The 46,995-nt window shown below is 50.9% G+C and carries 44 protein-coding genes; 17 read left to right on the top strand and 27 right to left on the bottom strand.

Going from position 1 to position 46,995, the window contains the following annotated elements; all coding sequences use genetic code 11:
- The 11 genes from QM579_RS03235 to QM579_RS03185 all read right to left on the bottom strand — a co-directional run.
- Positions 1-169 (bottom strand): FAD-dependent oxidoreductase (locus QM579_RS03235; RefSeq protein WP_414997783.1); only part of this gene is annotated, 169 nt, incomplete at its 3' end.
- The gene (gene trxA, locus QM579_RS03230; protein WP_183719793.1) at positions 166-489 is read right to left on the bottom strand and encodes a thioredoxin; all 324 of its coding nucleotides are present in this window, start codon (positions 487-489) and stop codon (positions 166-168) included. The genes QM579_RS03235 and trxA, both read right to left, overlap by 4 nt.
- 141 nt (positions 490-630) lie before the next feature.
- Entirely contained in the window at positions 631-1,716 is a 1,086-nt protein-coding gene (tsaD, locus tag QM579_RS03225; protein ID WP_414997782.1) for a tRNA (adenosine(37)-N6)-threonylcarbamoyltransferase complex transferase subunit TsaD, read from the bottom strand.
- 66 nt (positions 1,717-1,782) lie between these two features.
- On the bottom strand, positions 1,783-2,796 hold the full coding sequence (fbp, locus tag QM579_RS03220; protein WP_414997781.1) for a class 1 fructose-bisphosphatase: 1,014 nt from the start codon (positions 2,794-2,796) through the stop codon (positions 1,783-1,785).
- A gap of 83 nt (positions 2,797-2,879) precedes the next feature.
- On the bottom strand, positions 2,880-4,358 hold the full coding sequence (locus QM579_RS03215) for a hypothetical protein (protein ID WP_414997780.1): 1,479 nt from the start codon (positions 4,356-4,358) through the stop codon (positions 2,880-2,882).
- Between the two features lie 123 nt (positions 4,359-4,481).
- Positions 4,482-5,528, bottom strand: coding sequence for a hypothetical protein (locus QM579_RS03210; protein ID WP_414997779.1), 1,047 nt, complete (start codon positions 5,526-5,528; stop codon positions 4,482-4,484).
- Between the two features lie 174 nt (positions 5,529-5,702).
- Positions 5,703-6,005, bottom strand: a complete 303-nt coding sequence (locus QM579_RS03205; protein ID WP_414997778.1) for an FtsB family cell division protein — start codon at positions 6,003-6,005, stop codon at positions 5,703-5,705.
- Entirely contained in the window at positions 6,005-6,259 is a 255-nt protein-coding gene (locus QM579_RS03200) for a hypothetical protein (RefSeq protein WP_414997777.1), read from the bottom strand. Before QM579_RS03200 ends, QM579_RS03205 begins: the two co-directional genes overlap by 1 nt.
- A complete protein-coding gene (gene pgsA, locus QM579_RS03195; RefSeq protein ID WP_414997776.1) occupies positions 6,256-6,816 on the bottom strand; it encodes a CDP-diacylglycerol--glycerol-3-phosphate 3-phosphatidyltransferase in 561 nt (186 codons plus the stop codon). The genes QM579_RS03200 and pgsA overlap by 4 nt, the downstream gene beginning before the upstream one ends.
- A 197-nt stretch (positions 6,817-7,013) precedes the next feature.
- Positions 7,014-7,934 carry an Mrp/NBP35 family ATP-binding protein gene (locus tag QM579_RS03190; RefSeq protein WP_183719776.1) on the bottom strand — a complete coding sequence of 307 codons (921 nt, stop codon included), beginning with the start codon at positions 7,932-7,934 and terminating at the stop codon, positions 7,014-7,016.
- Between the two features lie 38 nt (positions 7,935-7,972).
- Positions 7,973-8,626, bottom strand: a complete 654-nt coding sequence (locus QM579_RS03185; RefSeq protein WP_414997775.1) for a protein-L-isoaspartate(D-aspartate) O-methyltransferase — start codon at positions 8,624-8,626, stop codon at positions 7,973-7,975.
- A gap of 182 nt (positions 8,627-8,808) precedes the next feature.
- On the opposite strand from QM579_RS03185, the gene QM579_RS03180 reads away from it, so the two are divergent.
- Entirely contained in the window at positions 8,809-10,134 is a 1,326-nt protein-coding gene (locus QM579_RS03180) for a M23 family metallopeptidase (RefSeq protein ID WP_414997774.1), read from the top strand.
- A 225-nt stretch (positions 10,135-10,359) separates the two neighbouring features.
- The gene (locus QM579_RS03175) at positions 10,360-14,694 is read left to right on the top strand and encodes an acyl-CoA dehydratase activase-related protein (RefSeq protein ID WP_414997773.1); all 4,335 of its coding nucleotides are present in this window, start codon (positions 10,360-10,362) and stop codon (positions 14,692-14,694) included.
- Between the two features lie 96 nt (positions 14,695-14,790).
- Here QM579_RS03175 and QM579_RS03170 read toward each other — a convergent pair whose 3' ends face one another.
- Complete coding sequence (locus tag QM579_RS03170; protein ID WP_414997772.1) at positions 14,791-15,084, bottom strand: transcriptional regulator; 294 nt, start codon at positions 15,082-15,084, stop codon at positions 14,791-14,793.
- Positions 15,085-15,194: 110 nt separating this feature from the next.
- A complete protein-coding gene (gene folK, locus QM579_RS03165) occupies positions 15,195-15,704 on the bottom strand; it encodes a 2-amino-4-hydroxy-6-hydroxymethyldihydropteridine diphosphokinase (RefSeq protein WP_414997771.1) in 510 nt (169 codons plus the stop codon).
- 173 nt (positions 15,705-15,877) lie between these two features.
- Between folK and xerD the strand changes: the two genes are divergently transcribed.
- From xerD to QM579_RS03135, 6 genes are all read left to right on the top strand, one after another.
- Positions 15,878-16,813: a site-specific tyrosine recombinase XerD gene (xerD, locus tag QM579_RS03160; RefSeq protein ID WP_414997770.1), complete on the top strand. Its 936-nt coding sequence runs from the start codon at positions 15,878-15,880 to the stop codon at positions 16,811-16,813.
- The gene (locus QM579_RS03155) at positions 16,810-19,500 is read left to right on the top strand and encodes a CBS domain-containing protein (RefSeq protein ID WP_414997769.1); all 2,691 of its coding nucleotides are present in this window, start codon (positions 16,810-16,812) and stop codon (positions 19,498-19,500) included. Before xerD ends, QM579_RS03155 begins: the two co-directional genes overlap by 4 nt.
- A 182-nt stretch (positions 19,501-19,682) precedes the next feature.
- Positions 19,683-20,216, top strand: a complete 534-nt coding sequence (locus QM579_RS03150) for an HIT family protein (RefSeq protein ID WP_414997768.1) — start codon at positions 19,683-19,685, stop codon at positions 20,214-20,216.
- A gap of 165 nt (positions 20,217-20,381) precedes the next feature.
- A complete protein-coding gene (locus QM579_RS03145) occupies positions 20,382-20,813 on the top strand; it encodes a LapA family protein (RefSeq protein WP_414997767.1) in 432 nt (143 codons plus the stop codon).
- A gap of 104 nt (positions 20,814-20,917) precedes the next feature.
- Positions 20,918-23,707: a DNA mismatch repair protein MutS gene (gene mutS, locus QM579_RS03140; protein ID WP_414997766.1), complete on the top strand. Its 2,790-nt coding sequence runs from the start codon at positions 20,918-20,920 to the stop codon at positions 23,705-23,707.
- A complete protein-coding gene (locus QM579_RS03135; protein WP_414997765.1) occupies positions 23,700-24,113 on the top strand; it encodes a DnaJ family domain-containing protein in 414 nt (137 codons plus the stop codon). The genes mutS and QM579_RS03135 overlap by 8 nt, the downstream gene beginning before the upstream one ends.
- 223 nt (positions 24,114-24,336) lie before the next feature.
- Here the strand turns inward: QM579_RS03135 and QM579_RS03130 are convergent, their stop codons facing one another.
- From QM579_RS03130 to rimI, 4 genes are all read right to left on the bottom strand, one after another.
- Positions 24,337-24,972 carry a Smr/MutS family protein gene (locus QM579_RS03130; RefSeq protein WP_414997764.1) on the bottom strand — a complete coding sequence of 212 codons (636 nt, stop codon included), beginning with the start codon at positions 24,970-24,972 and terminating at the stop codon, positions 24,337-24,339.
- 543 nt (positions 24,973-25,515) lie between these two features.
- Positions 25,516-25,881, bottom strand: coding sequence for a preprotein translocase subunit SecG (gene secG, locus QM579_RS03125; protein WP_414997763.1), 366 nt, complete (start codon positions 25,879-25,881; stop codon positions 25,516-25,518).
- Positions 25,882-25,936: 55 nt separating this feature from the next.
- On the bottom strand, positions 25,937-26,704 hold the full coding sequence (gene tpiA / locus QM579_RS03120) for a triose-phosphate isomerase (RefSeq protein ID WP_414997762.1): 768 nt from the start codon (positions 26,702-26,704) through the stop codon (positions 25,937-25,939).
- Positions 26,705-26,720: 16 nt separating this feature from the next.
- On the bottom strand, positions 26,721-27,194 hold the full coding sequence (gene rimI / locus QM579_RS03115; protein ID WP_414997761.1) for a ribosomal protein S18-alanine N-acetyltransferase: 474 nt from the start codon (positions 27,192-27,194) through the stop codon (positions 26,721-26,723).
- Between rimI and QM579_RS03110 the strand changes: the two genes are divergently transcribed.
- Complete coding sequence (locus QM579_RS03110) at positions 27,193-27,705, top strand: NUDIX hydrolase (protein ID WP_414997760.1); 513 nt, start codon at positions 27,193-27,195, stop codon at positions 27,703-27,705. The two genes, rimI and QM579_RS03110, sit on opposite strands and share 2 nt — an antisense overlap.
- Positions 27,706-27,743: 38 nt before the next feature.
- On the opposite strand, the gene QM579_RS03105 is transcribed toward QM579_RS03110, so the two are convergent.
- The 3 genes from QM579_RS03105 to QM579_RS03095 form a co-directional block, all read right to left on the bottom strand.
- Positions 27,744-28,529, bottom strand: a complete 786-nt coding sequence (locus QM579_RS03105; RefSeq protein WP_414997759.1) for an inositol monophosphatase family protein — start codon at positions 28,527-28,529, stop codon at positions 27,744-27,746.
- 122 nt (positions 28,530-28,651) lie between these two features.
- Positions 28,652-29,677 carry a rod shape-determining protein gene (locus QM579_RS03100; protein WP_414997758.1) on the bottom strand — a complete coding sequence of 342 codons (1,026 nt, stop codon included), beginning with the start codon at positions 29,675-29,677 and terminating at the stop codon, positions 28,652-28,654.
- 2 nt (positions 29,678-29,679) lie between these two features.
- Positions 29,680-30,717 (bottom strand): GAF domain-containing protein, encoded by a 1,038-nt coding sequence (locus QM579_RS03095; RefSeq protein WP_414997757.1) that lies wholly within the window; start codon positions 30,715-30,717, stop codon positions 29,680-29,682.
- A 285-nt stretch (positions 30,718-31,002) separates the two neighbouring features.
- Here QM579_RS03095 and QM579_RS03090 point away from each other — a divergent pair, with 285 nt between their 5' ends.
- From QM579_RS03090 to QM579_RS03075, 4 genes are read left to right on the top strand one after another with little or no spacing between them, the layout of a single operon-like run.
- On the top strand, positions 31,003-32,721 hold the full coding sequence (locus QM579_RS03090; RefSeq protein WP_414997756.1) for a hypothetical protein: 1,719 nt from the start codon (positions 31,003-31,005) through the stop codon (positions 32,719-32,721).
- Positions 32,718-33,473 carry a 16S rRNA (uracil(1498)-N(3))-methyltransferase gene (locus tag QM579_RS03085; RefSeq protein ID WP_414997755.1) on the top strand — a complete coding sequence of 252 codons (756 nt, stop codon included), beginning with the start codon at positions 32,718-32,720 and terminating at the stop codon, positions 33,471-33,473. Before QM579_RS03090 ends, QM579_RS03085 begins: the two co-directional genes overlap by 4 nt.
- Complete coding sequence (locus QM579_RS03080; RefSeq protein ID WP_414997754.1) at positions 33,470-34,693, top strand: replication-associated recombination protein A; 1,224 nt, start codon at positions 33,470-33,472, stop codon at positions 34,691-34,693. The genes QM579_RS03085 and QM579_RS03080 overlap by 4 nt, the downstream gene beginning before the upstream one ends.
- 2 nt (positions 34,694-34,695) lie before the next feature.
- Entirely contained in the window at positions 34,696-35,532 is an 837-nt protein-coding gene (locus tag QM579_RS03075; RefSeq protein ID WP_414997753.1) for a lysophospholipid acyltransferase family protein, read from the top strand.
- A 284-nt stretch (positions 35,533-35,816) separates the two neighbouring features.
- Here the strand turns inward: QM579_RS03075 and QM579_RS03070 are convergent, their stop codons facing one another.
- The 4 genes from QM579_RS03070 to QM579_RS03055 form a co-directional block, all read right to left on the bottom strand.
- The gene (locus QM579_RS03070) at positions 35,817-36,233 is read right to left on the bottom strand and encodes a hypothetical protein (RefSeq protein WP_414997752.1); all 417 of its coding nucleotides are present in this window, start codon (positions 36,231-36,233) and stop codon (positions 35,817-35,819) included.
- Positions 36,234-36,285: 52 nt separating this feature from the next.
- Entirely contained in the window at positions 36,286-37,752 is a 1,467-nt protein-coding gene (locus QM579_RS03065) for a DUF438 domain-containing protein (RefSeq protein WP_414997751.1), read from the bottom strand.
- 59 nt (positions 37,753-37,811) lie between these two features.
- Positions 37,812-38,132, bottom strand: a complete 321-nt coding sequence (locus QM579_RS03060) for a cupin domain-containing protein (protein ID WP_414997750.1) — start codon at positions 38,130-38,132, stop codon at positions 37,812-37,814.
- A 267-nt stretch (positions 38,133-38,399) separates the two neighbouring features.
- The gene (locus QM579_RS03055; protein WP_414997749.1) at positions 38,400-38,858 is read right to left on the bottom strand and encodes a pyridoxamine 5'-phosphate oxidase family protein; all 459 of its coding nucleotides are present in this window, start codon (positions 38,856-38,858) and stop codon (positions 38,400-38,402) included.
- A 159-nt stretch (positions 38,859-39,017) separates the two neighbouring features.
- Between QM579_RS03055 and QM579_RS03050 the strand changes: the two genes are divergently transcribed.
- From QM579_RS03050 to QM579_RS03035, 4 genes are all read left to right on the top strand, one after another.
- A complete protein-coding gene (locus QM579_RS03050) occupies positions 39,018-40,442 on the top strand; it encodes a PLP-dependent aminotransferase family protein (protein ID WP_414997748.1) in 1,425 nt (474 codons plus the stop codon).
- A gap of 95 nt (positions 40,443-40,537) precedes the next feature.
- A complete protein-coding gene (locus tag QM579_RS03045) occupies positions 40,538-41,104 on the top strand; it encodes a bifunctional transcriptional activator/DNA repair enzyme AdaA (protein WP_414997747.1) in 567 nt (188 codons plus the stop codon).
- Between the two features lie 99 nt (positions 41,105-41,203).
- A complete protein-coding gene (locus tag QM579_RS03040) occupies positions 41,204-41,713 on the top strand; it encodes a methylated-DNA--[protein]-cysteine S-methyltransferase (RefSeq protein WP_414997746.1) in 510 nt (169 codons plus the stop codon).
- Positions 41,691-42,383, top strand: a complete 693-nt coding sequence (locus tag QM579_RS03035) for a DNA-3-methyladenine glycosylase family protein (protein ID WP_414997745.1) — start codon at positions 41,691-41,693, stop codon at positions 42,381-42,383. Before QM579_RS03040 ends, QM579_RS03035 begins: the two co-directional genes overlap by 23 nt.
- 189 nt (positions 42,384-42,572) lie before the next feature.
- Here the strand turns inward: QM579_RS03035 and QM579_RS03030 are convergent, their stop codons facing one another.
- The 3 genes from QM579_RS03030 to QM579_RS03020 form a co-directional block, all read right to left on the bottom strand.
- Positions 42,573-43,082, bottom strand: a complete 510-nt coding sequence (locus QM579_RS03030; RefSeq protein WP_414997744.1) for a nitroreductase family protein — start codon at positions 43,080-43,082, stop codon at positions 42,573-42,575.
- A gap of 194 nt (positions 43,083-43,276) precedes the next feature.
- A complete protein-coding gene (locus QM579_RS03025; RefSeq protein WP_414997743.1) occupies positions 43,277-45,571 on the bottom strand; it encodes an FAD-dependent oxidoreductase in 2,295 nt (764 codons plus the stop codon).
- 22 nt (positions 45,572-45,593) lie between these two features.
- The coding region (locus tag QM579_RS03020) for a glutamate synthase-related protein (RefSeq protein WP_414997742.1) at positions 45,594-46,995 on the bottom strand (1,402 nt) is incomplete at its 5' end.

Raw genomic sequence — 46,995 nt, 5'->3', positions numbered from 1 at the left:
TGCCCTTGGGAAAGCCCGGATAGTTCTCCAGCGCCTCGGTCTGCAGCAATTGGCCACCTGAGGTCAGTCGCTCGGGCAGAAGAACGCTGCAACCGGACCGCGCCAAATACATGGCTGCGGTGACGCCGGCAGGGCCGCCGCCGATCACAACGGCATCATACGATTTCATGCCAGAGCCTTGTTGTCGAGCAGGTCTTTCATGGCAGCCTTAGTTACAGCGCCAGTAATCTGTTCAACAGTTTCACCGTTCTTGAAAAGCACCAATGTCGGGATGGCCCGGATGCCAAACTTGGTAGGAGTGGCGGGGTTTTCATCCACATTCATTTTTACAATGCGCACCTTTCCAGCATATTCAGTGGAAAGTTCATCAATAATGGGACCAACCGCACGGCAGGGGCCGCACCAGGGAGCCCAGAAGTCAAGCAGAACCGGCAGATCGGACTTAAGAACAACACTTTCAAAGGTGGCGTCTGTGACCTGTTCAGCCATAACTATACTCCTTAGGTTGCTATGTGTCGCACTGCTGCTCTAGGGAGCGCGCAGGAAAGAAAACCGAAGCCAAGGGCCAAAAAACCTAGGCCTCTGTATTGAGTAAGAGTAGGTTCCAACGACCTGACTGTCAAGACAATCTCATGTTTTCGACTGGTCTTTAACGCATTCTGGGCAACGCTGCATATCATCAGGTACAGCGCGTCCTCGAGGGATGGTTTCCATATCCAGGTGGTGGTAAAATCCCTCTTTTCCCAAAAGCCATCCGGCATATGCTATCATGGCGGCGTTATCTGTGCACAGGTTCGGGCTGGGAATGAGGGCTTCGCCCCCTCTGCTCTCCATCAGTTTCGTTATGTGTTGGCGCAGCAGTGAGTTGCACGCCACGCCGCCAGCCAAAATTAGAGTTTTTAATTGTGGAATTCTGTCCAGTGCCCTTTTTGTTTTTTTACAAAGGGTATCGACAACCGCAGCATTGAATGCCGCGCAACAGTCTTTCAACTGCTGTGGGGCTTCTTCTACAGAACACAATGGCCGCGGCCATGTCAGGCCTTGAAGTGTCTGCTGTATGTGGCTGCTGGCAGCTGTTTTCAATCCGCTGAAACTGAAATCGAGGTTGTCATTGTCAAGGTAGGGGCGCGGAAAAGCAACACTGTCAGCCCGTCCTTCTCTTGCCAATGCATCCATCAGTTTACCCCCAGGATAAGACAGGCCCAGCACTTTAGCCACTTTGTCAAAGGCCTCTCCCGCCGCATCATCCAGGGTTCGACCAAGGGGGATGCACTTCCAGGGGGATTCAATGTGGTAGAGGTGGGTGTGCCCGCCAGAAACAAGCAAGCCCAGTGCCGGAAAGGCCAGAGGATGTTCCAGACCTGCCGCCAGCAAGTGAGCATGGAGGTGGTTGACACCTAAGAAACGGGCTCCGAGCCCAAGAGCTAGGCCTTTGGCAAAGGCTACCCCCACCAGAAGACTGCCCAGCAATCCCGGCCCGCGAGCTACTGTCACCAGATCAATATCAGAAGCTTTTTTACCTGTGTGATGCATTAGCTCATCAAATAGAGAGCCGACAAAGCGGTAATGCTCTCGCGAGGCCAGCTCGGGAACAACACCGCCAAACAGCGCGTGCATGTCAGCTTGAGTGGCGAGCACAGAGTGCAATAGTACCCCGTCTTCCACCAGCGCCAGCGCAGTTTCATCACAGGAACTTTCAACTCCAAGGCAAAGCATATGATCTCACTTTACACAAAAAAAGAAGCCGCGCTATGCTTGGTTTCTGAATAGCAATTAGCACTGTTAGACCACAAGATTGGCATGACGTGCATAAATATTTTCTACGGCTTCAACGTCCTTAACGGATCCGATGAACAAGGGCGTGCGTGCATGCAGACGGTCAGGCACCCGTTCAAGAATACGTCCTCTGCCATCGCTAGCTTTACCGCCAGCTTGTTCTGCCAGAAAAGCCAGAGGAGCGGCTTCGCACATGAGGCGCAACTTGCCCTGGGGCTTGTGGGCGTCTGACGGATACATGTATATGCCGCCATTGATCAGGGTACGGTGAAAGTCAGCAACAAGCGCTCCAACATAACGTGAGGAGTAAGGTTTGCCGTCCGAGGTCTCACAGCCGTGAAACCAGTTGACGGCCTCGCGCGCCGGAGCATCCCAGTTCTTCCAGTTGCCTTCGTTGACCGAATAAATTTGCCCCTGTTCAGGGATGCACATATTGGGATGTGAAAGTAAAAATTCACCCACACCTGGATCCAATGTAAAGCCGTGTACACCCTGCCCTGTACTGAGAACCAGCATGGTGGAAGGACCATACAGCATATAGCCGGCAGCTACCTGCTTTAGTCCAGGCTGGAGCACCTCGTCCAAAGTCACTTCACCCGTGTGGCCTTCAGGGCGTCGCAATATGGAAAAAATAGTCCCAACATTAATATTCACATCAATGTTGGACGAGCCATCCAGAGGGTCAAAAATAAGGATGTATTCGCCACGGGGGAATTCAGGGCTGACGCGGATAAGTTCCGCCTCTTCTTCTGAACTCATAGCACATAAAGCTCCGCAACGCTCCATGCGGTAAAGTAGGATGCGGTTGGCTATCGTATCCATTTTTTGTACGTTTTCGCCTTGAACGTTTACTTCCCCTGTGCCGCCAAGAATATCCAAAAGTCCAGCTTTATTGATCCGACGAGAAATACTCTTGCCGGAAAGAATAAGGTCGTACAACAGGCCAGTGAATTGTCCTGTAGCTTGTGGGGTGCGCTTTTGGTGCAGCAGCAGATGTTCCGTGACCGTGATGTCAGCCATATGGCCTCCTGCAACAGAAAAAAGTTCTGTGAACAGAAAAACTTGCGCCGCCCCGGGGCGGCGCAAGCGTTAGTTGATGTGCGTCAGTTCCGTGGTCCAAATGGACTTGGCCGTCCGCCTGGCAAAGTATCTGCTTCAGCTGCTTTGTCCGACGGTTCACTGGCTTTGGGCGGGGCCCCACCAGAGTCTGACGGAGCTTTCACCTCTGCGGGAGTGGAAGCTTCCGGCTTCTGAGGCGCAGGTTCTGTTACTCGTTGCTTCGCTTCAGTTTCGACAGCTTTGGCGTCTGTTGCAGGAGCTTCTTGCTTTGCATCAGCGGGTTTGGATTCTTCGCCATCACGCGGACCAAATGGGCTTGGCGCTGCCACGGCCGGGCGTTCTTCACGCGGCCCGAAGGGGCTTGGCGCAACTACGCGCGGGGTCTCCATATCAGCACTGGGCCGGGCCTGAGGCGCAACAGCCTCACGTCTTGGCCTTTGAGCCTTTTCGACCTGAACGTTATCTCCCTCAAGCTGCCGTTCTTGAATTTTAGCTTTCTCAGCCCTTTTGTTCTTGAGCAGTACACTGTCGCCGCTGCCAGCCTGGATATCGTGTGATGCTCCTGCTGCGCCCTGTGCAGGCTGTCCAGTAGGGCTGATTGCATTGGCAGGGGTGGGCATGGCGACTGCGTCGGGACCGTCCAGCGTTTTACGCTTGCGCTCAGGCTGAGGCGGCGGGGGCAGCTTTTCACGCTCCTTGGGGAAAAAGGCCAAGCCTTGTGCCACATTACCATCGCCTTCTGGGAAGGTACCCTTTTCAGCCACAGCAAAAATAAGAGGCAGGTTGCCCAGGTAGCGCACCATATAATAGAATGTGCCGTTTATATTGGTGCATGTACCAGAAGAACTTTTGGTAACAACTTCGTCCCAGTTTACGCCAGCCAAAGGCGTTGCTGCAAAGTCATATTTTCCGGGCCACAGCAATGCATTGGGAGAAAGAATAACCACATTTTTGGGGCTATCAGAATACTGCATAAGCGCGCGCATATCAAAATATGTTGCAACTACGCCCAAGAAGTCTACGCCATCATACAAGGGGGCGGCCAGAAGGATTTCAGGACCAAGCGGCGAAGGCTGAACGTCAGCACGCAGAGCGCGGCTGTTCTGTTTTTTATCTTCGTAGAGCAAGGGAATGAAGTCCAGCTGCTTCATTGGGTTGGCAGGTTCCTGCCCAAGGATTGTACCGTCGTATTTTACGCCAGCAAAACCGCTAACCCAAGGGAAATTGGTGAAAAAGGAAGCTATCCAGTCACGGGTCGGCGGCTTGTCCGCGTTCATCATGACGCGTTCAAGGCGACCCAGCTCAATGTCAATTCCCATCATGCTGTGCGTCAGGGCCAGAGCCTGCGGCGACAGTTCGCCCTTTTCGTCATAATCCACCGATGCCGGCGGGCTGACATAGGTGTTCCAGAAGCCCTTTGTAGACTTCCACGCATTTTTGGTTGGCTGGTATGAGCTGCATCCCGAAACCAGAAAAGCAGCGGCGGCCAGCATGAGTATGGTCCGCAGGTATGATTTGAACACCTTATTCTCCCTCAGCTTTAGGGCAGTTCGCTCGTAATCGGCATTGCCCCGCGCGAATGGTAAAAGCCATCGGACAAAGATCAGCTACCTTGCCTCTGGCTACAATATAGGCCTTGAAATAGTTTAGCTGTGCGCCCTGGCCTCAACCCGTTCGGCCAGCGCTTCAAGCATACTTATAAGCTTGTCTTTGCCGGTGGAAGCCCCCGATTCGGCAGTTTCAAGCGTCTGTTCCACTGGTTGCGTGCTACCTAACCGAGCGTTGAGCGTAGCTATACGTTGCCGCAGGTCGGCATTTTCTTCAGGAGCCGTGGCCGCAGCGGCCAACTCATGGTAAATATCCAGAGCTCCCTTGATATCACCCTGCTCAGCCAGCACTTCAGCCATGGACCGAGTGCGCAGTGAAAAGCGCTCCTCGCCTTCTTCGGTCTCGTCACCGATAGAGTTTGGCAAGTTTTCGGCTGCCACTTCTGAGTCCGAAGGTTCATCTTCGCTCAGCGCAGCATGCTCGGGTTCATATACCTCAGCACTGGAAGATGCAGCATCAGTAGCCTGAATAGAAGATTTGGGCAAAGCCGCTTCCTCGTCAGCAATGTCTTCCGGATCAAATTCGTTTAATGCCTGGTGGGGAAGAGCGTCATCCTGCATAGAATCATGCAGAAGATATTCACGGGCCCCGCTGTTGTCGGCATTTTGATCGGCAGAGAGTGCGCTTATGTCACTCGATTCGAGCGGTTGCGCCGGAACGTCAACTGGCTGAGTGAAATCTTGAAGGTCTGAAGGCTGTGCAATCATACCTTTTTCTGAGGTAGGTTGCGCTTTAATCGGACTGGTTGCTTCATTTATTGAAAAATCTTCATGCGACAGTTGAGCCCCGGTCGGCTCCTGCTCAAGTACTGCTCTGACATTCACTTGTCCAACTTGTGCCGTCCCGTGACCAAGCAGGCTGCTGACGCCTTGTTCAAGCACGTCACACAAGGATACAGGGCCTTTGGCAAAGTTGAGTGCCAAGAAGCGCATAACAGCTGCAGTGTCGGCTCCCTGATTCTCAGAGGCGAGAGATGCTGCCCATGCCTGCCAGAACCCGGAATAGGCAGAAAACATACGGCTGAGTTTTTTCACTTGAGCTTCACAGGCGCTCTGCTTCCCAGCCTTGTAAAGCAGCTCAATCAAAAAAAGGCGCGCTTCAAGAAATTCGTCATGCCGGGCCAAGCCAAGCTCCAGAATACCAGTTGCCTCCTCAGTACGCCCTTCTTCAACTAGCAGGCGCGCCAGAGGAAAAAAAACCTTTGAGTTGGGCTCAAGTTCCAGAACCTCTTTATACCACTCAATTTTTTCCGTCATATGCTACTGCTCCCGATGAGGCTTGACCGATGCGTCAAAGAGGTAAAGCACCTCATTATCGCGCACATAGTGCAGGCGCTGCCGGATTACTTTTTCAACATATTGGTTGTCTGATTGCAAAAGGCGAATCTCACGGCTCAGGGCCATATTTTCCGCGTCCAAGTCAGCTATTTGCTTTTCAAGGTCAGAATATTGTTTTTTGAGTTCGCGATATTCAAGCAGGCCCGTCGGCCCCCACACCATACGGCTGAAAAGCACAACGCTCACAAGGCCAAGCACTACAAGAATAAAAGAACGCCAGAACATTACTGCAACAATCGCTTTTTGCGTATATTTCCCTTGCGGGAAAGCTTGAGCTCAGACAGAAATGTTGCCGTGGCGTTTTCAAGCCGTTTCACATCTTCTTCGGCCAGATCCATTTGGTCTACCTGTGAAAGATAGTCCTTGAGGGAACTGAGTTCCATATCAAAATAACGCCCCCAGACCCCGGCTTTCATGTCGGGTTCTAGTTCCAAAATAGTTTGGATACAGTTTTTAAGGCGTACCTGCAATGTACTCATGCCTTGCCGGATTCCTTATTTATGCGTGTGCGGCAATAAAAATCATAGCAATAGTTAGAGCCCGATATGAGAGCCAGCGCCAAGGCAGCGTAAAGCAGCCATTCACCTATGGGGCTCAGGTTCATGCCCCAGAGCGGATAATGCAGCATAAGGGGCACAATGGCAAAAATCTGCATAATGGTTTTGGCTTTGCCGAATTTGTCAGCTGCGAGCACAATGCCCTCATCAATGGCAATGGTGCGCAGGCCAGTAACTACCAGCTCACGGCAGACCATAATGATAACAACCCAGGCTGGTGCCCAGCCTAATTTGACGAACATAATAAGCACTGAACAGATAAGCACTTTGTCTGCCAGGGGATCAAGAAATTTGCCCATGCTCGTTACCATATTCGAACGTCGGGCTACATAGCCGTCTGCCCAATCGGTCAGCGAGGCAAAAATAAACGCCAATGTCGCAAGCTTACAGGTGATCGGGCCCTCAAAATAGAGAAGCAAAACCACCAATGGGGTCATAAGAATACGTAATAGCGTAATTTTATTAGCAAGATTAAGCATGTAGTTCTTTTGATGCTCCCAAAGATTTTTTGTCCAAATAACATAAAAGCAAACAGGAGAAAAGAAGAAAAAACTCCCCTGCAAGGGGCCTTAAAGCCCGGCAGAGGAGTTTTTTCTTTTTGGCATGAAATACCACTGGGAACAACATGAGCTGTCGGCGAAAAATCACGCGTCACAGCCACGTGCCCACGTCAGTTTCAGCTGCCAGCGTGTGTGCTGGCCAAGGCTTCCAAGCTGTTGTCACACGCGGATGCTATAGCATCCGCCAAGTCCAGAAAGGCGGTTTTTGCCGGACTTTCTGCATCAAGGTAAACAACCGGAACGCCACGATCCGCTGCAACTACTGTGGTGGGATCCAATGGGATCGCGCCCAAGAATTTTAGCGCATAACGCTTGGCGAGCTCTTCTCCTCCGCCTTTTTTAAACAGGTCGATTTCCTGGTGGCAATGTGGGCAGACAAGGCCGCTCATATTTTCTACCACGCCCAACACGTTGGAGTTGGTATACTGCAGGAAGTTGATGGCCTTGCGCACATCGGCAAGAGAAATTTCCTGAGGTGTTGTAACGACCACGCAGAGCGCGTCGGGGATAGACTGCATAACAGTCATATGCTCATCGCCAGTGCCGGGAGGCGAGTCAATAAGCAGGAAATCCAGGTCTCCCCATTTCACATCAGAAATAAACTGCCGGATGGCTGCCGTTTTTTTGGGGCCGCGCCATAAAATGGCCTGATCTCTATCTTGAAGCAGCGAATCCATAGAAATGACGGCCAGATTTTCGTTGTACGCCGCTGGCAGCATCAGTTCGCCGTTGGGGTCCATCTCAACTGTACTGGTAAGGCCAAGAAGGTTGGGGACACTCGGGCCGTGCATGTCGACATCAAGAATGCCCACTTTGAATCCACGCCGGGCAAGTGCTGCGGCTGTATTCACCGTAACGGAGCTCTTGCCCACCCCACCCTTGCCACTCATGACAAAGATTTTATGCCGAATGTGCCCGAGTCTGTCGGCAATTATTTTGTCCTGCTGGGCCATAGGGTCATTGCATTTTCCGTCTCCGCCCTTGCCTGTAGCGCTGGGACAAGAGGAAGACGAAGAACAGGAGGAACAGGAAGCCATGGTATCTCCTTGTTTTTGATGGGCGTATTCTCTGGTTATTACCAGCCGTGGTCGCCCACCAGGTCCACAAAAATGGCAGGACCCAAGTCCTCACTTCTCAGACGCCCCTGCTCTTTGCGAAGGCGCATAAGCCGTTGAGCTCGTGGGCGTGGCCCTACCGGAATAAGCAAAATTCCGCCTTCATCCAGTTGGTCGGTCAGGGGACGCGGAACTTCCGGGCCACCCGCCGTCACAATAATTCTGTCAAAGGGGGCAGCTTCAGGCATTCCCAGTGTTCCGTCACGCCGCTGCATGTGGATGCCGCGCAAACCCAGTTGCCGCAAGAGTGCTGCTGTGCTTTGATAGAGTTCTTTCAGGCGCTCCACCGTAAAAACAGTGCAGCCCATAGTCGCCAGCACTGCAGCCTGATAACCGGACCCGGTACCAATCTCCAATACGCGCATGCCCCTGCTTACCTCAAGCAACTGGCTCATCAGAGCTACTACATAGGGCTGCGAAATGGTTTGTCCATGCCCGATAGGGAGTGGCGTGTCCTCATAGGCCTGGGCGCGCAACGCTTCCTGAACAAAAAGATGCCGAGGCACGGCGCTCATAGCTGCCAATACTTCAGCATTTTTTATTCCTCTGGCCTCAAGTTGGTCACGCACCATACGCCGCCGCAGTCGCTTGGGATCCACCGCGGCGGTTGTCATGCGCTCTTGCGCCCTTATGCCTGAATATCTACCGTTCTGCATACTGCGGAAGTGAGAACAGATTTTTCCTGCCAAGTCAATGCATGCGATGTTTTCATGGTCTTTATAAATGTTCCAGACTTTTCCTTGAAAGTTGACGGCCTTTATGCAAGGCTTTCTCTGAGTTTAATGAGGAGCCCGCAATGCGAAAAAAAAGTATGCTTTCTACTGTGCTTGGTATTTTTGTTTTGGCCGTTCTTGGAGTGGGCGGCTATACTTTCTTTAAGGATCTTGAAGGTCCCATTATTGAAGTTTCTCCCAATACTGGCAGGGTGTCTCCAGCTAGTGTACTTAAGATCAATATGCGGGATGTCTCAGGAATCAGATCCGTTACAGTTGGCGTGAAAAGAAATAACGTACTTAATGTTATTTTTACCAAGCACTTTGATCAATACTTACCTGAACGTACTGTTGAGGTTACCCTTAGGGATGCTAACCTTCGTGAGGGAGCTTTTGATCTTGAAGTGCGTGCCACAGACGGTTCGCTTGCTGGTTTTGGCCAGGGTAATACCCGCACTTTACAGCTTCCAATGCGCCTTGATACGCAGCCTCCTCGTATTGCCGTCAAGACGCTGCCTCCCAACGTACGCCGTGGCGGTGCTGCTGTTGTTCGTTATACCATTGATGAGGATGTAACCACCAGTGGTGTTCTTGTGGCGGGTTATTTTGTACCCGGCTATCTGCAAAAAGATGGCAGCTATATTTGCTTTTTCCCCTTCCCCTATACAATGACGGCGAAGGACTACAAAAATAGTGTAGAAATCACTGCTACGGACCTCGCAGGCAACGTTACTAAAAACCGCTTGACGGTTATGGCCTTTGAGCGCGTTTTCAAAAGCGACAGTCTGGAGCTGACTGATAATTTTTTGCTGGGTGTTGAGGGCAAATTGCGCCATTTGGCCCCCAATGCTGCCAATCCTCTTGAATGCTACCTCTATATCAACAATCAGGTTCGCGCCGCCAATGTTGATGATTTGCGTAATATAAGCAAAGATTCGGCATCAGCCATGCTGTGGAGTGGTGTTTTTACACGCATGCCCCGCTCCGCCCCTCGCGCGGGTTTTGCAGACCACCGCTTTTACAGCTATCAAGGCAAGCAGGTCAGCGAATCTTATCATTTGGGGTTTGACCTTGCCTCTGTACGTAACGCGGAAGTGCCAGCTGCCAATAGTGGCCGCGTGATTTTCAGCGGCGATCTGGGTATTTACGGTAATATAGTTGTGCTTGATCACGGTCTTGGGCTCATGTCCCTTTATTCCCATCTCAATGACTCTGTGGTTAATGCGGGTGAAGTCGTGCAGAAGGGGCAGCTTCTTGGTCACACTGGTACCACTGGCCTTGCCTTTGGCGACCACCTGCACTTTGGCATTATGGTGGGTGGTGTTGAAGTGACACCCCTGGAGTGGCTTGATCCTAAATGGATACGCGACAACATTACTGACAGACTTGATGCCTCAATGGCCCAGTAAAAAAACGACTCAGACCTGTGTGGCCATTTTTTCAGCTAACTACGCTTGAAAAAATGGCCACACGCTTCTTTTCTTACGAACTAGGGCTTGTCTTTGCCTCGGCTTACAGTATATCCTGAATCTATAGTTGGAGAATATTTCGTCTTTTTTCTAATCAGGAACTCTGCCTGATGCAGGCGGGTCCCTTGCCCCTTCATAAACACACAGAAATGTGAGGACTTATTTGTGTCTCCACATCCTGCGGCTTTCCTTGGTCTGGACATAGGCTCCACGACAGTCAAACTAGCGCTTCTGGACACTGAGGGCGTGGTTATTGAAACCATGTACCGTCGTCACGGAACAGCAGTCAGGGCCACGTTATCCAATCTTTTGGGTGAACTGGCTCAAAAATATCCCCTCTTACCTGTTCGATGCGCCATCACTGGCTCAGGAGCGCTGGATCTTGGTGAAGCCTTGGCCTTGCCGTTCGAGCAAGAATTGCTGGCTACGGCTCGCGCGGTGGCAGCGGCAGCCCCGCAAACCAGTGTTGCAGTCGAACTTGGCGGTGAAGACGCCAAACTGCTCTATCTGGGTCAGGACGTGGAACTGCGTATGAATGAATCCTGCGCGGGAGGGACAGGAGCCTTCATTGACCAAATGGCCCGTCTGCTCAGCACTGATGCCCAGGGACTCAATGAGCTGGCGTCGCACCACAGCACTCTTTATCCTATAGCTTCACGCTGTGGCGTTTTTGCTAAAACGGATATTGTTCCCCTGCTTAATGGCGGTGTTGCAAGAGAAGATATCGCGGCCTCCATATTTCAGGCTGTGGTTGAACAAACCATTGGCGGGCTGGCCTGTGGGCGACCCATTGAGGGGATAGTAGCTTTTCTGGGGGGACCGCTACATTTTTTGCCAGAACTGAAAAAACTCTTTATTGCTGCCCTGCATTTGGAAAATGATGAAATTGCCGACCTGCCTCACGCTCAATGCGCTGCCGCACATGGGGCGGCCCTGTGCGTAAAGGACAGACAAGCAGAAACGCCACTTGTGCGTTTGGATGAACTGGCCCGACAGGCCCGAAACCTGGCCTGTGAGCAAACAAGCCCATTGACCAAGGCTTTGCCTCGTTTTTTCAGTGATAAGCGCGAATACGAAACTTTTCGGAATCGGCACTCTGATGACAGGTTGCCCCGATTAAACTTGAGCGAAGCCACTGGTCCTCTGTATTTGGGGCTTGACCTTGGCTCAACTACAGTCAAAGCCGCTCTTATGGATAGTCAGCAGCGCTTGCTTGCTTCGTGCTATGTATCCAATGGCGGCAATCCTCTGCAAGTTCTTCTGCCACCTCTTGCCGCGATGCTTGAACAGATTCCTTCCAGGGCCTGGCTTGCGGGCACGGCAGCTACGGGCTACGGAGCGCAGCTTGCCGAGGCAGCTTTGAAGCTGGATTGCGTCACAGTAGAAACTTTGGCCCACTTCAAGGCGGCACACCGAATAGTGCCAGAAGTAAGCTATGTCATTGACATCGGCGGCCAGGACATGAAGTGCCTCAAAGCTGAAAACGGCGTGATTGCGGATGTGAGTCTTAATGAGGCCTGCTCTGCGGGTTGTGGGGCTTTTCTTGAAAGTTTTGCCCTCGGACTTGGCATGGGCATGGAGGAATTCGTTCAGGCTGCTCTTTATGCAGAGCACCCGGCAGACCTTGGCTCACGTTGTACGGTTTTTATGAATTCAAAAGTCACCCAGGCTCAAAAAGAAGGTATGCAGGCAGCTGATATTGCGGCAGGCCTTTGCTACTCGGTAGTTCGCAATGCTCTGGACAAGGTGCTTCGCATAAAAAGTACGGATGAACTGGGCCAGCATGTTGTTGTTCAGGGTGGTTCTTTTCTCAATGATGCCCTGCTGTGTGCTATGGAGCGAACCTTGGGACACAGTGTGCACCGCCCGGTGTCTTCAGGTCTTATGGGGGCCTACGGTGCTGCGCTGACTGCCCTTGATGCCTGTCCCGCGGATGAAGAACACCGCTCTCCTCTCACTGCCGAACATCTGCGCAACTTCCAAATGCGCAGTCGAAGTTTTCGCTGCCGTGACTGCGGAAATAACTGCCTGCTCACAGAAACACGTTTTTCGCATGGAGCTCGGCATTTTTCAGGTAACCGCTGTGACAAGTTTGCCAATAGTCTTGGTAAAAAAACGATAAAAGCTCCGAACCTTTATGAATGGAAGCAGCAACGGCTGTTCCGTTACAGCCCGTTGCCTCTTGAAAAGGCAACACGCGGAGTTTTAGGCATACCAAGGGTATTGACTGTCTATTCGCACTATCCTTTCTGGTTCACGCTCTTTACTGAGCTTGGGTTCAGGGTTGAACTTTCCCCCTCCACCAGCCGCTCACTTTTTGCGCGGGGTTTGGCCTCTGTGCCTTCGCAGAGCGTTTGCTATCCCGCAAAATTGGCCCACGGGCATGTGCTTTCTCTTATTGAAAAAGGTGTCACTCGCATATTCATGCCCTGTGTTCCTCGTGAAGCCAAAGAATTTAGCGAGATGTGCGATGCTTTTTCTTGCCCGGTGGCTTGCGGATATCCACAGGTAGTGCGTGATAACCTGCCAGAGCTGGTCAACGGCAGTGCGTCAATGTACACGCCGTTTGTAAATCTTAACCATAGTGCTTCTTTGGTTCGCAACCTCTCTCAGGAAATGGGACTGCCCAAAGGAGAGGTGCGAACTGCTATCCGGGCCGCGCGGCAAGAACAGGAAAATTACTTGCGCGAGCTGCGCAATGAAGCTGATAAGCTATATACGACAGCACGGCATCAGGGCGGAACTCTGGTAGTTCTCGCTGGTCGTCCCTACCATGCGGACCCCCAGGTACATCACGGATTGCCAGATTTTATTGCTTCTCTGGGTGCTACCGTTTTAAGTGAAGACTCTCTGCCCCGCAATTGGTTGCGTAAGATGGCAGTGCCCGGACTGCGAGTTCGCAACCAATGGACCTATCCGGCCAGGCTTTACCGCGCAGCTGCCTGGGCGGGGCAAGGGAATCACGGTAAGGCCAGGGTCGAGCTTGTGCAGCTCACCTCGTTTGGTTGCGGCCTTGACGCCATTACCTCTGATCAGGTGCGCGAACAGCTTCATCAGTACGGTAAGCTGTATACGCTTATCAAAATGGACGAGGGCAACGCTCTTGCTTCAGCCAGAATTCGGGTCAGGTCTTTGCTTGCCGTAGCCGAAGGGCGCAGATGCGGCAAGCAGACGTTTATTCCGCCTCCAGCGTCCCCTGTTTTCACCAAAAAAGACGCACAATCCCACCTGATTCTAATCCCGCAGATGGCTCCCCTGCATTTTCCTCTGATTACAGAAGGTGTCGTAGGCAGTGGACACAATATTAAGCTGTTACCCCGTGTAAGTCCTGAGGCCATTAGTCTTGGGCAGGCACATGTGAATAATGACGCCTGCTATCCGGCTATTGTAGCTATTGGGCAACTCCTGCATGCATTGAAAAGTGGCGAACACGATCCCCAGCGTACTGCCCTGTTGCTTTCCCAGACCTGCGGCCCCTGCCGAGCCAGCAATTATCCGGCCTTGCTTCGAAAAGCCCTGATTGAATGTGGCTTTGAATCCGTGCCGATACTGACTATGAGCACAACGGGGGTGGACAGTCATCCGGGGTTCCGTCCCAACAGAATGATGCTGCATAGAATGGTGTTGGGAATGCTGGCCGGCGATATGCTGCAGCGACTTTCACTGCATACGGGAACATACGAACGGCATCCGGGAGATACCGAGGAAAGAATTGATCATTGGCTGCGTATCTTGGCGCCCATTGCGCGGCAAGGTGATGATTTGGCTTTTCGCCAGTCAATGAATCGACTTGTGCGTGATTTCGAACAGATTGGCCTGGATAAGGACCATCGCCCACGCATTGCCGTGGTGGGGGAAATACTGCTCACCTATCACCCTGATGCCAATAGGCATATTGTGGATATTATCAGGCAGGAAGGGGGAGAACCCCTGTTGCCAGACATTACCAATTTTATGCTTTATTGCCTGAGAGATTCCATTTACGACTGGCAACGACAGGGCGGAAGTGCCTTGGGAGCGTTGGGCAGTACTCTGGCAATCAGAAAAGTGGAGAATTTGAGGGTCAGCATGCGGCAAGCCCTGGCTCGCTCTCCCCTTGCAGAAAAAGTCATGCCCATCGCCCATTTGAACACTTTGGCCCGCATGGGCGAAAGCATGCTTTCATTGGGAAATGCAGCGGGTGAAGGCTGGCTTTTGCCAGCAGAAATGCTCGAATTTCTCAACCACGGTGCAAAGGACATTCTTTGCCTTCAGCCTTTCGGCTGCCTGCCCAACCATATCGTTGGCCGTGGAGCCTTCAAAACAGTTCGCCGCGCGGCTCCTCAGGCAAATATCATGGCCATTGACTACGATCCTGGCAGCAGTGAGGCCAACCAGTTGAATCGTATTCGTCTCTTCATGGCCATTGCCAGAGATATGGCACGCAAACAGGGATTTTTGCGGTTGGGTGATCTTCAGGATCAATCAGATTTTGCCAAAAAGCTTTGCGGCGTGACCTAATTGATTAATAACGGCTGTCAGTAAAAAACATGATGGGTGGGATATGGCCTCATTGGCACACTCCCACCCATCATGTTTTTACTGTATGAAAAGGTGCTATTCGCGTGGGGGCAGCTCGCGGCCACCTTCTTCCAGGCGCTGCAAAAATTTATCTCTACACTCATAGCTGCAAAAATGGTGGACAGTTTCACCATCACGCACGGATATATTGCCCTCAGCAGAAACGTATGTTCCACACTCGGGGTCTTTAACCATTTCCCCGGCGGCAATTTTACGTTCCAGCTCTGCGGCGTTTTCTTCCTTGTTTTCCTTTTTCTTTTTAAGCACATCATTAGAGAAAAGACGATACAGGGCATAAACCGCCAAGATCAAAATAAGCCATTTCCACATCAGTCATGCTCCTTAGGCCTGCGGGACACAGGGCCGAATCGGCTGGAGTTTATGGCTCCGGCAAGCTGCCTACAAGCCGTTGCAAACATTATCACAGAGAGTCCCTCCCGTCACTGAGAAATTCTCTGCCCGTCCTTCACATATCGCAAGCGAGAAAGCCAAGTTGCTGCGGAAATGCCGTCGATCACAGTGCTGGGAGCGAGGTCCAGCAGAGGAACCAGGGCAAAGGCCCGCTGCGTGAGTCGCGGATGAGGCACAAGGCAATGTTCATCGGTACTGGTCTCCTCTCCAAAAAGCAGTAGATCTATATCAATGGTTCTGGGGCCGAAACGAAGAGCAGGATCGGTACTGCGCACACGACCAAGTTTGGCTTCCACTTCAAGCAGAGCATCTACAAGAGAACATGGCCGCCATTGGGCATCAGCAGCAAGCTCGACCACCTGATTTAAAAACCAGGGCTGATCGGCGTAGTCTTGGGGCGCAGTGCTGTAAACAGGTGACACTGCCTCAAGGTGCATATTGGGCAATCTTGCCAAAGCCTGGCGGGCAAAATCCAGCATGTTTTCTGCGTCTGCGCTGTTGGAGCCCAAGCTTATAAAAATCTGGAAATACTCATTCATATATGTGGTTACTTCCTTTTCAGGACAAAACGTTGACTGAGTCAGCACTTCCGTGCGGGTATTGGAGCTAGTAGCATGCAGTAATTCAGATTAAAAGCGACCCTTGGCATGCATCCAGCCGTAGTGGTTGCAAAAAACTTGCTCGCAGGGCTCAAGGCGGCTAGCATGCATTCATGACTGAAAACGCATCACCGTTATCTTCTTCTCTCTGTCCATTAGCAGCCTTGTTGCCTTTGTGGCAGGATCATCTATTGGCTCAAAGAGGTCTGTCACCACAGACTGTTCTTTCTTACAGCCAGGATCTTGAAAATTTTTTCCTCTTCCGTCAGGAATTGGCAGACGGCTCTCCTTTGACGCCCCAACCTGACGAACAGGAGATATTTCTCTACTTGGCGTGGCTCAGAGCTCGCCAAAACACAGGGCGCACACTGGCAAGGCGCTTGTCTGCCCTGAGGGCTTTTTTCGATTTTGCCTTGCAGGAAGGCGTCATCAAGGTGAACCCTGCCCAGTTGATGGATAATCCCAAACTTCCACAGCACTTGCCGGAAGTGTTGAGCCGTGACGAAATGGAAAGAATGTTGGCCCAGCCTGATACGCGTGAACGGGGAGGCCAACGTGACCGATGCATGCTCGAACTGCTTTACGCCGCAGGGTTACGTGTATCAGAACTCTGCGGTCTGTGTGTGCCCGATCTTGACCTTCAGCGTGGCTTGGTGCGTGTTTTCGGCAAAGGTTCCAAGGAAAGGCTTGTGCCTTTGCACGACTTTATGCAACGCCTGCTTGAAGACTATATCAACCATTGGCGCTCGGCGTTTTCTCCCACAGGCAGCCAGCTTTTCGTCAATCGTTCCGGTCGTGCGCTTACCCGGCAGTATGTCTGGAAAATGGTGAAAAAATATGCGCTTGAAGCAAACATTCGCCGTGCTATTTCACCACATACCTTTCGGCATTCCTTTGCAACGCACCTGCTTGAAGGTGGAGCTGACCTGAGGGCCGTACAGCTGCTGTTGGGACATGCCGACATTAGCGCCACAGAAATTTATACTCATGTTCAGGCAGAGCGCCTGCGCGGCATCCACCGCCAATTCCACCCCCGGAGCCAGATGTGAGCGCTGTTAAAGCCACACTTATTACCTGCCACGCCAATGCAGACTTTGACGCTTTTGCAGCCATGCTTGCGGCCCGTCATCTGTACAGCCCACATGTGCTGCTTTTTCCAGGCAGTCAGGAACGCGGATTACAAAAACTCTATGCCAGCCTTGATACCAAGGCTTACAGTTTTGCCGACAATAGCAATCTTGATTGGGATTCCTTTAAGCGGCTTGTACTGGTAGACACACGCCAACGCGGGCGAGTGAACCATGTGGCTCCCCTGCTTGACCGCCCCGGGATTATTGTTGAAATGTGGGACCATCATCCGGACTCCGGTGATGATATTACTTCTGGCACAGTACATCTCGCGCAGACTGGCTCTGTCACAAGCTTTCTTGTGCAGCAGTTGCGTAAGCGCAATATACGTCTTGAACCTGAAGATGCCACTTTGCTGGGTTTGGGCATCTATGGGGATACTGGCTCCTTTACCTATTCTTCAACAACTCCCGAAGATTTTGAGGCGGCTGCCTGGCTACTTGGGCAAGGCATGGATGTTAACCACATTAATGACCTGGCCGCGCACGAACTGACCAGTTTGCACATTCAAGCCTTGAACAGCCTTCTTGAATCTGCCGAATCCTATACGATTAACAGGACTCAGGTGGTTTTGGCTGAAGCTTCGATGGAGCATTACCTGGGCGACTTTGCCTATCTGGCCCATCGGCTTATTGAGATGGAGAAGTTTTCCGTTCTCTTTGCCATTGGTCTTATGGGGGACCGTATCCAGGTCGTGGCGCGCAGCCGAAGCGATGCCATTAATGTGGGCGACATCTGCGCTGCACTGGGTGGAGGTGGCCATGCTTACGCCGCTTCTGCCTCCATACGGCATATGACCCTGCATGAAGTTCGTGAAGCTATTTTGCGCCAACTATACGAACAGGCCCATCCTGACAAGACAGCCCGTGAATATATGTCTTCTCCGGCGGTTGGCATTGAGTCCACAGCCACCATCCGTGAAGCGGACGAACTCATGCTTCATTTCGGGTTGAAGGCCGTGCCTGTTTTCAAGCAGGGAACACGAATCTGCAAAGGACTGCTGGATGCACAAACGGCTTCGCGTGCAAGCGCTCACGGTCTTGGGGGAGCATTAATTGAGGACTATATGCAGGGACAAGTGCAAACCTTGCCGCCTGAGGCAGTTCTCAAGGATCTCACCACAATTATTGTTGGCGGGCGGCAACGCCTTGTGCCAATTGTTGAAGAAGAGCGCGTAATAGGTGTTGTAACCCGTACGGACCTCATCAATGTTTTTGCGCATGAGCAGGATAGTCTGCCAGTGCTCAAGCACTCTCCAAGCAAGGAGCGTCATGTAGGCAAGCTGATTCAGGACCGATTGCCTTCCTCCGCCAAAGATCTTTTGCATCTGGCTGGAAAACTGGGGCGCGAACTCGGTTTACCAGTATATGCCGTGGGTGGTTTTGTTCGCGATCTTTTACTTAATAAACCCAATCAGGATATTGACCTTGTGGTTGAAGGCAATGGTATTGCACTTGCCAAGGCTCTGGCCAAAGAACTTGACGGAAGGGTTCGCGAACATCAGGAGTTTTTGACCTCTGTGGTAATTTTCAAGGACGCCAAAGGAGCGGAATCACGAATTGACGTCGCGACGGCCCGCCTGGAGTACTATGAATACCCCGCTGCCCTGCCAACAGTGGAGCTTTCATCTATCAAGATGGACCTGTTCCGGCGCGATTTTTCTATTAATGCCCTGGCGGTACGGCTAGATAGTACACCATTCGGGCAGTTGGTTGATTTTTTTGGTGGGCAGCGTGATATTAAAGAGCGTGTCATTCGCGTATTGCATACGCTGAGTTTCGTTGAAGACCCCACCCGTTGCCTGCGCGCCGTACGGTTTGAACAGCGTTATGATTTTCGTATCAGTGCAAGTGCGGAAAGGCTGGTTAAGAACGCTCTTGACCTCAAGCTTATGGATAAGCTTGCAGGCCCCCGCCTGTTCAGCGAATTCAAGCATATATGTGATGAAGAGAATCCTCTGGCCTGTCTCGTGCGCATGGATCAATTAGGTATCTTGTCTGCCATAGCCCCACAGCTCACGCTTATCCCTACCCGTAAAGCTCTGTTGCAAGCCCTTCAGGATATGCTGTCCTGGTACCGCCTGCTGTACTTTGAAAGAAAACCTCAGACATGGCTTGTATATTTTTTGGGCCTCAGCCACGGCTTGCCCTATGCAGACACATCTGACCTCTACCTCCGCCTGGGATTGCCGGAAAATAAACGCGGGGAGATCCTTAATCAGCGAGAGCAAATGCGCGCAGTGCGTGGCCGTCTTGAAGCTTGGCAAAAGCGGCAAAATGGTCAAACGCCAACGGTTAGTGCCCTCTGTGAGGTCCTTGCTCCCTTGTCTCTGGAATCGCTACTTTATCTTATGGCAGAAACTGGCGACGAAGATCTGCAAAAAAAGCTGTCTCGCTACATCACGCAGTGGCAGCATGAAAAGGCCGATATTAGCGGTGACGACCTCAAAGGGCTGGGCTTGCCTCCTGGCCCGTTGTACAGCCACATTTTACGAAGCGTACTCAAAGCAAAGCTTGACGGTGAAGCTTTAGGCCGTGAGGCCCAATTTGATCTTGCCGTTGCCATTCTGCGAAGAAAAGAAAAAGAGGATTTTCACGAAAATCAATAGCTCCAGCCATCCCTATTAGCGGGGCTGGAACTTTTTTGCTTAAACGCGAAACTTTTGAATACATACAACGTATAATGATTTATTAACTTTTTAGAAATGCTGACTATCTGGAAATTCTTCTGATACGAGGCGGCAGCTTCCCTCTTGCTCCCGATGGTCAAGCGGTGTATATAAAAAAAATTATGAAACAATTGTGGGCACCTTGGCGTATCGAATACATTCTCGGACCAAAGCCAGATTCCTGTGTGTTCTGCCTTTCCGCAGACGCGTTGGATGACGAACAGCGTCTGGTTCTTTATAGAGGCAGACATGCCTTCGTTATAATGAACAAATTTCCTTATAATAATGGGCACATAATGGTTTGTCCTTATCGGCATGTCATGAATCTTACCGATCTTGCCACCGAAGAAACACATGAGATCATGGACCTCATGCAATCTTGTGCCGCGATTTTAAAGAAACACTTTAATTGTGAAGGCATCAATATCGGCCTCAATCAAGGCCAGGCTGCTGGCGCCGGTATTAGAGAGCATTTACATTTTCACCTGGTTCCGCGCTGGACCGGAGACTCGTCCTTTATGGCGGTCTTTAATGAAGTGCGTACCATGCCAGAACATCTGAGCCGCAGCTATGCGGCATTGAAGCCCTATTTCACGAAAGGCGCTATGGCCGGGGAGCCATGTAGCGCCGGTTCCTTGCCCCATCAGGAAGGTTAAGTCCTGGCCAGAATGGCTGACGGAGGCTGTGGCGGGAAGTTTTTTTACGCCGGGCGGCGTTGAAAAACCGGCTGGAGAGCGCAGGCTGTGCCCTTTGGGGCGGGCGGCATTCTCAAAAAGCCCGTGAAGATTTTTTGAGATAGCTTAAGCCCGAGGAGTGTGTTTATGCGGTATATCAAGGTTCTCTTGCTGGCCGTCGTCTTTTTTCTTGCTCTCGTATTCTTTTTTCAGAATCAGGGACCCCTTTCTCAAGATATGGTGCTGACGCTCCATCTTTTCTTTATTCCGCCAATGCATTCCATTCCCCTGCCCTTCTACTTTCTGGTGATTGTGGCCTTCGCCCTTGGTGCATTGCTTACTCTAAGCTTCCTCGTGTGGGACAAGCTGAACTTGTCCGCCCGACTGATGAAGCACAAGTGGCATATCAGCAATCTTGAGCGTGAAATGGCCAAAATGAAGAAAAAATCTGAGGCAGAAACCTCCAAATTTAATTTTCTTCATAAGAACAGGGAAAAGCCTGAAGGCGCTCCGAGTGTGGAAACCAAGCCAGCACAGAGCGTAGAAGACTCCCTTGTACCTGACCCTGACAAGCATTAAAATTTTTATATATCCGTTTTTTGGCGCTGCCTGAAAATTGTGGGCAGCGCCAACCCCTTATTAGCGCAGGATACCTTTAACCCCTCTTGCTATGAAACACTGCCATGTCTGAACCCACGTTTAAAATGACTCCCATGTTCGAGCATTATATGAGCATCAAGGCTGACTACCCTGATGCTCTGCTTTTTTACCGCATGGGTGATTTTTATGAACTTTTTTTTAGCGATGCCGAAGTTGCAGCCCGCGAGCTTCAAATTACGCTCACAAGTCGTAGCAGGGATGTCCAAAATCCCATTCCTATGTGTGGTGTGCCGTGGCACGCAGTGGATGCGTATGTGGCTCAACTGGTGGATAAGGGGTATCACATTGCCATCTGCGATCAGATCGAAGATCCCAAAACAGCTAAAGGGCTTGTTAAAAGGGCTGTAACGTGCGTTAAGACGCCCGGCACAGTGCTAGATGACGCCAACTTGAATACCAAGAGCCATAATTATCTTGGCGCACTTTGCCCGGGAGCTGATTCTGAAGGTGGCGGTTTTGCCTGGGTAGACGTGTCCACAGGTCAATGGTCTGGCGTGGACTTCAAACGTCAGGCGGAACTGTGGCAGTGGGTGCAAAAAATGGCTCCCCGCGAACTGTTAGTTCCCGAAGGCTTGCAACCGCCGCCCCGCACGTTACTTGAAGGCGTGCGCCTTGTCCGCCAGCCTGTGAGTCTTTTTGACTTAAAACGCGCGACAGAGCGGGTGCTGACGGCCCAGGGCGTACGGGAAGCTGGTGCTCTAGGCCTTGCTGGGCACAATGAAATAATGCGAGCCTGCGGCGCCTTGCTTGCCTACCTTACGCAAACGCAAATGCGTGATCCCGAACATCTCAAACCTTTTCAGCGCCTTGATTTGAGCCGTCGTCTTATGGTCGACGAGGTGACCGAGCGCAATCTTGAAATTTTTACACGCCTCAATGGCCGTAAAGGGAAAGGAACCTTGCGGCATGTTCTGGATGACACGATGACACCAATGGGCGGTCGTCTGCTGGAAGACATGCTGCGACACCCTTGGCGTGAAGCTTCGCCCATTACGCGTATTCAAGATGCTGTCGCCTGGTTTCATGATCTTGATGACCGTCGTGCTGCCCTGAGAGAAGCCCTCAAAAGCGTGTACGATATGGAACGGTTGTCTACTCGCATAAGCCTCAATCAGGGCAGTCCCAGGGACTTTATTGCGTTACGTAACAGTTTGGCCGCCCTGCCACAGGTTCAGGCTGCTCTGGGTGACAGTTCGGTTGCGCCCATTCTTCAGCATCCCGACCAAGTGAGCGATGCTACGCAAGCCAGCGGCGCTGCTGTTGAGGCGCCCCGCGCCATAGCAGATATTCTCAAGACCTGGGACGCAATGGAGGACTGCACTGCCCTTCTGCAAAGCGCCCTTGTGGACAGTCCGCCTCCGGTTATTACAGATGGCGGGCTTTTCAAGAGCGGCTACAATGCCGAACTGGACAGACTGCTGGATCTGGCTGATCACGGTGAACAAAAACTGCAGGCCATGCTTGCAGAAGAACAAGCCACAACAGGCATTGCCAAGCTCAAGCTCGGGTACAACCGGGTTTTTGGTTATTATTTTGAAGTAACGCGGGCTGCACATAGCGGCACTGTGCCTTACCACTTTATTCGGCGACAGAGTCTGGCCAATGCTGAACGGTTCACCACAGAGGCCCTTAAAAGCCTTGAAGAAGAACTGCTTTCTGCCTCTGACAAGCGTAAGTCGCTTGAGTACTCGCTTTTTCAAGACCTTCGCCAGCATATGGCGCAGCAACGCGAACGTATCACCCACATGGCTCAGTTGATTGCCAACCTCGATTATTGGCAAAGCCTCGCCCAGGTCGGTCGTATTAATAGCTGGTGCCGCCCTGAATTGACCACAGATGCCAACCTGAACATTCGGGAAGGCCGCCACCCTGTGGTTGAAGCCATGCTTGGTCGCGCCAATTTCGTGCCCAACGATTTTCGCCTGGATTATAAACGCCGCCTGTGCCTGCTCACTGGACCCAACATGGCTGGTAAGTCCACAGTGTTGCGTCAGGTGGCCATTATCTGCCTTCTGGCACAAATGGGGTCAATGGTCCCGGCCACATCGGCGAGTCTTGGTTTGGTCGACAGGCTGTTTTCCCGCGTAGGGGCTTCTGACAATCTGGCCCAGGGGCAAAGTACCTTCATGGTCGAAATGATGGAAACAGCGCGTATTCTGCGTCAGGCGACGCGGCGCAGCCTCATCATTCTGGATGAAATAGGGCGCGGCACCAGTACCTATGACGGTGTGGCCCTTGCTTGGGCTATGGTCGAAGATTTGTCCAAACGCGCTCAGGCTGAGTTGCGAACGCTCTTTGCCACGCACTACCACGAACTTACAGCCCTTGAGGGGCGCGTGAACGGTGTTTTTACAATGAATATCGCCATCAGCGAATACAGTGGCGACATCCTTTTTTTACACAAGCTCGTGCCCGGCCCTGCCGACCGGAGTTATGGTGTTGAGGTTGCTCGGTTGGCTGGCGTACCTGGCCCGGTGGTACAGCGGGCCAGAGCGATCCTTGCCAACCTGGAACGTGGACGTGATGTGGCACGTAAGGCGGTAGTATCCGCTGTATGCTTGCCAGGTTTGGATTTACCTGAAACCAAGACCAAGGAAGCGGATGACTTGCCCTATCTTCGGGCGGCTCCTCCGCGTGCAGATCATCCTGTGGTTGAACTGCTGCGTGATATGCAGCCCGAAGAGCTGAGCCCTCTAGATGCATTAAAAACGCTTATGGAATGGAAAAAATTCTGGGGTGGTTCTTCCGCTGATCTTTCAGCTCAACCATCGGGCAGCCAGAACAATGCTGACGAGGAAGAAGGCCGTGGCTGAGGCTAATCCGTGGTCTGTCATTCAGTTCATTGCTGAAAGGCGCATAGAAGAGGCACAGGCGCAAGGCGTTTTTGACAATTTGCCTGGCCGTGGCCGCCCCTTGCAGTTAGAGGATATGAGCCATGTGCCCGAAGATTTGCGCATGGCTTATAAGATTTTAAGCAACGCGGGCTGTCTGCCGCCTGAGTTGGCAGAACGCAAAGAACTCAATCGCCTTGTGGCCCTGCTGGATTCCTGCAAGGACGAACAGGAACGCGTACGGCAAATGCAAAAGCTGCGCTTTATGGTAATTCGCGCCCAAATGCGCTGCCAGCGTCATTTGCAACTTGAGCAGGATGATCCTTATTACGACAGATTGCTGGACAAACTGTCTGCTGCCGTCAATGAAAAAACAGGGCCCGCTTGAGGTTTGCCCCTTTAGCGCACCCTGAAAATTCTGCTGCAAAAGCCATTTGGATGGTAACAGCATCGCAAATAAAATTGCTCTATATCAGAGTGACTTTGAAATGCTTTTATTTCAACGTCGACTCAGACGAGAATCACAATTTTGGCAGATTCCATGCCGTGTTACAGTGCTTGCTTTTTCGTGCACCGTTAGAGAATTTAAACTTCTTCAAAGTTAAAACGCTCTAATAAAGATCGGAATCTGCGGGCGTACGCTCCCAATAAATATGTCCTTTTTTCTTGTATTTGCGCAAGAGAACGTAGACGCTTCCCGGTCCACCGTCGTGTGGTTGCGCTGTGCAAAAAGCAAGCACCACCCTTTTAAAGGGATCCTGAGTCAGCCAGCTCTGCAATTTTTCTCGCAAAATGCCCACCCCATCTGGTGAATTGCGTCCTCGCCCCGGCACTACCAGTATTGTGCGCAACCCCTTATACCAGCTGCCACGAAGAAAACCGCGCAAGGCTTCAAAGGCCTGCACTGCATTTAACCCGTGCAAATCCAGATGAGCTTCGGGACTGAAAGAGCCTGCGCGAAGCTTGTTGATGGTCATTTGATCCAAACCAACAACATGTCCCTCAAGGTATTCTTCAGTAAAGGACAGGGCAAACTCCAGTTTACCGTCCATAAAATCCTGAAGACTGATCTGTCCGTTGGGCGGCGGCGTGCTCGCTTCCGGAACAGGGACCACATCACGGCCACGCCCTTGAAGAGGGGTGACTCCTCCCACGGCTTGCATGAATATGGAATCTTCTTCGTTGAACTCTGGCGAGTCACAACAATCGGAAGCAGTGTCTTGGCCTTGTCCAGGAGGCCTGGACACACTGTGCGCGCCTATATTTTTGAGATGTCCAATTTTTTTGGGATTATTAAGTATTTTTTCCCTATTTGTCGCCTTATTTTTCTGGTCTTCACATTGTTCCCCAGTGTTTGTGGGGTGCGATTTTTTTATGGTGGAGCCAGATTTTGTATGCTTTTTTTTCAGTTCTTTTGATGTGGGCCAAAGATCATGCTCCTCAAGCAAAAAAGCGCCTGAGCTTTGTTGCGTATCAGCGCTGCCACCACTTTGTTTTGTTTCTGTTGGCGACACTTGGCCCACAGATCGCAAAAACAGGGCCCGCTCTTCGTCGTCGCAAAGGGTAGTATTTTCTTCAGGGAGCCCGCGGGTGGCGCGTTTGTTTTTTTTGCTTATAGCGGCATGATGGCTGGTGGATTTCGCGGCTTTTTTTTCTGGGAGCTTACCAATGTTAAGTGACTTGAAAGGATTTTCACCAAAGGAGTCGGACATGGTCAACCCCACGATTAGGTTTTACTTGAAAAAAAAGCCGCGGCACGCCGCGGCTTTTTTTGTTTATGACAGGATGAGCTATTGCCCCGCAGGCGCCGTGTTTGCCGGAGCGCCCTGTGTTTCAGCAGGTGCTGCAGGAGTAACAGGGGGAACCGAAGTGGTTCTAGGTGCAGCAGGCTCTTCAATTTTGACATTAAGAATGGTGGACTCGCTGCTGGGACGTGAACTGGTAACATAGGTGTAGCTCAATGAGGTGATGACAAAGATCACCGCCATAAGCGTGGTAAGCTTGGCAAGAATGCCGCCAGCACCACCGCTGCCGAAAACAGAAGTGTTGCCTCCGCCAAATATGACACCCATGCCTTCCTTGCCAGATTGCAAAAGTACAAGGATAATAAGCAACACGCATACAATGATATGCAGTGTAAGAATGAGAGTCTGCACGTATTCCTCCTCGCCGTCCGGCTACTGCCCGATGGCGCGCCAGAAGAGTTGGGCATCAGGCCCCGATAATTTGTAGGAAGCTTTGCGCCTCTAAAGAGGCTCCTCCTACCAAAAGACCGTCCACGTTGTCAAGGGCAATAAGAGCTCCGGCGTTGTCTGGCTTGACGCTACCGCCATACAGAACAGGCAGTTTCTTGCCCGTTTCACCTATAAATTTTTCAAGCAGTGCCCGGGTAACGCCATGCGCTTCACGCACTTCACCTGGGCCCGCGACCTTACCCGTGCCAATAGCCCAGACTGGCTCATAGGCAATGGCCAAGCGCCCCACCAGGGCATCACCAGCCATTCCTTCAGGTCTGGCCATAAAAAAAGCTGTCAGCTGCCGTTCAAGAACAGCATAAAGGTTCCCCTGCTCACGTTCTTCAAGCGTTTCACCAATACACAGCATGGTTTTCAGGCTGTGGCTAAGTGCAAATATGGCCTTACGGGCAACCATTTCATCCGTTTCGCCAAAGACATGCCTGCGTTCGGAATGGCCAGCAAGCACCCACTCAGCGCCAACATCACGCAACATGCCAACAGAAACTTCACCCGTAAATGCGCCTTCTGGTGCGGGATAGAAATTTTGCGCTCCTACGGCCAGTGATTTGTGCCCATGAAAAGCCTGAGCGACGCATTCAATGGCAGTAACAGGCGGAAAAACCAGCACCTGACGTTCTTTGGGAAGAACTTCAGGCAAAGCCGCAGCAATTTCACCAGCAGTAGTGGCGGCCTCAGTTCGATCCTTGTACATTTTCCAGTTGGCGGCGATAATTTTATGCATATATACCTCTTGCACGTTATGACTGACAGGAGTTCAGCTCACACAGGTAGATAAGGGCGTCTTCACCTGTGTCGGCATAATAGTTGCGGCGCTGCCCCACGTGCTGAAAGCCACAGCCTTCGTATAATGAAATGGCAGCCTTGTTTCCTTTTCGTACTTCAAGCAAGACTCTATGAATATCCATTTTGCGAGCCAGGCGCAAGGTCGTGCGCAGGATGCGTTTTCCGTGCCCAAGACGCCGGATATGCGGCCTCACTGCCAGGTTGAGTATTTCCAGTTCATCTCCTGTATGGTAAATGGAGATGTAGCCTGCGAGAGCTTCGCCGCAAAAAAGGCCAAAAGCAGCAAAAGCTTTTTGTTTAAAGGCCGCGCGACACTGCTCCTCAGACCACGGCAATGTAAAACACTCTCGCTCAATTGCAGACATTTTTTCGGCATCGGATGCTTCAAGTTGCTGCATGCGACACGCCTGCCCTGCGGACATGCTCATGAAAATTATTCCTTATAGTGGCCTAAAAAACCCTGCTCAATCTTTGGAAGTTGTTGATTTAAATAATATTCCACTGTGTATTATGGCAAAAGAAGATGTTTTACGTCAGCATTTGCCGCACCGCACAGTTGTGCTGCTTGTTCGAGATAGAACCGGGCGCTCACTGTTAACCCTGTCTGAACAGGGTTGGAGTTTTTCATCATATGGGTATGTTCCAGCAGGTATGGCATGCGAAAACTGTGCTCAAGAGCTTCTGTCTCAGGAATGGAATCAAGAAGGTGGTAGGCTTGCCTGTTTGGGCTTCATGCCGCCTTCAGAAGAAAATGGTCAGACCTTTCTTCATCTGTACACAGCCTGCCTGCCGCGCTCTATAGTTAACTCAAGAGCTGCAGCACGTGACAGGCATCTGCTGGTAGATCAAGATGAATTACAGGGGCTGGAAGCGCACTTCGGCGATCTTCTTTCTCCCATTATGCGCGCTGCCATCGAGGGTGGGCATCTTTTCCGTTGATGAAGACCATCAGGTACTGGCCTTGAAACTTGCTGTTGCTACGTTGTTGGGCTCAACAAATCAACGGCCAGAGCATGCAGACGACCGTTACTGGCAAGAAGAGGGTCGCCAAAGCGCAAGGGTGCGCCTGTAAGGCTGCTGATGCGTCCGCCCGCTTCTTCCACGAGCAGCATGCCTGCTGCGTAGTCCCACGGCTTGAGCCCTGCTTCGTAAAAAATATCCAATTTACCGCTGGCAACATAGGCCAGATCTATTGAGGCTGCGCCAATGCGACGTACGCCTTGAGCTATGGGCAAAACCAGAGCAAGCCGCTCCATTACTTCCGGCAGCCGTTTGGCGATGTCATACGGAAAACCTGTGCCTACAAGGGCATCGTTAAGGCTGTCCACTCTACTTACGGCGATTGGTTCGCCATTGCAAAAAGCTCCGTGCCCCCTCGCTGCCCAGTAGCAACGTTGCAACATGGGCACATTGACAATGCCAAGTTCAACGCGCCCCTTGTGCCATAAGGCTACAGAAGTTCCCACTTGTGGAATGCGGTGTACAAAATTGGTTGTGCCGTCAACAGGATCAATAATCCAGCAAAGATCAGCAGGAGCGTCATCGTCTGCGCTGCTCTCTTCTGCCAAGAAGCATGCGCCTGGCACCAGGTCCACCAGTTTTTCTTTCAGAAAGGCCTCGACGGCCAAATCTGTCTGAGTGACCAGATCAATACTGCCTTTATGCCGTACATTGCTGGGTAGCGCCCAGTGCTCGCGTATGATTTCCCCGCTTTGCAGTACAATGTCCACACAGCTTTTGAGAATTGAATTAACATCAATCATAAGAAATCCTTATTTCAAGACAACGAGGATGTGCTTGCCATCATTTAATCAGGCACAAGAAAACAAGCGTTCAATTTATTTTCTACGCTTCTGCTTAAACGCTTATGGCATTTGGGTGACGATTAGTTGATAAAGACGGATCGGTAAGTTTCACGGTCAAGCATGGCTTTAGCCGTGCCGCGAAGCACTGTGGTAAGCGGGTCTTTGTCCACAAAAACCTTGAGTCGGGTTTCTCGGGCAATATACTGGTCGAGCCCCTTGAGTAGCGAACCGCCACCAGCCATAAGCATGCCGTTGCGGTAAATGTCAGCGGCCAATTCAGGGGGCGTTTTTTCCAAAGCTCGCAAAACAACTTCAAGGATGGCTTGAACTGGTTCGCGTAAGGCTTCACGAATATGCGCCTCTGTCACTTTAACCACACGCGGGCCACCGCGCACCATATCCTTGCCTGAAACTTCCAGAATGGGAGCATTGGGAATGGGCATGGCAGAGCCAATGATTTTTTTTACATTTTCAGCCGTGTTGTCGCCAATTTCCATACGAAAAGCATCACGCATAAAGCGCTGAACGGCCATGTTCATTGCATCTCCAGCCACACGCACAGACTGGGTATTGGCAACGCCGGACAGCGTGATAACCGCCACCTCACTTGTGCCACCACCGATGTCCAGAACCAGATTGCCCAAGGGTTCGTGAATGGGCAAATCCGCTCCAATGGCGGCGGCCATTGGCTCTTCAATCATTGAAATATCAACAGCGCCAGCCAGCATGGCCGCATCAATGACTGCTCTTTTTTCAACCTGAGTGATACCTGTGGGTATACAGATAGACATGGAAGGCCGGACTAGACGAAGGCCTGTGATGGCCTTGCGCACGAAGTATGAAATCATGGCTCGAGTGACGTCAAAGTCCGCAATAACGCCGTCTTTCATTGGCCGTACTGCGCGAATACGCTGTGGCGTTCGGCCAATATATTCCTTGGCTGCTGTTCCGACAGACAGGACTTTGCCCGTTTGGGCGTCAAGGGCCACAACTGACGGCTCATTGACGACAATGCCGTGCGCCCTGGTGTAAAGCAGGGTGTTGGCGGTGCCAAGATCCATGGCTATGTCTTTCGACAGAAAACGGAAAAAGCGCCGCAGGAACATAGCTAATATTCTTTTTGAGGTGGCATGGGGGCGCTGTCAGGGTCATACGCCTGGGGGCCGTCACTGTGCACACGGGCTCTTGGCAGCATAGTACGCAAACGTACCTTGAGGTATAGGTTTTCCAGAAAAAGGGCGAGATGATCTACTGCCTGGCGAACAAAGCTGCGCATGGATTCGTCAATCTGGCGGGGTTGGGTGTGCGCCAGACACAACACACCGCGAGTGCTTTTATTGACCATAACAGGCATGCAGATTGCCGCCTGAAAATCGGGCATATCGGGCAGCTTGCCAAAAAGTACGGCAGAGGGAGCTCCCTCTACGCCTTCTGCAACAACGGGCTGGTCGTTATGGAATACCCAGCCGGTTATGCCGCTGCCCATTGGCAGGATGAGGGGTTCCGGCCCTTCAAGAAGAAGGCGTGCTGATTCTGCCTCAACACAATATGTTTCGCCTGGAGTGTCCACTGAGGCAAATGCGCAGTAGTCAAAGCCTGTAGCTTCAACCATAATACGTAGGTAATTCTGTAAAAATTGTGGCCAGCGCTTATAGCGGAAGCGCAGATCCTGTATGACACCCAACTCCACAAAGTAACGTGGAATGTTGCCAGCCATATCCTGACGCCCCTTGCTGCCCTGCTGCCTCGCTATCAATTCGGCAAACATTTGCAATATTTTGTGATCTTTGTCAGAAAAAGAATACTGTCTTTTGCTGTCAACGCACAACGCGCCCCCGGTTGGTACGGGGCACCCCATAAAGGCCTTGATACTGGCCTCTTCCCCACCAGAGTAATAGCCAAGATTGCTTTGCCGTTGATCAAAATTAGGCACAAGAAGTGGCTGCCTGTTGCGTATAATCCAGCCAACCAGACCCTTGCCAGGCAATACGGTGGTGTTGGCTCCAACCTTGTCGCCAAGGCTGAAAGAGGCTGCGAGGTGGTGCCCTTCGCCCTCTTCATCAGGCAAAAACAAAACAACCGAGTATGCGTCAAAAACGCTGCAAACAATACTGAGTATATGCTTTTCCAAAGGATTTTCAGTCATGGTTCTGTCGATTTTATGGTGATGCGGACTGGCCGCCAAATATATTAAATAAGCTCATTTCTTGTAGCAAAGCGTACCGCCCCCCGCAACTGCTCTTTTGCACTTAAGGTGGCACGGCAAGTTGAGCGGTCAAAAAAAAACAGACTGAAAAATTACAAGAATGGAATATTGATACCTGTAAAGGCTTGACTCTTGTGAGAAATATTTATTTATCAAGTATGACTACTGGAATTATTTTTAAAATAAGTATAAAAAATTGTGAAAGACTGATATGCAGGTGTACAAATGATTAAGTGGCAAGAGGTTTTCAGCAAAAATGGTCAGCCTTGGCGGGATGCAACGTGCTTATCCGCCCCTGTTGCCATCAGTGACCTCGAGCCCCTCAAAAAATTTCTTGATGCCGTACATGTGCGTTTCTGCCTGGTGAAGCCTTACCAGGAAAACAAGAATTATCCTGTTGTAGAGGGGCGTGAACTTCTGCCCTCCTTTGACAACGACATGTTTGAGTACAGAGAGCTGCCGGGCTTTGCTATGGTGGCTTTTGCCCGCCAGCTGGACTATTTTTCTGAAATTTTTCAATTTGACAGGCTGCACCCGGTCATTACTGAAGGTGAGGGTGCGAGCTGCCCATTGGAAAATCAGGTGATGGGGCAGAACCTGCAGACTTTGGCCTCACGCCTGCCGCGTATACATCAGGATGTTTTTCGCCAGCAGTTTCGCTCTACAGATACCGTGCAGCTTGAAAATTATCCCGCCCTTATGCCCTACCTTCTCAATATGGACAGAGCCCAGGTATTAGCCTGGGATGCGGATAATCAGTTTCACTTGGCTGGCGTATTTGCCTCTTTTCCCTCTGACATTGACAGTGAGCTCAAGCGATTCGGTATTCGCATAGGTAAGTTTGTCTATGGCGACAGTGATATTTATGAACTAAACCGTATGTTCGTATATCAATACCTCATGGAGCTTTATGGCTTTCCCATTGTGTCGGAACGCCGTACCTCAAGTGCGCTTTTTGCGCGCAAGCTACACAAAATGGGTGAGCATTTTCTTTTGCGGGTTCTTGGGCAAACTGACCGCACCTTGACCACCTATATATCTACAGGCGGAAACCAGCGGTATCCCATGCTGGAAAAAATTGCCCTGGTGGCTGTGGATGCTGACCATGACGAAGCTCTTGAAATTATAGACCGTGACGGATTTTTTCTTGATAAGCCACGGCGCGTGGTGATTCTGCGCGTTAAATATCGCCAGCATACCTTTGACTCCAGCAACGTACGTCAAGACCGTGCCCTTTCAGTGGTGGCCCAGGAAGTACTGCACCCGCTCACAGGGGAACCGCTTACTGGACTCAACCTGATTAAAGATACTTCCAACATGTTTCTGCGCCTCAACGATATTGTGCGCGGTGAATTCACAGGGCGTATTACTTTCAAGCGCACAGAAGTGGTAGAAAATACCGATACGCATGAAAAAAGGCTCAAGTTTCTGTATAGCTGGCTGACCAAGCATCAGCGCCGCATGATAAGCTATAGCGACGAGTTTTTTTCCAATGTCAGCAAGGTATTGTGTAACTATCTTTATTCCCCTGACAACGACGAAGCTTTTGAAGGCTTGCGTGACCTGTATCAGGAAGTTTGCACCCGTTTCAGTTATATTCAGCAGGCTCGGCGTGTTCGCATCCTTGAGGATTTATGCACGCGTAACTGCAAGGGCGTTCACATCACCTATCGGCAGATGCTTAGCGAGGCAGTGGCGCTGCTCAATGAACTGAAATTTGAAGTAGTCAATTTCTTTCCAGTACTGGTGGACAGTATTATTGACTGTGTTGAAAAGATGTTGCGTGATCGCTATCTTCAGCGCCAGTACCTCGACCCCCCGGAGGAAAGTCTGACTTCAGCCGGGATTGAGATTCGAAAAAATTATGGACGCCTTGTTTCCTTGCAGGATGGCTTTAAAGCTGTGCGTAAGGCGCGAGTCGGCAAGGAAAGCATTCTAGCATGAGTTTGGCTTTATTTTATCTTCCCCCTGAACAGTGGGGACATGAGGTACGGCTTGAAGGTCAGGAAGCTCGTCACCTGAGTCAGGTGTTGCGGCTTGGCCCTGGCAGCGAAGTGGGACTGCTGGATGGTCAAGGACGGCTGGGCCGTTTTGTTGTAGGCAAAGCTGGCAAAAAAAATGTCGACCTTGAGCGGGTGGATGAAAAAATTCTGCCTCAGCCCGAAGCCCGCGCAATAGTGGCTCTTGCTTTCAGCAAGGCCGTGCGACGGGGCTTTTTTATGGAAAAAGCTGTGGAACTGGGAGCGTCCGGCGTATGGCTGTGGCAAGGCGATCACAGCCAAGGCAGCCTTTCCGCCTCTGTGCAGGAGGCCTGTCTGGGGCAGCTCATTGCCGGTGCCAAGCAGTGCGGCAACCCCTGGTTGCCAGACGTGAAGATACTTAAAGGCGGGGTGGAAGATCTCGCCAAGCATGCAGCCAATGCCGACTATCGCATCTTGCCGTGGGAAGCGCAGGATGATGTGCCCATGCTTTCACCGAATATGGCAGGACAACCGGGCCTGACCGTGTATGTTATTGGCCCTGAAGGCGGCTTTTCTGCACGTGAACTGCACACGCTCAGAGCGTCAGGCTTTACTGCAGTGAGCCTGGGCACTCGCGTGTTGCGGTGTGAAACAGCAGCAACCCTTTGTCTGGGCATTCACTGGTGGGCGTCACAGTTGCCAAAGACTTCTCTTCCCGGGACGGCGCATTCATGACTGTGACCAAGCCTCTGCCCGAACGCATGCGCCCGGATGATTTGGCGCTCTTTCTTGGCCAAACCCATTTGGGTGGGCGCCTGCGTTCTCTCATGCAAGCTCAGCGTCTGCCGAGTCTTCTTTTTTTTGGCCCTCCTGGCTGTGGCAAGTCCACTCTTGCCTTATTGCTGGCCAAATCATCGGGCAAAAATTTCTTGCGTCTCAGCGCTCCTGAAGCTGGTTTACAGCACCTGCGACGTTCCCTTTCCGGTGTAGACATTCTTGTGCTGGATGAATTGCACCGCTTTTCCAAGGCACAACAGGATTTTTTTCTGCCACTGGTCGAATCAGGTGAGTTGACTCTGTTGGCCACGACAACGGAAAATCCTTCTTTCAGTGTCACACGGCAATTACTTTCACGTCTTCACGTATTGCGCCTGCGGCCTTTGGGACGTGCAGAGCTTCTTGAGCTTGCAAAACGTGGTGCCGCAGACTTGCAGACAGAGATGTCCGAAGAGCTGGCAGACTTGCTCGCAGGCGTTGCTCATGGCGATGCCCGTACACTTTTGAATCTTGTTGAATATGTTGCCGCCCTGCCCGCTGACTTGCGCGAACTTGAGCATATTAAAGCTGCCCTGCCGGAAGTGCTGGTGCGTCATGACAAGGACGGCGACAATCACTACGAACTGGCTTCAGCACTCATCAAATCCATTCGCGGTAGCGATGTTGACGCCGCTCTTTACTACCTTGCCTGCCTGCTTGAGGGTGGTGAAGATCCCCGTTTTATTTGTCGGCGTCTTATTTTGTCGGCTTCGGAAGATATCGGTCTGGCCGACCCCGATGCGCTGACACTGGCCGTTTCATGCCAACAGGCCGTGGAGTTCGTGGGGATGCCGGAGGGCTTTATTCCTTTGGCTGAAACCGTGACCTATCTTGCAATGGCCCGTAAAAGCAACGCCTCGTACGCGGCTTATCTTAACGCCCAACGAGAAATCAAACTGAACGGGCCCCGCCCGGTGCCCTTGCACCTGCGCAATCCTTCAACACAATTGCAAAAAGAATGGGGATACGGCAAAGAATACAAATATCCCCATAACTATCCAGACTCTTGGATCGAACAGTCTTATTTGCCGCCAGAGCTGGAAGGACGCCGCTTCTATCAGCCCCGCGAAAACGGTGAAGAGCCTCGCCTTTCTCAGTGGTGGCGCAAGTTGCATAAAATCAAAAAAACGGAAGACTAGGCATGCATCGCTTTGTTGAAGGCGCTTTTGCGCAAAAATTTCTCACGGGCAATACCTATACGAGTCTTGATGCGCGCGTGGGCTTGTTCACTCGCCTGTTTCCTTCCATCAGTTTTTATAGCCGGCTGTTTGGTGGGCCGTTGCGTTGGCTGTGCTCCAAAGCTGCCAAGGGACAATGTGATGACGCAGCCTGGGTACACGCCAGCGTGTGGGTTTCTGACCTGATGGAGCGCATTGGTTGCCCCATTGAGGTACAGGGTATGGATGCCATTAATGAAGTGGATGGCCCCTGCCTTTTTGTGGCCAATCACATGAGCACGCTGGAAACATTCATGCTGCCGGGTATGATACGGCCAAGGCGACCCGTAACCTTTGTGGTTAAAAAAAGTTTGACGACCATGCCCCTTTTTGGGCCTGTCATGTGTTCGCGTGATCCAATAGTTGTGGGGCGTACCAACCCTCGTGAAGATTTGACGGCTGTTCTTGAGGGTGGCCTTGAGCGACTCAAAAAAGGAATATCCATTATTGTTTTTCCCCAGAGTACGCGGTCGTTGGTTTTTGATCAGAGTCAGTTCAACTCTATTGGAGTCAAGCTTGCCCGTAAGGCCGGAGTGCCAGTGGTTCCTCTTGCCCTGAAAACAGACGCATGGGGTCAGGGCCGAAAGATAAAAGAACTAGGCCCTGTAAAACCTGGCATGCCTGTGCGCTACTCTTTCGCCAAGCCAATGTATATTCAGGGGCAAGGCAAAGAAGAGCACGCGGCTATTTGTCAGCATATTGCCTGCTACCTTGAAGGCTGGCAGCAACATGATGGAATTAACGCTACGGTGCCTAATTAAGAGTTTGGAAATATACTCGTGGCTAGGCCCCAACTGGTACGGGTTGAATCAGCCTAAACAATGCCTGCTACTGCAAATTGGCGCATAACATGAGCACGGCGTAGAGATGTTTTAAGTTTTTTACTCTTTAGCTGCCTGTTTTTCTGCGTGTGCAGAGCTAATGTATGAGTAATCATGCCATTATAAAGAACGCAACGCCCCGCCGATATATTATAGGCGGGGCGTTCTGAATTTATCTATTTGAACTGGCTAGTTTGCTATGTATAAGCGAATACCGGGAAGGGCTAGCCACCTTGCACAGCGGATTCTGTTGTTTCCATTTTCTTTTGAAGCTTTTTGCAATACAGCGAAAAAAGATAACTGGAGACTGGCCGTACTGTCATCACCGCAAAAAAAAGCATAAAATACAGCATTGAATCAATGAACAGCATGGGGGTTGAGCGGTCTTCAAAGCCCAGTCCGCTAAGATACCCATGCAGTTTCAAAATAGCCCAGCATGCCAGAAAAAAAACGCCAATGGCATACAGAAAGCATCTGTCCTTGGCTTTTCGCAGCTGTTTTTCCATACACTTCCTTCCGCAAGCGAACGTTAGTAAGGCCTTCGCCCTGTTTTTAGAAACATCTAATGTTCGCACAGAACGAAGTTTTTCGCTAGTGTTTACTATAGCAAGAGCTGAGAAAAAATAAATTAAAGAGGGCAAGGAGTTGCACACTCCTTGCCCTCTTTGTAAATACCTGGTCGGTATTGCCTGGTCACTCCCATTCAAGCAAACGCTTTTGCCCGGTCAGAGACCGCAAGTGTGTGGCGTCTTGCCCCACTTCAAGGCAGCCCAGATATGTCCCCTGCTTGTTTTTAAGCGCCAAATATTGAATATGAATGAACTTGCCGCCAAGCTCCAGCCAAAATTCAGCTTTATCGCGCTCGCCTCTCTTAAAGGCTTCCAGTATTTCAGTGACCATATGAACAGACTTGGAAGGATGGCAGTTTTTTACCTCGCGTCCGATAACAGCGGCGCTCCTCGGGAAGATGCGGTGCGCGCTGTCAGAATAGTAGGCAACCCTGTCGTCTGGGCCAACAAAGCTGACATCCACGGGCAGGTTACACAAAATGGCATCAACAACCTCTTGCGGCAGCTGCCCTGTTGAAAGATCTACAAGATCCGGACGAACTGCTGTTTCTGCTGGTTTTACCGGGGTCCATTCACCGTCGGGAGTTATGCCGAATGAGTAGCCGATTTCATCGTCACCTATGCGGCAGCGGCTCCAGTCTTCTTCGGTAAGCAGCTGAAGGCACATGGGCAGAAGAATATTTTCTTCTTTCCGTATCATCTCATCAACTTCATCCACCAGATCATGCAAGGCAGCGGACCCGTCCACTCTGTTTTTTTCAGCCAAAAGCTCCTGCGTACGGCGGAATTTACTTCTAATGTCATCATGCACCTCCCACATGACCTTGCCGGGTGCGCTCAGATCATGCTTTTCAAGCAGAGGGAACAGCTGATTTTCCTTGCGAACATAGTGGGTTTGAATGCCGGCAAGTTCCTGAGTTAGAAAGCTGAGGCGGCCAAGCATGAAAGGCCATTCAGATTCAGCAGGTTCCCTGGATGCGCCCAGAACTTCCCTTGTTTCATCCACAAGCTTTTTTGCCTGAGAATTTTCCTTCAAATACGTGTGAACTGGATGTCCTGATGGAACCGGAGGCATTTGCTGTTCTTCCAAGGCGCTCTGGAACAGGGCTGCATGCAGATGACACATCCTTTTTATTTCTGTCTCGGGCAATCCTTCGTTTACGAGAGTTTGCTCAAGCGCTGCAATTTCTTGTGGCGAGATATCACCAACGGTTTGATTGAACTTGTCCTGCAGCTTGCTGAACTCCACTCCGTCATGAAGATCTTTGATTATTTCCTTGAGCGCGGCCATGCGCACTTCTTGAGGCATTTTTCTGTCGCCCGACTGCACGTTCATACTGGCTGGAGGCGTAATTTCAACAGGTTGGCCGGTATTGAGCATTATTTCGCCAGCAATAAACAAGAGCAGTGAAAGCACACTCTCATTACCCATTCCAGCAGCTTTTTCAACAGATGCAACACGCCCAACTGTCTGTCGCATCAGGGGGTTTTTTAGTTTTTCAAAACTCTTGTTGCGCGTTGCCAGCGAGTCAATGAGAAAAGGATATTCCTTGGTGAGGGTATAAATACTCGTATCCTTGGTCAGCAACATGGCTACCTCTGCTTGTTATACAGCATGTTCGGGTCTGTGCGAACCGAAGCAATGGTTGGCTAGATAGGCGGGGTTATGGTCACCAGCAGGCGCATGCGTGTAGTTGCCTCCACACCGTGCGGCTCACGGATTTCAGAAATAAGTATATCTCCAGCAGCGGCAGGAAGCCTGGCGCCATCTGCCCCCAGGAAAAACCCCTCCCCTTCAAGTATCTGTATTGAGAGTTCTCCATCCAAATCATGCGAATGGACGGGAAAAGTCACGCCAGCATCAAGGTTGAAGTTTATAATCTTGAAGTTGGGAGAATCCTCAACAAGAAAAAAACGCTTCATTGCATTTGCCGAAAATTCGCGTGTGGTTTCAAGCTGTAGTATCTTCATGATATTCCCTTTGCCGCGCATGGCTATTTTTTGGAATTGGCATTGTTAGTACTACCGTAGAAATGAGCTGATTTATTTTCTGTGATGGTGCTCACAATTGTGCACGAATTTCATGTTTTCTAACCAATATAGTATATCACAACATTCCTCTGTCAAATTAAAGCATGTCACCTATTATACAGTTGAGTGTTGGCATGCATAGAAAACACACCAACACTGCTCGAAAATTCGCCTGCATGTGGCTATTTGAAAAAGCTTTTTCCACGCCTAGGCTGGATAGTGCTTCCCAGTGCAGGACTCAATAGATATTTCAACAACTCCAGTCATTTTTAACATAGCATCAGGGTAAGATTTGCCCGAATGCTGCGGTGTGTATTTATCAACAAGAACGTTTAGAACCGTGATCTTGGCATCAGTATCCGTGATCAGGACGGCATGCCCTCTGATGATCACGCTTTCATAGCTTGTGTTTGTATCACAAGGCAGTTCATCTTGAACATACTCATGCATCTTCTCAACTTCGAAGCAAACACGATCGTCTTTTTTTATATTGGCGAGCTTTTCTCCTGCAGCCAACCCGTGAATAAATATTTTGTCTGACATGAAAACAAAATGCACGGGGGTTATATAGGGAAATCCATCCGCGCCCGTGGTGGCCAGTCGACCAATTTGTTCTGAGGTCAGCAGTTCAACTATTTTTTCCTGTGGCAGTGGATATTTTTTCATTCTTGCCTGCATAATACCCCTCGTATATGTTTATGTGCCCTGATCATAGCAATGTTTTTGTACGAATGAACAGGGACAGTTTCGCTTTTTTTTGCCTGACACCCGGCGTATTTGCCGTTCGGGGCTCAATAAATTCGTTTTTCTCCTGTGGAGAGGGCTATGCTAAAACTGGATGCCGCCAGCAATATGCCGCTTTTTCAGCAAATATATTGCCAGATACGGGCGGATATATTGTCTGGAGCAAGACCTGAAGGCACAAGGCTACCGTCTCTACGAGCTATGTCAAAAGAGATGCAACTTGGAAAAAATACAATTGAAAGCGCATATGCCCAGCTTGCTCTTGAAGGCTATATAGCAGCCATCCCAGGCAGTGGATACAAGGTTAATCCCATTTATGGGCTTTTGCACCAGATCGAATCCAATCCGACTGTAGCATTTTCCCTCTCGGGCAATGATCATGCACAGAAGGTTAATCAGCATTATCGCTATAATTTCAGCTATGAAAATTCTGATGGCTCAACCTTTCCCAATACCATCTGGCGCAAACTGACATCTCAAATTTTGACTGATGATGCCCCCGCTTCGGGCTATTCCACTGAAATGCATTCGTATGGTGACGCTGCGGGTTATTTGCCGCTGCGTCACCAACTGGCATCGTATCTCTACCGCAGCCGCGGGGTCAGATGCACAGCCGAACAGGTAGTCATATGCAGCGGATTGCAGCCATCAATCATGTCTATTTTGCGTCTGCTTCAAGGTGAATGCAACATCATCGCCCTTGAAGATCCAGGCTATCACGGAGCAAGAGCTGTTTATGAATGTTTTAATACCAACACTATCGCTGTTCCTGTAAATGGCGACGGGCTGGACCTTGCCGTACTGGTCAACTCGTCTGCCAGAGTGGCGCATATCGCTCCTTCTCACCAGTTTCCAACTGGCGTTGTCATGCCCATCAGCAAGCGTATGGAGATTTTGAGTTGGGCGATAGAAAACGAATCATTCATTATTGAAGATGATTATGACAGTGAACTGCGTTATAGCGGACGTCCTATCCCATCAATGCAATCAATTGATACAAATGGGCGTGTTATTTACCTGGGTACCTTCTCAAAAGTGCTCTCCCCCGGCCTGCGAATGTCCTATATGGTACTGCCCCCACTGCTTTATCAGCGCTTCTGCGAAATTTTTTCCGGTTTTCAATGCACAGTTCCGTGGCTTGAGCAGGCAGTGCTGACACGCTTTATGGCCAATGGACTTTGGGAAAGGCATCTTAGAAAGATATGCCTGCAAAAAAAGAAAAAGCATGATGTGTTTGTAAATACTGTTAATCAACTTTGGGGCGAGCGCGCAATTATTCACGGCCATAATGCCGGTTTGCACATTCTGCTTGAATTTACTGACGGGGCAAGTGAAAAAGAACTCGTAAGCAAAGCCGCGTTGTCAGGAATTAAGGTATATCCAGCTTCCAACCTTTGGAAGGATAAGGCGCTGTGTCCTAAAAACTGTCTCTTTATGGGATATGGCATGCTGTCTGAATCAGATATTGTAAGCGCTTTAAAAGTATTGAAGGCTGCGTGGTGTTGAACCTGCCTGTTAACTGTATGAATTGGATCTTGGAAATGAGTAAGACCTTCGAAGGCAGAGGTGTTACAGTACTGCTGTAACAGGGTGAGGTTCCCATGATCAATCTTTCAGAAGAGACAATGTGGCAGGCAATCGTTGCCTGCGATTCCGCGTATGACGGGTTATTTTTTTATGGAGTAAAGACCGTTGGCGTGTATTGTCGCCCTTCATGCAAATCGCGAACTCCCCTGCGAAAAAACACGCTCTTCTTTACGACGGAGAATGATGCCAAAGACGCAGGCTTCCGGCCCTGTAAGCGCTGCCGGCCAGAATTAGCCATGCATGATCCTGCTGCAAAACTAGCTGAGCAGGCAAGGCAACTTTTTGAAAACCATTATGATAATCGCGCTCTGCTAGCTGCTGAAGTGCAACAACTGGGGGTTACACAAAGTCATTTGGCCGTTGTTTTCCGGCAGTACTATGGCATGGCCCCTGCGCAGTATCTTGGCTGCAAAAGAGAACAGCAAGCGAAAAAAATGTTGGCAGAAACTGACATGTCTATCATTGATATTGCCGCCGATATTGGTTTTAGCAGCTTACCAGCTTTTTATAGCTTTTTTAAAAGGCAGACGGGCACTACCCCAAAAAAATTTCGTATCTTTTCAAAAAACATCAGCCAATGAGTGCAGGCTCTTACGCAATGCCTTGCACGATTTATAAAGTACGAGGCAGGCTGAAAAAGCGAAAAATCCATTGATGAACGAACTGAATAGAGGCTATTTATGAAAAATATATGGGTTTATAACTTCCCCATAGGCAAAATTGGCATCGCTGCTGATGGTGAAAGTATATGTCAGGTTTTCTTCAGTACTGAAGAATCACCTCAAGATTTTGAGCTGGCAGAAACTCCTGTGATCAAGAAGGCTTCAGAGCAGCTTGCAGAATACTTTGATGGCAAGCGAAAAGACTTTGATCTGCCCTTAAAACTTGAAGGTACCAAGTTCCAAAAAGCAGTGTGGCAGGCTTTGCTCACTATTCCCGCTGGTGAAACGCGTAGCTACAAAGACATCGCGATCTTGGTTGGTAATCCCGGCGGTAGCCGGGCTGTGGGGATGGCCAATAACCGTAACCCGGTGGCCGTTATTGTGCCCTGCCATCGAGTCATCGGACAGGACGGAAGCCTGACTGGCTACGCAGGAGGTCTTTCCATTAAACAGTACCTGTTAAATCTTGAAAAAATTTGGCGCCCTGCTCCGCCGGAAAAGAATCATGATCAACACAAATTATTTTGAATACGGCGAAACGGAAAAGCAGTGGCTCAGGTCGCGTGATTCCTTGCTTGCCGATGCAATGGACAAAATCGGGCACATCCATCGTGAGGTACAGCCCGATTTGTTCAAGGCGCTCATAAACTCTATTGTTGGCCAACAAATATCTACCAAGGCCCAAGTGACCATATGGAAGCGGATGCAAGAGCGCCTTGATCCTGTCTCGCCGGAAAATTTTGGCAATATTGATGCGGAAAGCCTGCAGGCATGCGGCATATCTATGCGTAAAGCCTTGTATATCAAAAGCATCACTGATGCGGTACTGGATGGCAGCCTGAGCCTGAAACTGTTGCCCGCCTTGACGGATGCTGAAATAAGCGCTCAGCTTGTCCAGCTAAAGGGGATAGGCCTCTGGACAGCTGAAATGCTTATGATTTTTTCGATGCAGCGCCCCAATATCTTGAGTTGGGACGATCTGGCCATTCAGCGCGGTCTGCGCATGCTGTACAGGCATCGCAAAGTTACTCCAAGCCTTTTTGCCAAGTACAAAAAACGTTATGCGCCCTACTCTTCCATAGCCAGCCTGTATCTTTGGGCTATTGCGGGAGGAGCCTGCGCTGACCTTACAGACCCTGTACCGGGAAAATCCAAACCCAAAAAGCAAATAATTAAGCACCCATCTACAGGCATTTAAATATTTCAATGCCAATGTTTGTATTTGTGATGCAGACGAAAAGCAAAAAAGGCCGAACGAAGAATGAAATTCTTGGTTCGGCCTTTTGATTGATCAATAGTTTTTCTAAAGTGAGCTTTGCTCGCTAAAAGCCGTAATGGCGTGTCTTAACTATTTGAAATGATGTTTCTCAAAGGTAATTTGCTCTCGCTACCAGCCATTATGATGAATTTTTTCAGCTTTAAAACGGTCGGCTTCACTAAAAGGTTGAGCTGGATGACCAACAACTACAAGAGCTAGAATATTAATATCCGCCGGAATTTTCAGTAAATGGCGAATGGGTTCCACCCTGTCCTCAAGCGGGTGCATGCCGCACCATACTGTCCCCAGATTTTTGCCTCGCGCCGCCAACAGTATGTTCTGCAACGCAGCAGTGCAGTCTTGCTGCCAGTAACGGGGCTCTTTGGCCTCAGCGGGGTTGGCGCAGACAATTATAGCCAATGGCGCCTTGGAAGCCATTTTGGCATAAGGATGTAGCTCGGCAATTTGGGCAAGCAAGGCTTTGTCGCGCACAGCCACAAAATGCCAGGGCTGACGATTATGTGCGCTGGGGGCAGCCATAGCCGCGCGCAGTATTGTTTCCAAATCAGCGTCACTCACGTCCTCAGATGTGAATTCACGGATACTGCGGCGTGTAAAAATAGCTTCAAGAACGTCCATGATTGTTTTCTCCTGAAAAATAACTGACGGGCAGAAAAATATGCACCATATCGGTTAAAAGGAAAAGCATATGACAAAACCGCGCGCCGCGGAGGTGTATCCAGCGACGCGCGGTTTTGTTTGTTAATTTACGCTCAAAGTGCAGGCCAGTGGACAGGCATGGCCTTATAACCTGCCCTGCCACATTTGAACGATTAGCTCATATCCCAGTTTGGATACATAGTCCAAATACCGCAGGGGCATATGCCTTCACAGATGCCGCAACCAATGCAGCGGGCAGGATCAGACACATATTCAAAACCGTCTTCATTCTGTTTACGGTCAATGGCTTTTTCCGGGCAGGATTTGAGGCACATTTTGCAATCACGGCAAGAGCCGCAACTGATGCAGCGACTGTGCTCATCCTGGGGGCTGGGAAGATCATTGTCATGACACTTGGCAAAGTAGGCTGTGTGCAGCCTCGTCGACGGAACAAGACGTTTTTCCGTTGGCGTGTAGCTTTCGCCGCGCGTCCAGGCGTCTGCCGAAAGTGCAGCCTCGCGGCCAGTGCCAATGGCATGTACCAGCAAACCGGGCTTGATAATATCACCAACGGCAAAAACGCCGTCCATAATACTCAGATCAGGCTTGGGAACAACCCATTCACGAAATTTCTCCAGTCCTTCAGGCAGAAAAGAGAGATCCGGTGATTCACCAACAGTGATAATGACCATTTCGCCAGGAATAAGTCTGCCTTCCTGAGTAACAATACCTTTGTCTGTTATTTCCTTGGTTTGGACGGGCCACACGAGTTTGCCGCCCAGAGCTTCAATCTGCTCAATTTCATGTTCAAAAGCGGCAGGTTTTTGCACGTCTATGCAGGTAACCAGCTTCGCACCCGAGGCGTAGGCCCCGGCTGCTGCATCCATGCCGGCGTTCCCGCACCCGATAACAATAACGTTTTCAGGTACTTTTGGAGGATGACCTTTATTTACCGCTTTAAGAAAATCAATGCCGGCAACGATTTTTTCGTGCCCTGGCCAAGGGAATATACGAGCGACATGTCCGCCAGTGGCGACAACAAGTGCTGTGTGCTTTTTGCGAAGTTCGCTGAATTTTTTGGCGTCTACCTTGCAGTCGTTCACAAAGTTTACGCCAACGTCTTGGATACGTTTGAGTTCTTTTTGCAGTAGATCATGGTTCAACCGGGCGCGGGGAATGACCTGTTCAAGCTTGCCCCCCATAACCGCATCTGCCTCGTATACCGTGACGTCGTGGCCCATGCGGGCCAACTGCCATGCTGCGGTAAGACCACCAACACCACCACCAATAACGCCGACGTGCTTACCCGTGCGTTTTTTGGCCTTGGGAATTTTTATGTCAGCCGAGCAGGAGCCAAGCCCGCCAATTTGCACGGGGCTGTCCAACTGGGTACGCGTGCAACTTTGCATGCAGGGGTTGGGGCACACGCTGCCACAGACGGACCCGGGAAAGGGCGTATAATCCAGTACCAACCGGTACGCCTCATCTACTTTGCCCTCGCGCAGCAGATTAAAGCGCACCTGGCTGGGAATGGAAGCCGGGCAGTTAAACTCACAAGGGGCGGCATAGCGCGCATTTTCCCACAAAGGTACACGCTGACGGTAATCACCCCGCGCTACAAGCCCGTTGACGGCAAAGTCGTCTGGAGCAACATCGCTAAAGATACCATCAATAACCCATTCCTTGGCACGAAACTGCTCCAGGCTGGGCGTTTCTTCATGTTCTCTTTCTTGAAAGGGCAAAGGAGTGATCTTTTTCCAATGCTTCCAGACAGAAAGTTCTTTACGCAGATGTGGCTTATTGATGGCATCCAGAAAGTTGTCCAGTCCGGTTTCAAGCCATGCAATATCTGTTGCATCTACCGGGCTGACGCGCACGTCCTGGGACAAATTGCCCACTGGGCCCCTGAAATAGACTGCACCGCCCACCATGCCGACACAAGGACGTTCGCCCAAGATAGACGACATAGTCTGACTTTCATAACCGCAAATTACGGCTTTGCCCCCACCCATAAACTCAAACGAAAAGCTGCCCACACTTTTGAGCACCCACAGTTCGGGAGCCGAAAACATAGGGTCATGTTTCATCAGTGAGCCGGAGCGTGTGCCCGCACGCCCACCAATATACACAGTGCCAGCAGCGGCGCAGTGCGCAGCTGTGTCGCCAGCATCACCGCGCACGGTAATGCTGCCACCCGCATTGAGCCAGCCCACGTCAGCAGGAGCTGAACCTTCAACCAGTACTTCAGTGTCGGGCAGGCACATTGAGCCAACCCGCTGGCCAGGATTGCTCACAGTGAACGTAAGCTTTTTGCCATCTTTGTTCCAAAGCGGGCCACCGATGTCGTGCTGACCCGATGCTTCAATATAAAAATCTGTCTCGCCCTTCTCCACCGCGGCCTCAATAGCCAGCAGCAGATCCTGGGTAGACATGCGCTCATGATTTTGCAGTGTATTTACGCGCAACATACTGTCATCCTCGTGCAAAGTGCTAGCAGGCATACTGAATGCCAAGTTTGTCGGCCACGGCCTTGTCTGTGGCTACCAGCGCATCTGAACGTCCAACTGGCATGGAGCTGTTGCCCACAGGGGCCAGCAGCTTGCGCAGTTCGGAGTCAAAGGCCAGCATGTAGTCCACAATATTCTGTGCGCCCTTGTCCACATCAAGTCGTCTAACAAGACGCGGATCCTGAGTGCAGATGCCTGTGGGACATTTGCCAGTATTGCAGGCGTTGCAACGCCCTTTTTCGTTGCCCACACACCCGAGTAGCTGGATAAGTATTTTGCCGATGATAACGCCATTGGCTCCAAGGCAGATCATCTTGAAAGCGTCGGCTGCCGCATTGCCAGAAAGGCCGATGCCGCCGCCGGCCCACAAAGGAATCTGCCCTTGCAGCCCTTGAGCTACCGCTGCCTGATAGCAGTCGCGCAACTTGGATACGATGGGGTGCCCAGTGTGCTCCAGCGAAACCTCGTTGGCTGCGCCGGTACCGCCCTGTATGCCGTCGATAAAGAAACCGCCGCAAATCTTGTACGGATCGCGCAGCAGGTTGTTATACACCGAGACTGAAGTGGCCGAGGCCGCACATTTGATGGCCACCGGTACACGAAAACCAAAGGCCGCATTGAGCGAAAGGTGCATTTTCTGCACGGATTCTTCAATGGAATACAAACCCTGATGGTTCGGCGGCGAATGCAGGGTCGCCCTGGGTACGCCACGGATGGCCTGAATGTGCGGAGCCACTTTGGCTGCGGGCAGCAGGCCCCCGTCGCCGGGCTTCGCGCCCTGCCCGATTTTGATAAGAACCCCTGCGGGATCAACTTTCATGCGCGGCATAGCCCGGATAATGCGGTTCCAGCCAAAATGACCGGAGGCAATTTGCAGGATCATGTACTTTAGCTGCTCAGATTCCAGCAATTTGCTTGGCATACCGCCTTCACCTGAACACATGCGCACAGGCAGCCCGCATTTTTCATTCAGATACGCCGTGGCAACAGCAATGGCTTCCCAGGCCCGGGTAGATAGAGCACCGATGCTCATATCACTGAAGATAGCCGGGTAAATCCAGTTCACTGTCGGCGTGCGGTCAGTAAGTATAAGATTTGATCCTTCCACACGCAGGGGCAGTTCTTGAGCCAGCATGACCCGGCCCAAAGGCGAGCGGATATCAAAGGTATGCCTTTCCGAATCCAGAGCCGGGTCAGTCATCTGGCTGATGCGGCCCACAACGATGGAATCAAGCGTGCGCGGCATGGCAAGGTTGCTGCGCCCGCCACGTTTGATCGGGCCATGCCCCCGTGCCAGCATGGGAAACCGCTGGTCTACATTGCGCACAGGGCGAATAGCCTGGTTTGGGCATATTTTTTCGCACATGCCGCAACCCACACAAGCG

The organism is Desulfovibrio sp., assembly GCF_047607245.1.
Taxonomy (GTDB): Bacteria; Desulfobacterota; Desulfovibrionia; order Desulfovibrionales; family Desulfovibrionaceae; genus Desulfovibrio.
Note: the sequence above shows the minus strand (reverse complement) of the source record. Positions and strands in the feature narration are given on the sequence as shown.

Bases quoted from the DNA above. Each gene is read 5' to 3' on its own strand.
- folK (WP_414997771.1), bottom strand. From the start codon at position 15,704: ATGAATGAGTATTTCCAGATTTTTATAAGCTTGGGCTCCAACAGCGCA.
- QM579_RS03075 (WP_414997753.1), top strand. From the start codon at position 34,696: ATGCATCGCTTTGTTGAAGGCGCTTTTGCGCAAAAATTTCTCACGGGC.
- QM579_RS03095 (WP_414997757.1), bottom strand. From the start codon at position 30,717: ATGACTGAAAATCCTTTGGAAAAGCATATACTCAGTATTGTTTGCAGC.
- pgsA (WP_414997776.1), bottom strand. From the start codon at position 6,816: ATGCTTAATCTTGCTAATAAAATTACGCTATTACGTATTCTTATGACC.
- QM579_RS03180 (WP_414997774.1), top strand. From the start codon at position 8,809: ATGCGAAAAAAAAGTATGCTTTCTACTGTGCTTGGTATTTTTGTTTTG.
- QM579_RS03040 (WP_414997746.1), top strand. From the start codon at position 41,204: ATGAAAAATATATGGGTTTATAACTTCCCCATAGGCAAAATTGGCATC.
- QM579_RS03035 (WP_414997745.1), top strand. From the start codon at position 41,691: ATGATCAACACAAATTATTTTGAATACGGCGAAACGGAAAAGCAGTGG.
- QM579_RS03045 (WP_414997747.1), top strand. From the start codon at position 40,538: ATGATCAATCTTTCAGAAGAGACAATGTGGCAGGCAATCGTTGCCTGC.
- trxA (WP_183719793.1), bottom strand. From the start codon at position 489: ATGGCTGAACAGGTCACAGACGCCACCTTTGAAAGTGTTGTTCTTAAG.
- fbp (WP_414997781.1), bottom strand. From the start codon at position 2,796: ATGGCTGACATCACGGTCACGGAACATCTGCTGCTGCACCAAAAGCGC.
- QM579_RS03150 (WP_414997768.1), top strand. From the start codon at position 19,683: ATGAAACAATTGTGGGCACCTTGGCGTATCGAATACATTCTCGGACCA.
- QM579_RS03110 (WP_414997760.1), top strand. From the start codon at position 27,193: ATGAAAATTATTCCTTATAGTGGCCTAAAAAACCCTGCTCAATCTTTG.
- rimI (WP_414997761.1), bottom strand. From the start codon at position 27,194: ATGAGCATGTCCGCAGGGCAGGCGTGTCGCATGCAGCAACTTGAAGCA.
- QM579_RS03065 (WP_414997751.1), bottom strand. From the start codon at position 37,752: ATGTTGCTGACCAAGGATACGAGTATTTATACCCTCACCAAGGAATAT.
- QM579_RS03190 (WP_183719776.1), bottom strand. From the start codon at position 7,934: ATGGCTTCCTGTTCCTCCTGTTCTTCGTCTTCCTCTTGTCCCAGCGCT.
- tsaD (WP_414997782.1), bottom strand. From the start codon at position 1,716: ATGCTTTGCCTTGGAGTTGAAAGTTCCTGTGATGAAACTGCGCTGGCG.
- QM579_RS03050 (WP_414997748.1), top strand. From the start codon at position 39,018: ATGCTAAAACTGGATGCCGCCAGCAATATGCCGCTTTTTCAGCAAATA.
- QM579_RS03030 (WP_414997744.1), bottom strand. From the start codon at position 43,082: ATGGACGTTCTTGAAGCTATTTTTACACGCCGCAGTATCCGTGAATTC.
- QM579_RS03200 (WP_414997777.1), bottom strand. From the start codon at position 6,259: ATGAGTACATTGCAGGTACGCCTTAAAAACTGTATCCAAACTATTTTG.
- QM579_RS03185 (WP_414997775.1), bottom strand. From the start codon at position 8,626: ATGACAACCGCCGCGGTGGATCCCAAGCGACTGCGGCGGCGTATGGTG.
- QM579_RS03170 (WP_414997772.1), bottom strand. From the start codon at position 15,084: ATGTGGAAATGGCTTATTTTGATCTTGGCGGTTTATGCCCTGTATCGT.
- xerD (WP_414997770.1), top strand. From the start codon at position 15,878: ATGACTGAAAACGCATCACCGTTATCTTCTTCTCTCTGTCCATTAGCA.
- QM579_RS03205 (WP_414997778.1), bottom strand. From the start codon at position 6,005: ATGTTCTGGCGTTCTTTTATTCTTGTAGTGCTTGGCCTTGTGAGCGTT.
- QM579_RS03060 (WP_414997750.1), bottom strand. From the start codon at position 38,132: ATGAAGATACTACAGCTTGAAACCACACGCGAATTTTCGGCAAATGCA.
- QM579_RS03080 (WP_414997754.1), top strand. From the start codon at position 33,470: ATGACTGTGACCAAGCCTCTGCCCGAACGCATGCGCCCGGATGATTTG.
- QM579_RS03085 (WP_414997755.1), top strand. From the start codon at position 32,718: ATGAGTTTGGCTTTATTTTATCTTCCCCCTGAACAGTGGGGACATGAG.
- QM579_RS03025 (WP_414997743.1), bottom strand. From the start codon at position 45,571: ATGTTGCGCGTAAATACACTGCAAAATCATGAGCGCATGTCTACCCAG.
- QM579_RS03105 (WP_414997759.1), bottom strand. From the start codon at position 28,529: ATGATTGATGTTAATTCAATTCTCAAAAGCTGTGTGGACATTGTACTG.
- QM579_RS03090 (WP_414997756.1), top strand. From the start codon at position 31,003: ATGATTAAGTGGCAAGAGGTTTTCAGCAAAAATGGTCAGCCTTGGCGG.
- tpiA (WP_414997762.1), bottom strand. From the start codon at position 26,704: ATGCATAAAATTATCGCCGCCAACTGGAAAATGTACAAGGATCGAACT.
- mutS (WP_414997766.1), top strand. From the start codon at position 20,918: ATGTCTGAACCCACGTTTAAAATGACTCCCATGTTCGAGCATTATATG.
- QM579_RS03100 (WP_414997758.1), bottom strand. From the start codon at position 29,677: ATGTTCCTGCGGCGCTTTTTCCGTTTTCTGTCGAAAGACATAGCCATG.
- QM579_RS03055 (WP_414997749.1), bottom strand. From the start codon at position 38,858: ATGAAAAAATATCCACTGCCACAGGAAAAAATAGTTGAACTGCTGACC.
- QM579_RS03145 (WP_414997767.1), top strand. From the start codon at position 20,382: ATGCGGTATATCAAGGTTCTCTTGCTGGCCGTCGTCTTTTTTCTTGCT.